This is a genomic window from Pseudomonas sp. NPDC087029 (assembly GCF_044745345.1).
GTDB classification, from domain to species: Bacteria; Pseudomonadota; Gammaproteobacteria; order Pseudomonadales; family Pseudomonadaceae; genus Aquipseudomonas; species Aquipseudomonas faucium.
Genome location: NZ_JBIVAB010000009.1, coordinates 1 through 55125, shown reverse-complemented (window position 1 = coordinate 55125; position 55125 = coordinate 1). Strand labels below are relative to the sequence as shown.

Here is a 55125-nt window from a genome sequence, read left to right as displayed (position 1 = left end):
CCCGGAACCCGCTGCGCCGTGGGCAAGTCGAAGGGCAAGATTTCTTCTTACATGAACAAGGAAGCTGAAACATGGGCCAATGGCTCGACAGCCTGACCGGCTGGCTCAGCGCTAACCCACAGTGGCTTGGCCTGGCAATTTTCCTGGTGGCATGCGTCGAGTGCCTGGCCATCGCCGGCATCATCGTGCCCGGTACCGTGCTGCTGTTCGCGGTCGCGGTGCTGGCCGGCAGTGGCACCTTTACCCTCGGCCAGACCCTGCTGCTGGGGTTTCTGGGCGGCGTGCTCGGTGATGCCTTGTCCTACGCCATCGGCAAGTACTTCCACCAGAACATCCGGCGCTTGCCGCTGTTGCGCCACCACCCGGAATGGATCGGCAGCGCCGAAACCTACTTCCAGCGGTACGGCATCGCCAGCCTGCTGGTAGGCCGCTTCATCGGCCCACTGCGGCCCATGCTGCCGATGGTGGCCGGCATGTTCGACATGCCGCTGCCGCGCTTCATCGCGGTCAGCCTGGTGGCCGGCGCCGGCTGGTCGGTGGCCTACCTGCTGCCCGGCTGGGCCACCGGCGCGGCCATGCGCCTGCCGTTGCCAGAAGGCTTCTGGCTGGATGCCGGGATCATCGCCGGCACCCTGGCGGTGGTCATCGGCCTGAGCCTGAACAGCAGCATTCGCGACCAGCGCCATGGCACCCGGCTGGTCGCCGGCCTGAGCTTCCTGGCGCTGGCTGGCGTGTTCCTCGGCTGGCCGTATCTGAAGGAGTTCGATCAGGGCGTGATGACACTGGTCCAGGAACACCGCAGCCAGGCTCTGGACGGCGCCGTGGTGCTGGTGACTCGCCTGGGCGACTTCCGCACCCAGTTGTTCCTTGGCGGCCTGCTGACCGGCCTGCTGCTGCTCGCGCGCCAATGGCGCCATGCCGTGTTCGCCGGTGGCGCACTGATGGGCACGGCGATCGCCAATGGCACCTTGAAGTGGTTGTTTGCCCGCGCGCGGCCGGAGGTGCTGAGCGACCCGCTGACCAGCTACAGCATGCCCAGCGGGCACAGTTCGGCGTCGTTTGCGTTCTTTTTGGTACTGGCGGTGTTGGCGGGGCGTGGGCAGCCGCCACGCATGCGCCTGACCTGGGTAATGCTGGGCTGCATCCCGGCGCTGGCGATTGCCTTGTCGCGGGTGTACCTGGGGGTACATTGGCCGACCGACATCATGGCGGGGGCCTTGCTGGCCTGCTGCGTGTGCGCGGTGAGCCTGACCCTGGTGCAGCATCGCCAGCCGCTCAATGCCCTGCCGCAGCGGGTGTGGTGGCTGGTGCTGCCGGCCTGCGTCGCGCTGCTGGCGTTCTTTGCCATGCATGCGTTGCCGCAGGCGTTGTTGCGTTACCAGTATTGACCTGTAGCGGCCCTATCGCCGGCAAGCCGGCTCCCACAAGGGCGATAGGGCCGCTGCAAATCCCTCAGGCAAACAGCTCGCCCTGAATCCGCTCCAGCAGCTTCTGGATTTCGGCCAAACGCTGCGCCGGCGAGTCGATCGCCAGCAGGTCCAGCTTGTCCTCCTCCATGAACGGCAGCAGGTAAGCCAGCTGATTGCTCAGCGCCTGGCGCCCGTCGACCTCCCGCGGCATGTCCAGGGCCTCGACCATCGGGTGCTCGCCCAGGGCCACCAGCAGCGCCAGCAGGTCATCATCCTGCTCGGTCAGCGGGCTGTCCGGCTGCTCTGGCAGCCAGTGCACCTCGCCGAGCAGCAGCTGGTCCTTCTGCACCTCGGTCTGGCTCAGTTCGAAGCGGCGCACCCCTTCCACGCGAATGCCCAGCAAGCCATTGTCCTGCTGAACGAAATCGCGGATCTGCGCCTCGCAACCAATCGATGCGACCTCAGGCGGCGCCTTGCCCACCTGTTCGCCTTCCAGGATGCACACCACACCAAAGCCGGTGCCCTGCTTCATGCACCGGCCGATCATGTCCAGGTAGCGTGCCTCGAAGATCTGCAAATCCAGCAGACAGCCAGGAAACAGCACGGTATCGAGCGGAAACAGCGGTAGCGTCATCACAACTCCTCAAGCCACCAGGCTGACCGCCAACGGCAGGAACACCGCCGTGGCCACCCCCATCAGGCTCATCGCCAACGCGGCAAACGCGCCGCACTCGTCACTTTCCTGCAGGGCCACCGAGGTGCCCACCGCATGCGCCGTCACGCCCAGCGACATACCGCGGGCCTCGGGGCTGTGCACACCAAAGCGGGTCAGTAGCGCGGGCCCGAAAATGGCGCCGATCACCCCGGTGATCAGCACGAACACCGCCGCCAGGGCCGCCACCCCGCCAATCTGCTCGGCCACCAGCATGGCGATGGGCGAGGTTACCGACTTGGGCGCCATGGTCATCAGGATCATGTGCTCGGCGCCGAACCACCAGCCCAGCAGCAGGCAGCACAGCGTGGCGAACAGGCCTCCGATTACCAGCGTAGTAAATGTCGGCCAGAACAGCTGGCGGATGCGCCGCAGGTTCAGGTACAGCGGCACGGCCAACGCCACGGTGGCGGGGCCCAGCAGGATGTTCATGATTTCGGTGCTCTTGCGGTATTCACCGTAGTCGATACCGCACAGCAGCAGCACGCCTATCACCAGCACCATGGACACCAGCACCGGCTGCAGGAAGATCCAGCGCGTGCGCTCATAGGCGGCCAGCACGACCTGGTAGGCCCCAAGGGTAATGCCGATGCCGAACAGCGGATGGTGCACCACCGCATCCAGCGCACCTTGCCAATCGAGGCTCATGGCTGCTCCTCGCGCTTGCCCTGGCGGTGCATGAGCCTTTGCATCAGCACGCCCACGAACACCAGGGTAACCAGGCAGGAAATCAGCAACGCCCCGGCGATGGCCCAGAAGTCGGCGGCAATGTCCTTGGCATACACCATCACCCCCACCGCCGGCGGCACCAGCAGCAACGGCAGGTAGCGCAGCAGGCTGCTGGCCGCCTCGTTCAGCGGCTTGCCCACTTCACCGCGGGCCATGAGGAAGAACAGCAACAGCAGCAGGCCGATGATCGGCCCCGGCAGCATCGGCACGCACAGATGATTGATTGCCGTACCCAGCAGCTGAAACAGCACCAGCCAGGTCAAACCACGCAACAGCATAAGCAACTCCTTCGGGCATGCCGGCCATTATAAGCATGCGCCGTCGATAAGCCGATATTCGCCGAAAAGCGGGCAACTTGACTGAATCGGTTAGCCGTGCTGATCTTGCACTTTCGTACCAAATGACAACCTGGAGAGTCGCGATGCCCTTTGTACCGGTTACCGAGCTGTCGCAGTACGTAGGAAAGGAACTCGGACGTTCCCAATGGCTGAAGATCGATCAACAGCGCATCAACCTGTTCGCCGAGGCCACCGGCGATTTCCAGTTCATTCATGTCGACCCGGAAAAAGCGGCGAAAACCCCGTTCGGCACCACCATTGCCCACGGCTTCCTGACCCTGTCGCTGATCCCCAAGCTGATGGAAGACATCCTGGTGATGCCCGAAGGGCTGAAGATGGTGGTCAACTACGGCCTGGACAGCGTGCGCTTCATCCAGCCGGTGAAAGTCGACAGCAACGTGCGGCTGAAAGTGGACCTGGGCGAAGTGATCGAGAAGAAGCCAGGCCAGTGGCTGCTGAAAGCCACCGTGACCCTGGAGATCGAAGGCGAGCAGAAACCCGCCTACATCGCCGAACCCCTGTCGCTCTGCTTCGTCTGACCCAAGCCTCATCGCGGGTTCGCCCGCGATGACCTGCGGATATTTCCACCCCGCCAGCCATACCTCAGCCCACCCAATCTGCGGCATACTCGGCAGACCTATTGCCCGGATTCCGACATGCGTGCTCTGCTGCCCCTCACCCTGACCTTGATGCTCGCCGCCTGCGGTGATGGCGAAGCGCTTTCGCCACCGGATGCGCGCCTGCCGGACGGCGGTCGCTACCGTGGCCAGGTGGTCGACGGCCTGCTGCAGGGCGAAGGGCGCATCGACTACCCCAATGGCAGCTGGTATGCCGGCGGTTTCAAGGACGGTCAGTGGCATGGCCAGGGCGAATGGCACGGCAGCAACGGCGAAATCTATCGCGGCCAGTTCGCCGCCGGCCTGTTCCAGGGCCTGGGCGATTTGACCACCCCCGGCAGCCACTACGCCGGCACCTTCAGCCATGGCCGACGCGATGGCGAAGGCACGCTCAAGCAGGCCGACCAGAGCTACCGCGGCCAGTTCAAGGACGACCAGTACGACGGCGCAGGCCAGCTCGAAATGGCCGACGGCAGCCGTTACCAAGGCCTGTTCGCCAAGGGCAAGCCCAACGGCGCCGGGGTGCGCAGCGATGCCAGCGGCAATCAGTTCAGCGGCCGCTTCGTCGATGGCCAGCTGCAAGGCAGCGGCACCTACGACAGCGTCGATGGCGAACAATACATCGGCGAATTCAAGGACAACCGCCTGGAAGGCCGCGGCCGCTACGAGAACGCCGACGGTGATGTGTGGATCGGTGAATTCAAGGACGGCTCGCTGGCGGGCGAAGGCGAAATGCTGGGCAGCGACGGCAGCCACTACAAAGGCCATTTCGTCGACTGGCGCCTGTCTGGCCAGGGCAGCCTGCAACTGCCCGATGGCAGCAGCTACAGCGGCGGCTTCGACAACGATGCCTACCAGGGCAAGGGCAAGCTGACCCTGGCCAACGGCAAGGTCGAAAGCGGCTACTGGGCCAACGGTGTGCGCGTGCGTGACCAGAACGGCACGCTGCTGCCCGACCCGCTGGACCTGGCCCTGCTCAACCAGGGCCGCCTGCTGGAAGAAGCCCTGGCCCGCGTGCCGCGCTCCGCCCCGCCGATCCAGCTGTACAGCCTGGTGCTGGCAGGCGATGGGCAGCAGAGCGTGTTCCTGCGCGAGGCCGACTATGTCAGCAACATGCTCAAGGTACGCTTCGGCGCCCGTGGCCAGGTCACCCTGGTCAACCACCGCGACCAGATGGCGACCCGGCCCATGGCCACCCGCGAGAACCTGACCCGCGCCGCCCGCACCCTGGCCGAGCGCAGCGGCCCGGAAGACCTGGTGTTCATCTACCTGACCAGCCACGGCAGCCAGGATCACCAGCTGGTGCTCGACCAGCCGCGCCTGCAGCTGGCCGACCTGAGCGCCGACGAACTGGCCAGCGCCCTGGCGCCGCTCAAGGACCGCGACAAGATAATCGTCATCTCCGCCTGCTATTCCGGCGGTTACATCGCACCGCTCAAAGACGAGCGCACGGTCATCATGACCGCCGCACGCGCCGACCGGGTGTCCTTCGGCTGCTCGGAGGAGGCGGACTTCACCTACTTCGGCGATGCCCTCTTCGCCGAGGCGCTGAACCAGACCGATGACCTGAAACAAGCGTTTGAACTGGCGCGCAGCAGCGTTGCCGAACGTGAAGGAAGGGAAGGTTTCGAGGCCTCCGAGCCACAGCTCTGGGCCCCACCCGCAGTACTGGCACATTGGCAACGCCTGCGCCAGCAACAAGCGGAAGAAGCCTTGCGTAATGCCGCACGAGCCAAGTCTGGGGAACAGGAAAAAACCTCCGGCAACCACTAAGCTTGTGTGTAACACAGGAGAGACATCATGTACTTGACGCCTCAGCATGTCCTGCTTGCCGGAGCCACAGGCCTTACCGGTGAACACCTGCTCGATCGCCTGCTCAACGAACCCACCATCAGCCGCGTATTGGCGCCGACCCGTCGGCCGCTGGCCGAGCACCCGCACCTGGAGAACCCGGTCGGCGACCCGGCGGTGTTTCTCCCGCAGTTGGCCGGGCGGGTCGATATCGCCTACTGCTGCCTGGGCACCACCCTCAAGCAGGCCGGTTCCGAACAGGCGTTCCGCGCTGTCGACCTGGACATGGTGGTGGCGTTCAGCAAGCGTGCGCGGGAAATGGGCGCCCGGCATCTGCTGGTGGTCAGCGCCATCGGCGCCGACCCCAAGTCGTCGATTTTCTACAACCGGGTCAAAGGCGAGATGGAAGAGGCGCTCAAGGCCCAGGATTGGCCGCAATTGACCATTGTCAGGCCATCGCTGCTGTTGGGCGAGCGCATTCAGCCACGCCTGGGCGAGCGGCTGGCTTCACCGTTTTCGCGGTTGATACCGGGCAAGTATCGGGGCATCGAGGCGTGCACCCTGGCGCGGGCGTTGTGGCGCCTGGCGCTGGAAGAGGAAGATGGGATTCGGGTGATCGAGTCCGACGAACTGCGCAGGCTCGGCAAGAAATAGCGCCCTATCGCCGGCAAGCCGGCTCCCACAGACGCTTCATTTTGCAGTACCTGTGGGAGCCGGCTTGCCGGCGATTGTCCCTTACAGACCACCCGTGGCCTGAAAGCCAATGCCAGCCGCCGTCAGCAACGAAAGCGGCAGCAACACGGTATCAAGTAACGCACTGCCCGGCAGGTCCAACCCCGGATACGCCGGCGCCTCGGCACCAAACCGATCCCTCGGGCAGCAGCCCCCCTTCATCACGTACAAATCCAGCCGCGTGCCGGCATACACCACCGGCGCCCCCGGCTTGTTCGCATCCAGCGTGCGCACCGTGGCACAACCACCCAGCAGGCTAAAAGCCAGCAACCCGGCCAGCGAACGCTTCAATCATCCACCCCGAAGTGGTGCTCGCCCCAGCGCGGCAGCATGTCCTGCGGAATGTTCAGCAGGTTGAGAATGCGCGCCACCACGAAATCGATCAGGTCGTCGATGGTCTGCGGCTGGTGATAGAACCCCGGCGCCGCCGGCAGTATCACCGCCCCCATCTGCGACAGCTTGAGCATGTTTTCCAGGTGAATGGTCGACAGCGGCGCCTCGCGCGGCACCAGGATGAGCTGGCGGCGCTCCTTGAGGGTGACGTCCGCCGCACGCTCGATCAGGTTGTTGCAGGCACCGGTGGCAATGGCCGACAGGGTACCGGTGGAACACGGCACCACCACCATCGCCGCCGGGGCGCCGGAGCCCGAGGCCACCGGCGACATCCAGTCTTCCTTGCCATACACGCGGATCTGCCCATCGGCAGCCCCGGTGTATTCGGTGAGAAACGCCTGGATCGCCTGAGGCTTGGCCGGCAGCACCACGTCGGTCTCGGTGGACATCACCAGCTGCGCGGCCTTGGAGATCAGAAAGTGCACCTCGCGGTCTTCGCGCACCAGGCAGTCGAGCAGGCGCAGGCCATACTGCGCCCCGGAGGCGCCGGTCATGGCCAGGGTAATGCGTTCCGGCCCGCTCACTTCAGCGCCTCGGCCAGCTTGCCGTGCAGGCCGCCGAAGCCGCCGTTGCTCATGATCACCACATGGGTGCCCGGGCGCGCCTGGCCTTTGACCCGCTCGATGATCGCTTCCAGGCTATCGGCCACCACGCTCGGCACCTTGCACTGCGCGGCAGTGGCGGCCAGGTCCCAGCCCAGGTTGGCGGGCGCGTACCAGATCACCTGGTCGGCATCGTTGACGCTCTCCGGCAGGCCATCGCGGTGGGCACCCAGCTTCATCGAGTTGGAACGCGGCTCGATGATCGCGATCACCGGCGCTTCGCCTACCTGCTTGCGCAGGCCGTCGAGGGTGGTGGCGATGGCGGTCGGGTGGTGGGCGAAGTCGTCATAGATGGTCACGCCCTGCACGTGGGCAACCTTCTCCATGCGCCGCTTGACGCTCTTGAAGGCGCTCAGGCCTTCGATGGCCAGCGCCGGGGCCACGCCCACATGGCGCGCGGCGGCCAGGGTGGCCAAGGCGTTGGCGACGTTGTGCTGGCCGGTCAAGGCCCACTCGACCACGCCCTGCGCCTGGCCTTCGAACAGCACCTCGAAACGCGAGCCGTCGGCGCTGAGCAGGCGAGCCTGCCACTGGCCACCTTCGCCAGTGGTCTGCACCGGGGTCCAGCAGCCCATGCCGATCACGCGCTCCAGCGCCTGTTCGGTGGTCGGGTGAATGACCAGGCCTTCGCTTGGAATGGTCCGCACCAAGTGGTGGAACTGCCGCTCGATCGCCGCCAGATCAGGGAAGATATCCGCGTGATCGAACTCGAGGTTGTTGAGGATCGCGGTCCGCGGGTGGTAATGCACGAACTTGGAGCGCTTGTCGAAGAAGGCGCTGTCGTATTCGTCGGCCTCGACCACGAAGAACGGCGTGCCGCCCAAGCGCGCCGACACCGAGAAGTTCTGCGGCACGCCACCGATCAAGAAGCCCGGGCTCATGCCGGCGTGCTCCAGCACCCAGGCCAGCATGCTGCTGGTGGTGGTCTTGCCGTGGGTACCGGCCACTGCCAGCACCCAACGGCCCTGCAGCACGTGGTCGGCCAGCCACTGCGGGCCAGAGACATAGGGCAGGCCCTTGTTCAGCACGTATTCCACCGCAGGGTTGCCCCGCGACATGGCGTTGCCGATCACCACCAGGTCGGGCGCCGGGTCCAGCTGGGCCGGGTCATAGCCTTGGGTCAGCTCGATGCCCTGGGCTTCGAGCTGGGTGCTCATCGGCGGATAGACGTTGGCGTCGGAGCCGGTGACGCGGTGGCCCAGCTCTTTGGCCAACACTGCCAGCGAGCCCATGAAAGTGCCGCAAATACCGAGAATATGAATGTGCATGGTCGACCTCGCAAAACTTCGAGGCAGGGTAGCGTAGGAAGAGGGAAACCGCACCCGCTGTTTCGCTCAGACGCCCCTGGCGATCCCGTGTTTGCGCAGTTTTCGATATAAGGTATTGCGGCTGATGCCCAGGTGCTCGGCGACGCGGGTCAGATGCCAGTGCTTTGCCGCCAGAACGGCCAACAGCGCTTCGCATTCGGCTTGCTCAAGGCCAAGCGGAGCGCTCTTGCCCGAGCAGCGAAGGCTCTGTGGCAGCGGGCTTGCCCCGCGAACACCGGCAAAGCCGGTGCCATCCTGCGCGCGGGGCAAGCCCGCTCCCAAAGAGGCCGCGGTGTTGCGCAAAACCGCGGGCAGGTCATCAAAGCCGATGCGGCCGTGATCACAGAGCGCCACCAAGGTGCGCAGCACATTGCGCATCTGCCGCACGTTGCCCGGCCAGGCAAAGTCCAGCAGTGCCTGGCGCGCCTCGGGCTCTAGCTCCACCGCCTGCCCTTGCGCCTCCTGGCGCAGCAGGAAGTCCAGCAACTGCGCCTTGTCGCTGCGCTCGCGCACCGCCGGCATCGCCACCTCGAGGCCATTGAGCCGGTAATACAGGTCTTCGCGGAAACTGCCCTGCTCCACCCGTTCCAGCAGGTCGCGGTGAGTGGCACTGACGATACGCACATCCACCGCCTGCGCTTCGCCGCCGATCGGCACTACCTGGCGCTCTTCCAGCACACGCAGCAGGCGGGTCTGCAAGGCCAGCGGCATATCGCCGATCTCGTCGAGCAGCAGCGTGCCACCATCGGCCTGCAACAGCTTGCCGCGCATGCCTTCCTTGCGCGCCCCGGTGAAGCTGCCGCCGCGATAACCGAACAGCTCGCTCTCGATCAGGCTCTCGGGGATCGACGCGCAGTTGACCGCCACGAAGGGCTTGCCGCGACGCTGGCTGGCCTGGTGCACGGCCTGGGCGAACGCCTCCTTGCCGCAACCGGTCTCCCCGCGCAGCAGCAACGGCACATCGCGCTCGAACACCCGCAGGGCGCGGTGGAAATCGTTTTGCAGCGCCGCGTCCAGCAGGCAGATGCCCGGCTCGGCCTGCGGGCGCCGTTGCGCCAGGCTGGCCGGCACCGACCACAGCGGCGTGCGTGGCTGACCGCGCACGCTGGCGAACACCTGGCGGCCGTCGCGAGTATGCAACGGCCAGGCCGTGCTGCCATCAGGCGTAGCACGGCTGAACAGCTGCTCATGATCGACGGCGAAAAACCGCTCCAGCGGCTTGCCCAGCACGCCGCCACGAATGCTGCCCAGCAGGTTCAGGGCGCTCTGGTTGGCCGCGCAAATGCGGCCGTCGCCGTCGAACGCCAGCAACCCTTCGCTGAACAGCCCGACCGACTCGGCCTGCAGATGGAAACGCAACAACCATTGATGCTCGAAGTGGCGCAGGAAATAGCAGCTCTCGATCATCTTCGCCGAGAGGTTGACCAGGGCCATGGTGTGGAACTGGCTCTGGCGCGAGACATCCGGGCGCGCCGAAGACACATCGAGCACCGCCAGCAGCTCGCCATGGGGGTCGAACACCGGGCTGGCCGAGCAGGTCAGCCCGGTATGGCGGCCACGGAAGTGTTCTTCCTGATGGATGGTCAGGGCCTGGCGCTCGACCAGGCAGGTGCCGATGCCATTGGTGCCCTCGCGGGCCTCGCTCCAGTCGGCGCCCAGCCACAGCCCGGCACGTTCGAAGATGCGCCGCTCGCCCGGCGCGGTGACGCAATTGAGGATCACCCCGCGGGCATCGGTGAGCAACACCGCATGGCCCGAGCCGGAAAGCTGCTGGTGCAGGCTGTTCATTTCGCCGTTGGCGATGGTCAGCACCTGCTGCAGGCGCTCGCGGCTCTCCAGCAGGCGACCGTGCTCGAGCACCACCGGGGCCTCGATCACCGAGGGGTCGAGGTGGTAGTCCTCCAGGCAGCGCAGCCAGGAACGGGCAATCGAAGGGTCGCTGCCCGCTTCGCCGCGGGCGACGGTATGCACCTGCTGGGCATGGCGACTGAAATGATCGTTCTGCATTAGTTGTTGTTCTCCGCAGATAGAGACTCTTTCCAGCATCCTCCACCCCACCGGCCTTTGCAATGCACCATCACCGGGCGTGTCGCAAACGGCACAAAGTGTCACCCCGCACTGTGTCAGCGCTGGCACAGCGGCTGACCGGCCAGTGCCGTACCCTGACCCAAGTCATTGATTCCCCTGGGCCTGGCCACACTGGCCCAACCTTTGCTCTACGCTTCTCAACTCCTTCAACAAACACAATTAACCAGGAGACACACCATGCGTTATGCACATCCCGGTACCGACGGCGCGAAGGTTTCCTTCAAGAGCCGCTACGGCAACTACATCGGTGGTGAGTTCGTAGCTCCGGTCAAGGGCCAGTACTTCGAGAACACCTCCCCGGTGAACGGCAAGCTGATCGCCGAATTCCCCCGCTCCACCGCCGAAGACATCGACAAGGCCCTCGACGCCGCCCACGCCGCCGCCGACGCCTGGGGCCGCACCTCGGTGCAGGACCGCTCCAACGTGCTGCTCAAGATCGCCGACCGCATCGAGCAGAACCTCGAAGTGCTGGCCATCACCGAAACCTGGGACAACGGCAAGCCGGTGCGCGAAACCCTCAACGCCGACATCCCGCTGGCCGTCGACCACTTCCGCTACTTCGCCGGCTGCATCCGCGCCCAGGAAGGCGGCGCCGCCGAAATCAACGAAAACACCGTGGCCTACCACATCCACGAACCGCTGGGCGTGGTCGGGCAGATCATCCCGTGGAACTTCCCGATCCTGATGGCCGCCTGGAAGCTCGCCCCGGCCCTGGCCGCCGGCAACTGCGTGGTGCTCAAGCCCGCCGAGCAGACCCCGCTGGGCATCACCGTGCTGGTCGAGCTGATCGGCGACCTGCTGCCCGCTGGCGTGCTCAACGTGGTCCAAGGCTACGGCCGCGAGGCCGGTGAAGCGCTGGCCACCAGCAAGCGTATCGCCAAGATCGCCTTCACCGGCTCCACCCCGGTCGGCTCGCACATCATGAAATGCGCCGCCGAGAACATCATCCCGTCCACCGTCGAGCTGGGCGGCAAGTCGCCGAACGTGTACTTCGAAGACATCATGCAGGCCGAGCCGAGCTTCATCGACAAGGCCGCCGAAGGCATGGTGCTGGCGTTCTTCAACCAGGGCGAGGTGTGCACCTGCCCATCGCGCGCGCTGGTGCAGGAGTCGATCTACCCGCAGTTCATGGAAGTGGTGATGAAGAAGGTGCTGCAGATCAAGCGCGGCGACCCGCTGGACACCGACACCATGGTCGGCGCCCAGGCCTCGCAGCAGCAGTTCGAGAAGATCCTCTCGTACCTGCAGATCGCCCAGGACGAAGGCGCCGAGCTGCTCACCGGCGGCAAGGTGGAGAAGCTCGAAGGCTCGCTGGCCACCGGTTACTACATCCAGCCGACGCTGCTCAAGGGCAACAACAAGATGCGCGTGTTCCAGGAAGAAATCTTCGGCCCGGTGGTCAGCGTTACCACCTTCAAGGACGAAGCCGAAGCCCTGGCCATCGCCAACGACACCGAGTTCGGTCTCGGCGCCGGGGTGTGGACCCGCGACATCAACCGCGCCTACCGCATGGGCCGCGGCATCAAGGCCGGCCGCGTGTGGACCAACTGCTACCACCTGTACCCGGCGCACGCCGCGTTCGGTGGCTACAAGAAGTCCGGCGTGGGGCGTGAAACCCACAAGATGATGCTCGACCACTACCAGCAGACCAAGAACCTACTGGTGAGCTACGACATCAACCCGCTGGGCTTCTTCTAAACCGGGCCGGCTCCTACAGGCACCCCAAGATCCTGTGGGAGCCGGCTTGCCGGCGAGAGGGCCGGTACAGCCACCCAAAAACCTTTGGCTCACTTCCTGCAGTACCCATCACCATCGGCCGGAACCCTTCCGGCCACCAAGAAAAACAACAGGTGAATCTATGCCAAGCGATCATTCCGCCGGTGCGCCGGCAGGTGCTTCCGTCGACTTCGAAAAAGTCGGCTCCGACTATTTCCAGCAACGTGAACTGAAAAAGGGCGCTGCCGGCTGGGTCCTGCTGGTGGGCCTGGGCGTGGCCTACGTGATCTCCGGCGACTACGCCGGCTGGAACTTCGGCCTGGCCCAGGGCGGCTGGGGCGGCATGTTCCTGGCCACCTTGCTGATGGCCACCATGTACCTGTGCATGTGCTTCTCGCTGGCCGAACTTTCCTCGATGATCCCCACCGCAGGCGGCGGCTACGGTTTTGCGCGCAGCGCCTTCGGCCCGTGGGGCGGGTTTCTCACCGGCACGGCGATCCTGATCGAATACGCCATCGCCCCGGCCGCCATCGCCGTGTTCATCGGCGCCTACTGCCAGTCACTGTTCGGCATCGGCGGCTGGATGATCTACCTGGCGTTCTACGTCGTGTTCATCGGCATCCACATCTTCGGCGTCGGTGAAGCGCTCAAGCTGATGTTCATCATCACCGCCATCGCCGCCATCGCCCTGGCGGTGTTCCTGGTGAGCATGGTGCCCCATTTTGATGCAGCGAACCTGTTCGACATCGCCCAGACCGACGCGGTGGGCGCCAGCAGCTTCCTGCCGTTCGGCTATGTCGGGGTGTGGGCGGCAATCCCATACGCCATCTGGTTCTTCCTGGCTGTCGAAGGCGTGCCGCTGGCTGCCGAGGAAACCAAGAACCCCAAGCGCGACCTGCCACGCGGCCTGATCGGTGCGATGCTGGTGCTGCTGGCCTTCGCCTTGCTGATCCTGGTGGTCGGCCCGGGCGGCGCCGGCGCCGATGCGCTCAAGGCCTCCGGCAACCCGCTGGTCGAAGCGCTGGCCAAGGCTTACGGCGGCTCCACCTGGATGGGCGGCTTCGTCAACCTGGTCGGCCTGGCGGGCCTGATCGCCAGCTTCTTCTCGATCATCTATGCCTATTCGCGGCAGATCTTCGCGCTTTCCCGCGCCGGCTACCTGCCGCGCAAACTGTCCGAAACCAACAAGAGCAAGGCCCCGGTACTGGCGTTGGTCATCCCCGGCATCATCGGTTTCGCCCTGTCGCTGACCGGCCAGGGCGACCTGCTGATCCTGGTGGCGGTGTTCGGCGCTACGCTGTCCTATGTACTGATGATGGCCGCGCACATCACCCTGCGTATCCGCCGGCCGAAGATGGAACGGCCTTATCGCACCCCAGGTGGCATCTTCACCTCGGGCGTGGCCCTGGTGCTGGCCTGCATCGCGGTGGTCGCCGGGTTCCTGGTCGACCCACGGGTGGTGATTGGCGCAGCCGTGATCTATGCGGTATTGATCGCCTACTTTGCGTTCTACAGCCGCCATCACCTGGTGGCGGGCACACCGGAAGAGGAATTCGCCGCGATCCAGAAGGCCGAAGAGGCTCTGCACTGATCGCCGACACCCGCCGCAGGCCCGCCCTGCGGCGCTCTGGAGATTCTGTATGGCAAGTTTCGTACACACGGTAGGCCACCTGGTCTACCGCTTCGACAGCCTCAAGGACGTGATGGCCAAGGCCAGCCCGGCCCGTTCGGGCGATTACCTGGCCGGCGTTGCCGCAGCCAACGACGGCGAGCGCGTGGCCGCGCAGATGGCCCTGGCCAATATCCCGCTCAGCCATTTTCTCAACGAAGCGCTGATTCCCTACGAACAGGATGAAGTCACCCGGCTGATCATCGACAGCCACGACGCCCAGGCCTTCGCGCCGGTCAGCCACCTCACCGTGGGCGGCCTGCGCGACTGGCTGCTCAGCGAGGAGGCCGACGAAGACAGCTTGCGCGCCCTGGCCCCGGGCCTGACGCCGGAAATGGCGGCCGCCGTGTCGAAGATCATGCGCGTGCAGGACCTGGTGCTGGTGGCGCAGAAAATCCGCGTGGTCACCCGTTTTCGCGGCACCATGGGCCTGCGCGGGCGCCTGTCGACCCGCCTGCAGCCCAACCACCCCACCGACGAGCCGGCCGGCATCGCTGCGAGCATCCTCGACGGCCTGCTCTACGGCAATGGCGACGCCATGATCGGCATCAACCCCGCCACCGACAGCATCGCCTCGATCTGCGCCCTGCTGGAAATGCTCGACGCCATCATCCAGCGCTACGACATCCCCACCCAGGCCTGCGTGCTGACCCACGTCACCACCTCGATCGAAGCCATCAACCGCGGCGTGCCGCTGGACCTGGTGTTCCAGTCGATTGCCGGCACCGAGGCCGCCAACGCCGGGTTCGGCATCAACCTCAACGTGCTGCAGGAAGGTTACGAGGCAGGCCTGTCGCTCAAGCGCGGCACCCTCGGGCAGAACCTCATGTACTTCGAAACCGGCCAGGGCAGTGCCTTGTCGGCCAACGCCCACCACGGCGTCGACCAGCAGACCTGCGAAACCCGCGCCTATGCCGTGGCCCGCCATTTCAAGCCGTTTCTGGTCAATACCGTGGTCGGTTTCATCGGCCCGGAGTACCTGTACAACGGCAAGCAGATCATCCGCGCCGGCCTGGAAGACCACTTCTGCGGCAAGCTGCTCGGCGTGCCGATGGGTTGCGACATCTGCTACACCAACCACGCCGAAGCCGACCAGGACGACATGGACACCCTGCTGACCCTGCTCGGCGTGGCCGGGATCAACTTCATCATGGGCATCCCCGGCTCCGACGACATCATGCTCAACTACCAGACCACCTCGTTCCACGACGCGCTGTACGCGCGCCAGACCCTGGGCCTCAAGCCTGGGCCGGAGTTCGAGGCCTGGTTGCAGCGCACCGGCATCTTCACCCAGGCCGACGGGCGTGTTCGCTTCGGCGACAACCTGCCGCCGGCATTCCGCCAGGCCCTGGCGCAGTTGGCATAGAGGTGACCATGGAGCATCGCACCCCCACCCCGGAAAACCCTTGGCTGGCCCTGCGCAACCTGACCCCGGCGCGCATCGCCCTTGGCCGCAGCGGCATCAGCCTGCCGACCGGCGCGCAGCTGGACTTCCAGTTCGCCCACGCCCAGGCCCGTGATGCCGTGCACCTGCCGTTCGACCACGGCGCGCTGGCCGAACAACTGAAAGGCCGCGGCCGCGATAGCCTGGTGCTGCACAGCGCCGCCAGCGACCGCCACCAGTACCTGCAACGCCCGGACCTTGGGCGGCGGCTGAATGAAGAATCGGCCGAGCAACTGCGCCAGCATGCCCAGGCCAACCCCGGCGGCTGCGACCTGGCGATCGTGGTCGCCGACGGCCTCTCGGCCCTCGCCGTGCACCGCCACACCTTGCCGTTTCTCAGCCGCTTCGAGGAACAGGCGGCCGCCGATGGCTGGAGCAGCGCCCCGGTGCTGCTGGTCGAACAAGGCCGCGTGGCCGTGGCCGACGAAGTGGGCGAGCTGCTCGGCGCGCGGATGACCGTGATGCTGATCGGCGAACGCCCCGGCCTGAGTTCCCCCGACAGCCTTGGCCTGTACTTCACCTACGGGCCCAAGGTCGGCCTGACCGACGCCTACCGCAACTGCATTTCCAACGTGCGCCTGGAGGGCTTGAGCTACGGCATGGCGGCCCACCGGCTGCTGTACCTGATGCGCGAGGCGTGTCGGCGGCAGTTGTCCGGGGTGAATCTGAAGGATGAAGCCGAAGTTCACACACTCGAAAGTGACAATGCAGCCACCCAAAAAGGAAACTTCCTGCTAGGCGAGCGGTAAGCAACATGTCATGGAACGCGGATTGCGCTTCTGCCCAGCATTGGGCAGCATGCGCTTGAAAGCTGCTGGCACACCGCTGTTTCCCCAAATGGACTCTGAGGGCCACACATGCGCATCATCAAGGCAAGCCTGGAACACCTCGACCTGCTCACTCCGCTGTTCGTCCGCTACCGCGAGTTCTATGGGCAGCTACCTTTTCCAGACAGTTCGCGCAGCTTCCTGGAAAAACGCCTGAAACGTGGCGAATCGATCATCTACCTGGCGCTGCCGGATGATGACGATGGCAAGCTGCTGGGTTTTTGCCAGTTGTATCCAAGTTTTTCGTCGCTGTCGCTCAAGCGGGTGTGGATTCTCAACGACATCTTCGTCGCCGAAGACTCGCGGCGCATGCTGGTGGCCGACCACCTGATGCGCGAGGCCAAGAAAATGGCCCGCGAAACCCAGGCCGTGCGCATGCGCGTGTCGACCAGCGCCAACAACGAAGTGGCACGCAAGACCTATGAATCCATCGGGTTTCGCCGGGATACCGAGTTCGAGAGCTATATCCTGCCGATTACCCTGGACTGATCAGCCCCATCGCCGGCAAGCCGGCTCCCACAAGTACCCCACTGCCCTCGAGCGCAGTGAAATAACGGTGGGAGCCGGCTTGCCGGCGATAGGGCCAGTAACCCCCCGCTACAATCTCCCCGGGCATGATTCCGACTTCGCCGTATAATGCCTCCTCCTGACATGTGTGAAATTTTACCCTCCCGCAGGTCCGCGCGCCCGTAGCTGCGGGTCAAGAACACAGGTGCTGTACATGGAATTCAACCCGCTGGACCTTATCCTCCATCTCGATGCCTACCTCGATCTGTTGGTCACCAACTACGGCCCCTGGATCTACGCCATCCTGTTCACGGTGATCTTCTGCGAAACCGGCCTGGTGGTGATGCCGTTCCTGCCTGGCGATTCGCTGCTGTTCATCGCCGGCGCCGTGGCCGCCGGTGGCGGCATGGACCCGGTACTGCTGGCAGGCCTGCTGATGGCTGCGGCCATCATGGGTGACAGCACCAACTACGTGATCGGGCGCACGGCGGGAGAACGCCTGTTCAACAACCCGAATTCGAAGATCTTCCGCCGCGACTACCTGCAGCGCACCCACGATTTCTACGACCGCCACGGCGGCAAGACCGTGACCCTGGCGCGCTTCCTGCCGATCCTGCGCACCTTCGCGCCGTTCGTCGCCGGCATTGCCCACATGCACTACCCGCGCTTCCTGGGCTTCAGCGTTGCTGGCTCGCTGCTGTGGGTGGGCGGCCTGGTCACCCTGGGCTACTTCTTCGGCAACGTGCCCTTCATCAAGCAGCACCTGTCGCTGATGGTGGTCGGCATCATCCTGCTGTCGCTGATCCCGATGATCCTGGGCCTGCTGCGTGGCCGCCTGGGCCGCACGGCAAAGGCGCACTGACAGCGCACATGTGGTCGTTCAGCGCCTGGCGGCGCAAGCGCACCCTGGCGCGCTACCCGATCGAGCCGCGGCAATGGCAGGCGATTCGCGAGCGCCTGCCGATGCTCGATGGCATCAGCGAAGCCGAGGACCATTGGCTGCGTGAAGCCTGCATCCTGTTCCTGCTCGACAAGCACCTGACCACCCTGCCCGGCGTCGAGCTGGACGACGAGCAGCGCCTGTTCCTCGCCGCCCAGGCCCAGTTGCCGCTGCTGCACCTGGGCGAGCTGAACTGGTACCAGGGCTTCCACGAGATCATCCTCTACCCCGACGATTTCAAGAGCCCCCAGCGCCACCGCGACGCCAGCGGCGTGGAGCATGTGTGGGACGGCGAGCACAGCGGCGAGGCCTGGCAGCAGGGCCCGGTGATCCTGGCCTGGGCCGGGGTGCTGGCCAGCGGCGGCTGGGAGGCCTACAACCTGGTGATCCACGAGCTGGCGCACAAGCTCGACATGCTCAATGGCGATGCCAACGGCCTGCCGCCGCTGCACAGCGGCATGCACGTCGAGGCCTGGGCCAGCGCCATGCAGCAGGCCTACGACGACCTCAACCGCCAGCTCGATGCCAACCCCGACGTCGAGACCGCCATCGACCCTTACGCGGCGGAAAACCCGGCCGAGTTCTTTGCCGTCACCAGCGAATATTTCTTCAGCGCGCCCGACCTGCTGCAACAGGCTTATCCACAGGTGTACCAGCAGCTCGTGCTGTTCTACCGCCAGGACCCGCTGGCACGCCTGACGCGGTTGCAGGCCGAACACCCCGACTACCGCGAAAGCCACGCCTGATGCGCCCGCGCATCAGGTCGGGCGTGGCATGGCCTGACAGAATGTGCCTATAATCGCGCCACTTTTTTTGATCAAACACGGGGGCACTGCCCAATGAGCTACAGCAAGATTCCGGCTGGCAAAGACCTGCCGAACGACATCTACGTCGCTATCGAGATCCCGGCCAACCACGCGCCGATCAAGTACGAAATCGACAAGGACAGCGACACCCTGTTCGTTGATCGCTTCATGGCCACCCCGATGTTCTACCCGGCCAACTACGGTTTCATCCCCAACACCCTGGCCGACGACGGTGATCCGCTGGACGTGCTGGTCGTGACCCCATACCCGGTTGCCCCAGGCTCGGTGATCCGCGCCCGCCCGGTCGGAGTGCTGAACATGACCGACGACGGCGGCGGCGACGCCAAGGTCATCGCCGTACCGCACGACAAGCTGTCGCAGCTGTACGTCGACGTGAAGGAATACACCGACCTGCCGGCCCTGCTGATCCAGCAGATCGAGCACTTCTTCGCGAACTACAAAGATCTCGAGAAGGGCAAGTGGGTCAAGATCGAAGGCTGGGAAGGCGCCGACGCCGCCCGCGCCGCGATCACCAAGTCGGTCGCTGCCTACAAGGGCTGATAGCGATTGCAAAAAAAGACCCGCTTCGGCGGGTTTTTTTGTGGGCGGCGACTGAGCGGTAAAAAGTCCTACAGCTTCCTACGCAAACGCCCTACAACAGAGCTTTTTTCGTACATTTGCCATCAACATCGGGTTCATTTCCCTACTCAAGCGTGGCCGCTAGACTCGGCCCCATGAATACTTCCGGTGACCGCCTAAAGGCCCTGCTCCAAGAATGCGGCCTGACCCCTTCCGACTTCGCCGCCCAGCGGCGTGTCACGCCCCAGCACGTGAACAACTGGTTCAGGCGCGGCATTCCCCTGGCTCGCCTGGACGAAATCGCCGACCTGTTCTGTGTGCACAGGCGCTGGCTGCGCTGCGGCGAAGGGCCCAAGCACCCAAGCTCGATCCTGCGGGTGGACGCTTGCAGCGCCAAACCGGCGTCGACGCACTCGCTGTCCAAACCTGACGGCAGGCTGTTGCAGATCCCCTTCCATGACGTGCGCGAAGGCCGCCTGGCAGCCCTCGACGGGCATTGCCTGCGCCTGCCGGCCCAAGCCCTCAAGACACTCGGCGTGGCCCCCGACAATGCCGTCAGCCTGGCCATGCCTGCCAGCAACATGACGCCCTGGCTCCCGCGCGAGGCGATCCTGGCCGTCGACCTGAGCCAGACCCGCGTGGTCGATGGCGAAATCTACGCCCTGCTGCACAACGGCGTACTCAGGGTGAACAGCCTCAGCCGCGGCCACAACGACACCCTGTGCCTGCACAGCAACGACCGCCACAATTTCCCGGTGGAGCGCTACACCCGCGCCCAACGTCAGGACCAACGCCTGGAAATCCTCGGCTGGGTGTTCCACTGGTCGCATTACCGCCAGCGCCGCCCCGGCTGAAACACCCTGTGCCAATTTTTGCTGGGCATCCTGTGCCAGCCTCTGTATGCTACGCCGCACATTAAGCCCCGGCCGGCGCAAGCCGCGTTCCAGAGGGCTCGGCAGCACTCCATACGAGCGTTCGCCCTCTCTTTCAGGCCCTTGTCGGCCACACAGTTAAGGCGGTTGCGGCTTACCATAAATTAGCCGGAAGCGTCCCCGAGAAGCCGGCCACAAGCCGGCTTTTTAATGCCTGCGATTCACCCGCAATGTCGTTTTGCCAGTCGCCACTCAACGTGTAATGATAATGCCTATCATTAACAGGCGAAGACCTTCATGGCCGCGACAGACCCCACCGACACCCTGGATAGCCTTTATCGTGACAACCATGGCTGGCTGCAGGCCTGGCTGCGTCGGCGCCTGGGTGATCGCGAGCACGCGGCGGACATTGCCCAGGACACCTTCCTGCGGCTGATGGTGTCGGGGCGCATGCCCGGCCCGCGGGAGAGCCGCAGCTATCTTGCGCAAATCGCCCGCAACCTGGTCATCGACCAATGGCGCCGCCTGCGCATCGAGCGCGCCTACCTGCAAAGCATCGCGCACCTGCCCGAGCCTGAATCACCCTCGCTTGAGACCCGCGCGCTGATTCTCGAAACCCTTGTGCAGATCGATGCCATGCTCGACCGCATGCCGGATAACGTGCGCCAGGCGTTCTTGCTCTCGCAGTTCGAAGGGCTGACCTACCCACAGATTGCCGAACGCCTCGGGGTCACGGTCAGCTCGGTGCAGAAGTACATGACTCGGGCGATCCTGGCCTGCTATCAACTGGTCTACGCGCCTTGAACCGCCGCTTCGACGCGCCGATCGACGCGGCCATCGTCGAGCAGGCCAGCCAATGGCTGATGCTGCACTGGGGCGGCGAGCTCGACGCCCAACAGCGCCAGGCATTCGCCACCTGGGAGCAGGCGCACCCGGAACACCGGCGAGCCTGGCAGCGCCTGCAGCAGTTGCAGGAGACCTTCGCCGCAGTGCCCGCAGACTGTGCCCGTGCGGTATTGCGCGACAGGCCGGACCCGCAGCGCCGCGCCGCGCTGAAGGCCCTTGGCCTGCTGCTGGTCGCCGGCGGCAGCGGCTACCTGCTGCACGACCAGTTGCCATGGCGCGCGACCTTTGCCCAGCATCGCACCGCCACCGGCGAAATCCGCCACATGCTGCTCAGCGATGGCACCCGCCTGGACCTCAACAGCGCCAGCGCCATCGACCTGCGTTTCAGTGCCCGGGAACGCCGAATCCGGCTGCTTGGCGGCGAAATACTGCTGACCAGCGGCCACGATGCAAACCGCCCGCTGATCGTGGAATCCGCCAGCGGCGAGGTTCAGGCGCTGGGCACGCGCTTCTCGGTGCGCGAGCTGAACGGCGGCACCCAGGTTGAACTGTTTGACGGCCAACTGCGCGTCAGCCCCCGGCATGGCGCCTCGGTGTACATGAGCGCCGGCCACAGCCTGTGGTTCAGTGACAGCGCCTGCGGCCCGATGCGCCCCGCGAACCCCGACAGCAGCAGCTGGAGCGAAGGCCGCCTGGTAGCCGAGCGCCAGCCGCTGGGGCACTTTCTGGCCGAACTCAAGCGCTATCGCCCGGGTTGGATTCGCTGCGATGCAGCGGCCGCCAGCCTGTTGCTGACCGGCGTATTCCCCCTGGAGAACACCGACAACGTACTCAAGGCCCTCGAGCGCACCTTGCCAGTGCGCGTCGAGACCGTGACCCGCTACTGGGTGACGGTCACGCGCCGAGCCTGAGCAGAAAAACTTCATCAACCCTTGTCGGTTTTCATGCCCCGTTCGGGATAGGTCTTGAAAGCAAATCAAGAATCAGTCTCATCGGGGGAATCAGAGCGTGCTTTACCATCCACCACTGAAAAAGTTTGCCTTGAACGGCGCCTTGCGCGGCGGCCTGTTCGCCAGCCTGCTGATTGCCACGCCCACGCTGCCGGGCCTGGCATGGGCGGCCGACGCCAGCATGAGCCAGGCGCGCCAGTACGCCATTGCCGCAGGCAACCTGGACCAGGTTCTGAACCGCTTCGCCAGCGACGCCGGGATCATGCTGTCGGTGGATGCACAGCTGACCGAAGGCAAGCGCAGTGCCGGCCTGCAGGGGCGCTTCGACGTGCCCCAGGGGCTCGAGCGGTTGCTCGCCGGCAGTGGCCTGCAGGCTGTCTACACCCAGGGCGGCTGGTCATTGCAACCGGTGCTGGACGGCCCGCTGCAACTTGGCGCCACCAACGTCAACGCGCCCGAGGCGCTGGAAAGCGCCTGGGGCCCGGTCGACGGCATCGTCGCCAAGCGCAGTGCCACCGGCTCCAAGACCGACTCGGCGCTGGTGGAAATCCCACAGACCATCAACGTGGTGACCGCCACCGAGATCCAGTCGCGCGCCGCCCAGAGCGTGACCGAGGCGCTGCGCTACACGCCAGGCATCACCGGCGGCGGCTTTTCCGACCGGGTGAAGATTTTCGATGAACCCACCTCCCGCGGCTTTTCACCCACGCCGCTGTACCTCGATGGCCTGCACCTGCCCTATGGCGGCGGCAGCACCGGCGGCGCGCTGCAGATCGAACCCTATGGGCTGGAGCGCATCGAGGTGCTCAAGGGCCCGGCGTCGGTGCTCTACGGGCAGAACCAGCCTGGCGGCATCGTCAACCTGGTGAGCAAGCGGCCGACCGCCGAGGCGCTGCACCAGGTGAAGTTCGAAGCCGGCAGCTACGACCACAAGAGCGCCGCCATCGACCTGGGCGGCCCGCTCGATGACGACGGCAAGTGGCTTTACCGGCTGACCGCGCTGGCCAACGACAGCAACGACGAGATCGATTACGTCGAGGAAAAGCGCCAGTTCATCGCCCCCAGCTTCACCTGGCGGCCCAATGAAGACACCAGCCTGACCCTGTTCGCCCAGTACCAGAAGGACAAAGGCGTACCCGAAGCACAGGGCCTGCCCGCCGTGGGCACGGTATTCGACAACCCCAACGGCAAGATCGACCGCGACCTGTTCCTCGGTGAGCCCGGCGTCAACGACTACCACCGCGAGCAATACGCCTTCGGCTACGAGGTCGCGCACCGGCTCGACGACACCTGGACGCTCAAGCAGAACGCGCGCTATGCCCGGGTCAACGACCATTACACTGCGCCCCTGCACGGCTACCGCTTCGTCACCAACCCGATCACCGGGGTCGATGACCAGCGCTACACCACCCGCTATGGCGTGGACTGGCAACAGGACAACAAAGTCTTCGGCGTCGACAACATCGCCCAGGCCGAATTCGACACCGGCCCGCTCAGCCACACGGCGATCATCGGGCTGGACTACTACCACTTCAATTCGAAGTTCGATGGCCTGTACGACTTCAACCCGCCGATCATCGACCTGTTCACCCCGGTCTACGGCCAGCCCCTGAACTTCGGCAACAACTACCGCTGGGACAACACCGTGACCCAAACCGGCCTGTATGCCCAGGACCAGATCAAGCTGGACAAGTGGATCTTCGTGCTCGGTGGCCGCTACGACTGGGCCGACACCAACAACAAGGAGCCCTTGAGCGGCAACCACACCAGCAGCAAGGACGAGAAGTTCACCGGCCGTGGCGGCATCGTCTACCTGTTCGACAATGGCCTGGCCCCCTTCGTCAGCTACTCGGAATCGTTCCTGCCCCTTGCCGGCACCAGCGCCAAGGGCAGCGCCTTCTCCCCCTCCACCGGCAAGCAGTACGAGGCCGGGGTGAAATACCAGCCGCCGGGGCAGAACAGCTTCGTGCAGGTTTCGGCGTACGAACTGGAACAGAAGAACATCCTCACCACTGACCTGGTCAACCCAGGTTTCAGCAACCAGAGCGGTGCCATTCGCTCCAAGGGCCTCGAGCTCGAAGCCAAGGCCGAGCTGAGCAAAGCCTTCAGCGTGATCGCCTCGGCGGCGCGCAACGACATCAAGTACACCAAGGACAACGACGGCCGCAAAGGCCGCCACCCGGCAGGCAACCCACCGCTGACGGCAGCGCTGTGGCTCAACTACATGGTGCTGGGTGATACGCCCTTGGCCGGCCTGGGTGCGGGCGTAGGCGCCCGCTACGCCCGCAGCAACTACGGGGATGACTACGAAGGCGCCTTCCAGATCCCCTCCTACACCGTGTATGACGCAAGCCTGACCTACGACCTGGGGCTGTCGGCCTTGCGCGTCAAAGGCGTGAAACTGGCGCTGAACGTGAAAAACCTTGCCGACAAGACCTATGTCGCCAGTTGCGTCAGCGAATGGGACTGCTACTACGGCGAAGGGCGCACGGTGGTGTCGAGCGTGACCTACAACTGGTAAGCCATGCCAAGGGCGCAGGTATTAAGCACGGCTGGGCATTGCTCGACGCCCGCTGCAGTGGGATGATTCGTAATTGATACGAATTCTCATTCAAGGCCACGCCGTGCCCACCCACCTGCTGCTCGCCGAAGACGACACCCACCTGCGCCAGGACCTGGAACGCCATTTCATCCACCGTGGCTTGCGGGTTCACGCCTGCGCCACCGGCACCCAGGCGCTGAACGCCATGCAACAGCAGCGCTTCGACCTGGTGCTGCTGGACATCATGCTGCCGGGCATCGACGGCCTCAGCCTGCTCGACCAACTGCGCCGCCAGCAGGCCGTGCCGGTGATGCTGATGTCGGCCCTGGGCGCCGAGCAGGACCGCATCAGCGGTTTCACCCGCGGTGCCGACGACTACCTGCCCAAACCCTTCAGCCTCGCCGAGCTCGATGCCCGCATGGACGCCCTGCTGCGCCGGGTTGCCCTCGACCGCCAGCCGGCCCAGCCGCGCAGCGACAGCTCGGTGACCCTCGATGCCAGCCGCCAGGACGTCAGCCACCACGGCCAGGACGCCGGCCTGACCGGCTCGGAGTTTCGCCTGCTGGCCACGCTGCACGCCCACCCCGGCGAAGCGCTGAGCAAGGCATTCCTCTACCAGACCGTGCTGCACCGGGCCTACACCCGCCTGGACCGCGGCCTCGATGTGCACGTCTGCAACCTGCGCCGCAAACTCGCCGACATCGGCGCCCAGCACCTGCAGATCCAGGCGGTGCGCGGCCAGGGCTACATCCTGGTGAACACGGAAAACCGCTGATGCGTCGTCACCCGCTACTGTGGAAGCTGGCGTTGCTGCAGGTGGCTTTCTGCCTGCTGCTGACCTGGCTGATCTGGACCTGGGGCCTGTCGGTGGAGCGCAGCACCTACTTCCTCGCCCCTGCCGACCAGGACTACCTGGCACGTTATGCACAGCAGGCCGAAAGCGCCTGGCGCCACGGCGGTGCAGCCGGCGCCGAAGCCTATCGCCGCCAGCTCGAACAGGCTGAAGACACCTGGGTGGCGCTGGTCGGCCCGCGCCTGGAAAGCCTTGGCAGCACGCCGCTGAGCGCCGAGGACGCCGGCCACCTGACCTTCATGCGCAAGCTCGACTGGCCCATGAGCCGGCGCCTGCAGGACGAACTCCCTTACGTCAGCATCGCCTTCCCCGAACGCCCGCAGGACGGCCGCCTGGTCATCCAGCTACCCGAGCGCCTGCTGCCCACCGGCCTCACCCCCTGGACCCACGTCATCACCCACGGCGTGGCCCCCGCACTGCTTGCGCTGCTGATGGGCCTGGCGCTGTATCGCCACCTGGTGGCGCCGCTCAACCGCCTGCGCGACCGCGCCGACGCCTTGCGCGCCGACGACCTGCAAAGCCCTGGCCTGGCCCTGCAAAAGCGCCGCGACGAACTCGGCGAACTGGCCCAGGCCTTCGAGCACATGGCCGGCCGCCTGCGCCAGAGCCTGGAGCAGCAACGCCTGCTGCTGCGCACGCTGTCCCACGAGCTGCGCACGCCGCTGGCGCGCCTGCGCATCGCCCACGACAGCGGCCTGCCGCCGGCGCAGCTGCGCGAGCGCCTGGACCGCGAGGTAGGCGATATGCAGAAGCTGCTCGAAGACACCCTCGACCTGGCCTGGCTGGACACCGAACAGCCGCAGCTGCCAACCGAGCCGGTGCTGGTGCTGTCGGTGTGGGAAGCGCTGTGCCAGGACAGTAGCTTCGAAAGTGGCTGGAGCCTCGCCCGCCTGCCCTGCTCGCTGGGCACCGACTGCGTGGTGCAGGCTCACCTCGACAGCCTGGCCCAGGCCCTGGAGAACCTGCTGCGCAACGCCATCCGCCATTCGCCGGAGGGCGGCCGGGTCAGCCTGGATGGCTGGCGCGAGGGCGATTGCTGGCACCTGCGCCTGAGCGACCAGGGCCCCGGCGTGCCCCACGATGAGCTGCAGCGCATCTTCCAGCCCTACCAGCGCCTGGCCGGCAGCGGCGCCGGTTTCGGCCTGGGCCTGGCCATCGCCCGCCGCGCCGTCGAGCTGCAAGGCGGCAAGCTGTGGGCCAGCAATGGCCACCCTGGCCTGTGCCTGCACCTGCTGCTGCCGAGCGCTGCAAATGTTTAGAAAGTTAATGCGCTTTACTCTCAATTAAGAGTAATTATCATCCACGATCTCTTGCCTTCCGCCCGTTGCCCCGGAGATCGATGATGTCGCCCCGCCCGCTGCCTTTCGCCCCCTTCCTGCTGCTCTCCAGTTGCCTGCTGAGCAGCGCCGTGCACGCCGCCAACGACCAGCCGGCGCCGATCGAGCTGGAAAGCCAGAACGTGGTGGCCACCGCGCTGGAAGAGACCAAGCAGGCGCCGGGGGTGTCGATCATCACCGCCGAGGACATCAAGAAGCGCCCGCCGGCCAACGACCTGTCGCAGATCATCCGCACCATGCCCGGGGTCAACCTGACCGGCAACTCCACCAGCGGCCAGCGCGGCAACAACCGGCAGATCGACATCCGCGGCATGGGCCCGGAGAACACCTTGATCCTGGTCGATGGCAAGCCGGTCAGCAGCCGCAGCTCGGTGCGCTATGGCTGGCGTGGCGAGCGCGACTCGCGCGGTGACACCAACTGGGTGCCGGCCGACCAGGTCGAGCGCATCGAAGTGATCCGTGGCCCGGCGGCGGCGCGCTACGGCTCCGGCGCCATGGGCGGGGTGGTCAACATCATCACCAAGCAGGCCTCCGGCGAAACCCACGGCAACATGACCGTGTACCAGAACTTCCCCCAGCACGGCGACGAAGGCGCCACCAAGCGCGTGAGCTTCGGCCTCAACGGCCCGCTCACCGACACGCTCAGCTACCGCGTCTACGGCAACGTCGCCAAGACCGACGCGGACGACTGGGACATCAACGCCGGCCATGAGTCCGCGCGCACCGGCAACCAGGCCGGCACCCTGCCCGCAGGCCGCGAAGGCGTGCGCAACAAGGACGTCAATGGCCTGCTGAGCTGGCACCTGACCCCTGAGCAGACCCTGGAATTGGAAGCCGGCTTCAGCCGCCAGGGCAACATCTACACCGGCGATACCCAGAACACCAACTCCAACGCCAACGTGAAGAACATGCTGGGCAAGGAAACCAACATCCTCTACCGCGAGAACTTCGCCCTCACCCACCGCGGCGACTGGGACTTCGGCAGCAGCATGGCCTACCTGCAATACGAAAAGACCCGCAACCAGCGCATCAACGAAGGCCTGGCCGGCGGCACCGAGGGTATTTTCAGCAACACCGACTTCTACACCTCGACCTTGCGCGACCTGACCGCCCACGGCGAGCTGAACCTGCCGCTGCACGCCTGGCGCGACCAGACCCTGACCCTGGGTAGCGAATGGACCCAGCAAAAGCTCGACGACCCCAGCGCCAACACCCAGAGCACCAGCGAAGGCGGCGCCATCGGCGGCCTGCCCAGCAGCGGCCGTGACACCAGCTCGCAAGCGCAGATCTTCTCGCTGTTCGCCGAAGACAACATCGAAGTGCTGCCGGGCACCATGCTCACCCCGGCCCTGCGCTTCGATCACCACAGCATCGTCGGCGACAACTGGAGCCCGTCGCTGAACCTGTCCCACGCGCTGACCGACACCCTCACCCTGAAGGCCGGCATCGCCCGTGCCTACAAGGCGCCGAACCTGTACCAGCTCAACCCCGACTACCTGCTCTACAGCCGCGGCCAGGGCTGCTACGGGCAGAGCACCAGCTGCTACCTGCAAGGCAACGACAGCCTCAAGGCCGAAACCAGCATCAACAAGGAGCTGGGGATCGAGTACCAGCGTGATGGCTGGGTCGCGGGCCTGACCTACTTTCGCAACGACTACAAGAACAAGATCGACTCCGGCCTGAGCCCGATCGGCAGCGCCATCGGCGGCAGCGGCAGCTACGCCAACGCGGCGGTTTACCAGTGGGAAAACATCCCCAAGGCCGTGGTCGAAGGGCTGGAAGGCACCCTGACCATCCCGCTGAGCGAACAGCTGAAGTGGAACAACAACCTCACCTACATGCTGCAGTCGAAGAACAAGGAAACCGGCGAGACCCTGTCGGTGACCCCGGCCTACACCCTCAACTCGATGCTCGACTGGCAAGCCAGCGATGACCTGTCGCTGCAGCTGAGCGTGGCCTGGTACGGCAAGCAGAAGCCGAAGAAGTACGACTACCACGGCGAACGCGTCACCGGCTCCGCCAACGACCAGCTGGCGCCCTACGCCCTGGTGGGCGCCAGCGGCACCTATGCGCTGAGCAAGCACCTGAGCCTGACCGCCGGCATCGACAACCTGTTCGACAAGCGCCTGTACCGGGCCGGCAACGCCCAGGGCGTGAACGGCATCGAAGGGGCTGGCGCGGCCACCTACAACGAACCGGGGCGCACCCTGTACACCAGCCTGACCGCGTCGTTCTGACCCCAAGACGAGTATTGCCCGATGAGCAAGATGCCGTTGTACCTGGCCCTGGCACTGGCCCTCAACGCCCCGGCCGCCCTGGCGCAGCCGGCGCGCGAGCAGAAGATGGACACTTCGCTGCTGCAGCGCCAGGACCTGGCCTACCGCTTCAGCCAGCTCGACCTGGACTCGGCCGACGGCCAGCGCCATTACCGGCTGTGGGTCGGCAAACCCGATCGCCCGGCGCCGGCTGCCGGCTATCCGGTGCTGTGGATGCTCGACGGCAATGCCGCGCTGGGCGCCCTGGACCGTGAACAGCTGCGCCGGCTCGCCGCAGGCCAGGCGCCACTGCTGGTGGCCGTGGGTTACCAGACCGAGCAACGCATCGAACGCGCCGGCCGCACCTTCGACTACACCCCGGCGCTGCCTGGGCAAGCCGAACAGCGCGACCCGCTGACCGGCCAGCCCAGTGGCGGCGTCGATGCATTCCTCGACCTGCTGACCCTGCGCATGCGGCCGATGGTGGCCGAGCTGGCGCCGATCGACCTGCAACGCCAGACGCTGTGGGGGCATTCCTATGGCGGCTTGGCAGTGTTGCATGCGCTGTTCACCCGGCCGGGCGCGTTCAGCGACTACGCGGCAGCCAGCCCTTCGTTGTGGTGGCACGACGGGGCCATCGTGCGTGAAGCGCCGGGCTTGCAGCAGCGCCTGGGTGACAGCCGGCCAAGGCTGCTGCTGATGCGCGGCGGGGAGGAGCCGGCCAACCCACGTGCGCAGGTGCAAGGTGATGTGGCGCGGCCAGCGCGGGAGCTGGCGGCGGACCTGGCCAAGGTGCCAGGGCTGCAGGTGCGCTTCGAACGCTTCGAGGGGCTGGGGCATGGGCCGATGTTGCCGGCTTCGCTGAAGAAGGTGATCGAGGGCCTGTCGCAGTAGAACGGCGCCGGCCCTATCGCCGAAGGTCGTAGCCGGGCGGGTTGCCAGCAGGGTGGCACAGTGCTGTATGCTTGCCCGGTCTTCAGGGCGGGGTGAAAGTCCCCACCGGCGGTAAATCGAAAGATGAGCCCGCGAGCGCCCCGGCCATGCCGGGGGTCAGCAGATCTGGTGCGACTCCAGAGCCGACGGTCATAGTCCGGATGAAAGAAGGCGTCAGGCAGGGGCCATTTCGGGCGCCCCTGCGCGCGCATTTTGTTCGCCCCGAGACGTTCATCGATCAATCACGAGGAGCGTTTCATGTCCACCCAACACCCGCAATTCCCCAATGTGTCCGCCGCCATCGCCGCCTTCCAGGCCGGGCGCCCTGTGCTGCTGCTCGACGATGACGACCGCGAGGACGAAGCGGACATCGTTGCCGCCGCCGAAAACCTCTCGCTGCAGACCATGGCCATGATGATCCGCGACTGCAGCGGCATCGTCTGCCTGTGCCTGGACGAAGCCACCGTCGACGCCCTGCAGCTGGCGCCGATGGTGCAGAACAACCAGGCCCGCCACGGCACCGGCTTCACCGTCACCATCGAAGCCGCCGAAGGCGTGAGCACCGGCGTTTCGGCCCAGGACCGCATCACCACCATCGAAGCGGCGCTGCGCTCGACCGCCGATCAGCGCCATATCGTCAGCCCAGGCCATGTGTTCCCGCTGCGCGCGCGCAACGGTGGGGTGCTGGCCCGTCGCGGCCATACCGAAGGCTCGGTGGACCTGGCGCGCCTGGCCGGGCTGCGGCCGGCGGCGGTCTTGTGCGAGCTGATGAACCCTGACGGCAGCATGGCCCGTGGCGAGCAGGTGGCGGTGTATGCGCGGCAATACAACTTGCCGGTGCTGACCATTGAAGAGCTGGCGCGCTATCGCCAGGCGATGGTGGCACGCGAAGCGCTGCCCGCCTGATCCATTGCCGGCTCCTGCAGTGCTGCAGTACCTGTGGGAGCCGGCTTGCCGGCGATGAGGCCGGAAAATCCACCCCCAAGTTTGCTCCCCCCGCCCCGCTCTGCTAGTGTCGCGCCGTTCTGACCAGCCACCGAGACCCGTCGCCATGGCCCGCAAAAAAGCCTCCATCGATTTCGAGCAATCCCTCGCCGACCTGCAAGCCCTGGTCGAGCGCCTGGAGAACGGCGAGTTGTCGCTGGAAGACTCGCTGGCCGCCTTCGAGCAAGGCATCGCCCTGACCCGCGATTGCCAGGGCGCCCTGGCCCAGGCCGAGCAGAAAGTGCAGATTCTCCTGGAGCGCGACGGCGAGCTCGCCGCGCAACCCTTCGATGCGGAGCCAGAAGAATGATCAGCGCTTACCAGGCCAGCAGCCAGGCGCGTGTCGACGCGGCCCTCGAACCGCTGTTCGTCGCCCCTTCCAAAGAGCTCGAGCGCCTGTATGCGGCGATGCGCTACAGCGTGATGAACGGCGGCAAGCGCGTGCGCCCGCTGCTCGCCTACGCCGCCTGCGAAGCGCTCGGCGTGCCGGCCGAGCAGGCCAACGGCGCCGCCTGCGCGGTGGAGCTGATTCATGCCTATTCACTGGTGCATGACGACCTGCCGGCGATGGACGACGACGACCTGCGCCGCGGCCAGCCGACCACCCACAAGGCCTTCGACGAAGCCTGCGCGATCCTCGCCGGTGACGGCCTGCAGAGCCTGGCCTTCGGCGCCCTGCTCGACCCGCGCCTGAGCCCGCAATCCGACGCCATCCGCCTGGCCATGGTGCAGGCCCTGGCCAAGGCCGCAGGCCCGGCCGGCATGGTCGGCGGCCAGGCCATCGACCTTGGCTCGGTGGGCCTGAAGCTGGACCAGCAGGCCCTGGAATACATGCACCGGCACAAGACCGGTGCGCTGATCGAAGCCAGCGTGCGCCTCGGCGCCCTGGCCAGCGGCCGCGCCGAGCAGGCGCAGCTCGATGCCCTGCAGGCCTACGCCCAGGCGATCGGCCTGGCGTTCCAGGTGCAGGACGACATCCTCGACGTGGAAAGCGATACCGCCACCCTCGGCAAGCGCCAGGGGGCCGACGTCGCCCGCGACAAGCCGACCTACCCGGCCCTGCTCGGGCTGGAGGCGGCCAAGGCCTACGCGATCGAACTGCGCGACCAGGCGCTGGTCGCACTCCAGGGGTTTGGCGAAAATGCCGAGCCGCTGCGGGCCCTGGCACGCTACATCGTCGAGCGCCGCCACTGATCGGGGCCGCTTTGCGGCCCAATCCGCGCCCTGTCTGAATGGGCAGTATTTCCCACAATGGGGTAAACTGCCGCGTCTTAAACATCCATAACGACTCGCCTGATGCCCACGACGTTTCAAGAGATCCCCCGCGAACGCCCGGTCACGCCGTTGCTCGACCGCGCTGACACGCCTGCCGGCCTGCGCCGGCTGGCCGAAGCCGACCTGGAGACCCTGGCCGACGAATTGCGCCAGGAGTTGCTCTATACCGTTGGTCAGACCGGTGGGCATTTCGGCGCCGGCCTGGGCGTCATCGAGCTGACGATCGCCCTGCACTACGTCTTCGACACCCCGGACGACCGGCTGGTGTGGGACGTCGGCCACCAGGCCTACCCGCACAAGATCCTCACCGGCCGGCGCCAGCGCATGCTGACCCTGCGCCAGAAGGACGGCATCGCCGCCTTCCCGCGCCGCAGCGAGAGCGAGTACGACACCTTTGGCGTTGGCCACTCCAGCACCTCGATCAGCGCCGCACTGGGCATGGCCATCGCCGCCCGCCTGCAGAACAGCGCGCGCAAGTCGATCGCGGTGATCGGCGACGGCGCGCTCACCGCCGGCATGGCGTTCGAGGCGTTGAACCACGCCCAGGAAGTCGACGCCAACATGCTGGTGATCCTCAACGACAACGACATGTCGATTTCGCGCAATGTCGGCGGCCTGTCCAACTACCTGGCCAAGATCCTCTCCAGCCGCACCTACTCGAGCATGCGCGAAGGCAGCAAGAAAGTGCTGTCGCGCCTGCCTGGCGCCTGGGAAATCGCCCGCCGCACCGAGGAATACGCCAAGGGCATGCTGGCCCCCGGCACCCTGTTCGAAGAGCTGGGCTGGAACTACATCGGCCCGATCGACGGCCACGACCTGCCGACCATGATCGCCACCCTGCGCAACATGCGTGACCTCAAGGGCCCGCAGTTCCTGCACGTGGTGACCAAGAAGGGCAAGGGCTTCGCCCCGGCCGAAATCGACCCGATCGGCTACCACGCCATCACCAAGCTCGAGCCTGCCGACAAGCCCGCTGCGCCGAAGAAGCCCAGCGGGCCGAAGTACTCCGCGGTGTTCGGCCAGTGGCTGTGCGACATGGCCGCCGCCGACAAGCGCCTGGTGGGCATCACGCCTGCGATGAAGGAAGGCTCCGACCTGGTCGCGTTCAGCGAACGCTACCCAGAGCGCTACTTCGACGTGGCGATTGCCGAGCAGCACGCCGTTACCCTCGCCGCGGGCATGGCCTGCGAAGGCAGCAAGCCGGTGGTGGCGATCTACTCCACCTTCCTGCAGCGCGCCTATGACCAGCTGATCCACGACGTGGCGGTGCAGAACCTCGACGTGCTGTTCGCCATCGACCGCGCAGGCCTGGTCGGCGAAGACGGCCCGACCCACGCCGGCAGCTACGACCTGTCGTACCTGCGTTGCATCCCCGGCATGCTGGTGATGACCCCGAGCGACGAGAACGAGCTGCGCAAGATGCTCAGTACCGGCCACCTGTACAACGGCCCGGCGGCCGTGCGCTACCCGCGCGGCACCGGCCCCAATGCGCCGATCAGCGCCGACCTGGAACCGCTGGAAATCGGCAAGGGCGTGGTTCGCCGCCAGGGCGAGAAAGTAGCCCTGCTGGTGTTCGGCGTGCAGCTGGCCGAGGCCCTGCAGGTGGCCGAGCAGATCAACGCCACGGTGGTCGACATGCGTTTCGTCAAGCCGCTGGACGAGGCCCTGGTGCTGGAACTGGCAGCTAGCCACGAGCTGCTGGTGACCATCGAGGAAAACGCCATCATGGGCGGCGCCGGTGCTGCCGTGGGCGAGTTCCTGGCCAGCCAGGCCGTGGTCAAGCCGCTGCTGCACCTGGGGCTGCCGGACGTCTACGTCGAGCACGCCAAGCCGGCGCAGATGCTGGCCGAATGTGGGCTGGATGCTGCCGGGATCGAGGCTTCGGTGAAGGCTCGGATGGCCAAGCTGGGCCTGTAAAACACTTGGGGCCGCTGTGCGGCCCATCGCCGGCAAGCCGGCTCCCACATGAACTTCACCGGCCGCGAGGGCCATGGGGTACCTGTGGGAGCCGGCTTGCCGGCGATTGCTTTGGACGCCTCGATGAAAATCTCGACCTTTACCACCCTGCTCTGCCTGCCCATCCCGCTGCTGGCCAGCGAACGCGACGACGCGCTGAAACTCCCCGACGTGCTGATCAGCGCCAACCGCCAGGTCGAGTCACGCACTGCCACCAGCGCCGCCAACACCGTGTTCACCCGCAGCGACATCGACCGCCTGCAACCAAGCAGCGTCACCGACCTGCTGACCCGCGTGCCCGGCGTCCAGGTCGCCCCCACCGGTGGCCGCGGCAGCCTGCCGGGTATCTTCATCCGCGGCACCAAGGCCGCCCAGAGCCTGGTGCTGGTCGATGGCGTGCGCATTGCCAACGCCACCTCCGGCGACAGCGGCCTGCAGTTTCTCGATGTCGACCAGATCGAGCGCGTCGAAGTGCTGCGCGGCTCGCGTTCGGCCATCTACGGCAGCGATGCCATCGGCGGGGTCATCCAGATCTTCACCCGCCGCGGCACTGGCCAGGGCCTGCAGCCGCGCCTGCGCCTGGCGGCCGGCAGCAACCAGACGTTCCAGCGCAGCCTGGGGCTTTCCGGCGGTGACGGCGCAACGCGCTTCAACCTGGGCGCGAGCCTCGATGAAACGGCCGGCATCGACTCGACCGGGCCATCGTTCGCCAGTGACGGCGACCATGACGCCTATCGCAACAAGTCATTCAACCTGAGCCTGAGCCACACCTTCGGCGAGCGCTTCGAGGCAGGGCTGAACTTGCTCGACAGCCGTGGCCGCAGCGAATACGACAACCCCTTCGGCCGCTTCGACATGGACACCTTCGAAAGCGTCGGGCAAAAGCCCTACACCGATTTTGTCGTCAGCAGTGTCGGCACCTACTTCGACGCCCAGCTCAACGACCTCTGGCACTCGCGCCTGGAGCTGGCCCACAGCGAAAACCGCGATGACAAACGCGACAAGCTGAGCGACGAACGTTTCGTCTTCAACACCTACCGCGACCAGGCCACCTGGCAGAACGACCTGGCCCTGAGCGACCAGCACAACCTGCTGATCGGCGGCGACTGGTACCAAGACCGCGTGCACGGCAGCACCGAGTTCACCGAGGACAGCCGCTGGAACCGTGCCGCGTTCATCCAGCACCGTTTCAGTGGCGAGCAGTTTTCCACCGAAGTGGGCGTGCGCCGCGACCAGAACCAGCAGTTCGGTGGCCAGACCACCTGGAGTGGCAGCCTCACCGTGCCGCTCAACGCACAGAACGATGTGCTGCTGTCCTACAGCGAAGGCTTCCGCGCGCCTACCTTCAACGACCTGTACTACCCGCAGTACAGCAACCCGGACCTCAAGCCTGAGCGGTCGAAAAGCTACGAACTGCAGTGGCGCAGCCAGCTCACGCCCGACAGCCGCCTGGAGACGTCGCTGTACCGCACCGACCTGCAGGACGCGATCATCTTTGGCGAAGGCTCGATCCCGCGCAACGTCGCCTCGGCACGCATCAACGGCTTGGAAATGGCGCTGGAACAACAGTGGGGCCAATGGCGCAGCCAGCTTGGCCTGGCGCTGATCGACCCACGCGACCGCGACAGCGGCCATACCCTCGCCCGCCGCGCCCGGCGCACCTTGAGCCTGGACCTGGATCGCCAGTTCGAGCGCTTCACGGTTGGCGGCAGTTGGCAGGCGGTCAGCGCCAGCTACGACGACGAGGCCAATCGCAACCGCCTGGGCGGTTATGGCCTGTTCGGCCTGCGCGGCGGCTGGGCCCCAACCGATGAGCTGAAGCTGGAAGTGAAGCTGGATAACCTGCTGGACAAGGCCTACAGCCGGGCACAGTACAGCTTCGATGCCAACAACTACGACTACCGCGAAGAAGGCCGCACGGCCCTGTTCAGCGTCACCTGGACGCCGGCGCTCTAGCCGCCAGCAGCGCGCACAGGCGGGCGGTGGCTTCGATCATCTGCCCGCTGGGCCGCTCCAGCCCTTTGTCCGGCACCACCAACAAACCCTCACCGGCCACCGCGCTCAGGCGTGGCCAGGCTTTCCAGCTGGCCAACTGCGCCGCGTCAGCCGCCAGGATCACCTGCGGGTCACGCAACAGCACCGATTCCACGTTGACCTGCGGCGCAGGCTGGCTGAGGTCGGCAAAGATGTTGCGCGCACCACACACCGCCAGGGCATCGCTGACCACCTGCCCGCCACCCAGGGTGTACAGCGGCCGGTCCCAGACCTGATAGAACACCCGCAGCGGCTCGGCGCGCCGATACTGCTGGCGCAACTGGCGCAGGCGCTCGCCCAGGGCCGCCACGTGGCGCCGCCCCTGCTCCGCGCGCCCGACCCGCACGGCGATGGCCTCGATCTGCGCGAGCAACTGGTCCAGGTCATGGGGTTCGGCGCTGTAGGTGGCGATGCCCAGGCGCTTGAGCTGGTCGCGCTGGGCGGCGGCGACGCTGCCGGGCCACAGCAGCAGCAAGTCCGGCTTGAGGCTGAGCAGGCGCTCCATGTCCAGCTGCCCCTGGCGCCCCACCGAAGGCAGGCTGGCCAGCGCGGCGGGCCGTTCGCCGCCGTCGAGCACGCCCACCAGCAGGTCGTCGGCCTGCAGTTCGAGCATGATTTCACTCATCGAGGGGGCAAGGCTGACGACCCGCAATGGCTCACCGGCCTGGGCGCTGCAGGCCAGCCATGCCAGCAAGCCGAGCAAGATGCGCATCAACTTAACTGAGGCGGGATGCGATAGAGGTAGAGCAGCACCACGGTAGACAGCGCCAGCAGGATCTGTGGCACGGCTTCGAGCCCCACCAGCACCGACAAGGCGCCGACCCAGGCCGGGAAGCAGGCGTACAGCATGGCCATGCGCCGCACGCGCGCCAGCTCGATCCAGGCGGCCGGCTCCTCGGCGCTGCCGAGTACCTTGGAGGTGGCGATCAGGGCCCGCTTGTAGGCGCCGAAGCGCGGCAGGCTGAGGAACATGGTCGCCGCGCCGGCGATGAACAGCGGCATGGCCAGCACCGGGATCAGCGCCTCGCCACCGCCAAAGGCCCAGGCCATCACCGGCAGCGGCACCAGGCCGACCGCCAGGTATTGCCACCAGGCCAGCGCCAGGCGCCGCTTCACCTGGTTGCGGGTCACGCCTGGGGCACCTCGCCCTGGTGCTCGTTGCCCAGCATGTGGCCCAGCTTGCCGGCCTTGGTGGCCAGGTAGTAACGGTTGTGCGGGTTGTGGCCGGTGTGCAGCGGCACACGCTCGGCAACCTTGATGTTCATGTCGGCCAGCGCCTTGACCTTGCGTGGGTTGTTGGTCATCAGGCGCAGCGCTTTGACGCCCAGGTGCTCGAGCATCGGCAGGCACATGGCGTAGTCACGCTGGTCGGCGGCGAAGCCCAGGCGCTCGTTGGCCTCGACGGTGTCAGCGCCACCGTCTTGCAGTTCGTAGGCGCGAATCTTGTTCAACAGGCCGATGCCACGGCCTTCCTGGCGCAGGTACAGCAGCACGCCACGGCCTTCGCGGGCAATCGCCTGCAACGCGGCTTCCAGCTGCGAACCGCAGTCGCACCGCTGGCTGAACAGGGCATCGCCAGTCAGGCACTCGGAGTGCAGGCGCCCCAGCACCGGCTCGCCGTCGGCGAAATCACCCAGGCTGAGCACCACGTGCTCACGGCCAGTGGCTTCGTCGAGAAAGCCATGCATGGTGAAAGTCGCAAAAGGGGTCGGGAGTTTAGAGGCGGCAACAAAGACGACGGGCACGTTGTGCTCCTGGATAAGTAGGAAATTTCTCGTGAAGCGATTGTATCAGCAGGTTGGCGCCTGTGCGCTCGTTGAATACCGTGGCTTAAGATCGAAAAGTTCGATGCTTAGGTTGCCTGGCAGCGCTCCCCCACCACCTGTGGGAGCCGGCTTGCCGGCGCTAGCGCTCTCGATTACTGCGGCTTGCTGTCGGGCGTAAACGGATACGGCTGCTTCCAGTGCTCGAAGATCGGCTTCAGCTCGCCGCTGCGCACCAGCTCGGCCATGCGCCGGTCGAACAGGTCGCGCAGGGCCCTGGCCTGATCGTTGCGGGCAAAGGCCAGGTACAACGGCAGTTCGGCGACATGGGTGCGGCGAAAACGCTCGGGCTGCGAACTCTGCCCCAGCACGTAGTCGACCTCGGTCTGCGCATCGATGTAGAAGTCCACGCGGTCGTGTTCGAGCATCGGCAGGATGCCTTCGCGGCGCTGGATTTCACGGAAGTTGTGCACGTTGGGCAGGTAGCTGGCGTAGTCATAGCCGCGTACCCAGGCCAGGCGGTAGTTGCCGACCGTTTCATGGGTCGGCACCGGCTTGCTGGCAAGCCCCAGGGCATAGATGTGGTCCATGTCGAAGTGCCAGCGGGGGTAGAAGTTGTCGTCGCTCTCCTCCTTGTACGAGCCGACCCAGGCATCCGCTTCGCCGCGCTTCACCAGCCCGACCGCGCGGCTGTAGGGCACGCCCTGGGCCACCACCTTGACCCCAGCCGGCTCGAACACCTTGCGCAGTACATCCCAGGCCACGCCGGTACCATCGGCATTGGTGTAGTCGGCCCATTCTTCACTGACCAGATGGATCTGCTTGGGCACATCATCGGCTGCGGCCACCCAGGGTGCCAGGGTCAGCAGCATTGCCAGCAGCACAGTCCTTATGGCCATCGAAGCACTCCCTGTTTCAGCCTACCGCCCACACCAGAAGCTGCATGCCCAGCCAGGCGAACACGCCGGCCAGGATATCGTCGAGCATGATGCCGACCCCGCCATGCACATGGCGATCGATCCAGCGAATCGGCCATGGCTTGAGGATGTCGAAGAAGCGGAACATCAGGAACCCTGCCAGGATCCACTGCCACCCTTCCGGCACCAGCCAGAGGGTGATCCACATGCCGACCATCTCGTCCCAGACAATGCCTTCATGGTCGTGCACGCGCAAGTCATTGGCGACTTTGCCGCACAGCCATAAGCCGAACAGCATGGTGACGCCCAGCAGCAGCCAGTAGCCCCAGTCCGGCAGCATCTGCCACAGCGGGATGAACGGAATGGCCACCAGCGAACCCCAGGTGCCCGGGGCCTTGGGCAGGGTGCCGGAGCCGAAGCCAAAGGCGATGAAGTGCCACGGATTGCGCCAGACCGATGGCGGAACGAACTCCGCAGGCACCTGTTTGGGGTGGTCGGTCACGGTGTCTCCCTAAAGTGTTGATAGCCCCGTTGCACGGGGGTGATATCCAGGCCCTGCGGGTCACGCAGGGTCACCCCTTGGCCCGCGACCACGCGCCCGACCACATGCACCTCGCAACCCGCCAGGGCCGCCAGGGCATCGGCGGGCAAGGTGAATGCCAGCACGTAGTCGTCGCCACCGGTGAGCGCGGCCTTAACGGCGCCTTCGCGGCCGAGGAACGCCTCTAGTGCAGGAGACACTGGCACCTGGGCCAGGTTCACCTCGAGCGCGACCGCAGAGGCCTTGGCGATGTGCCCGCAGTCGGCGAGCAGGCCGTCGGAGATGTCCAGGGCCGAGGTGGCCAGGCCACGCAAGCGCTGCCCCAGCTCGAGCTGGGGCAGCGGTGACCAGTAGTGGGCCAGCAGCGGCTCGGCCTGTTCGGCCGGGGCCTCGCGCTCACCGAGCACCAGCGCCAGCGCACCGGCCGCCTTGCCCAGCGTGCCGCCCACGCACAAGAGGTCGCCCGGCCGCGCGCCGCTGCGGCGCAGGGCCTGGCCAGCCGGCACGCGGCCGAACACGGTAACGGTGATGCTCAATGGGCCGCGGGTGGTGTCGCCGCCGATCAGGCTGATGCGGCAACGCTGGGCCATGCGGCTGAGGCCGTCGGCGTAGGCTTCGAGCCAGGTGGGGCCAACTTCGGGCAAGGTCAGGGCAAGGGTGAAGCCGATGGCCTCGGCGCCCATGGCCGCCAGGTCGCTGACCGCCACCGCCAACGAGCGCTGGCCAAGCAGGCGCGGGTCGCAGACCGCGGGGAAATGCACGCCGGCAACCAGGGTGTCGGTCGACACCGCCAGCTGCTCGCCGGGGGGAAGGTCAAGCAGGGCGCAGTCGTCGCCGATCCCCAGGGCCACGCCCTCGCCGCCCTGCGCACAGGGCGCGGCGGCGAAGTAATGGTTGATCAGCTCGAACTCACCCATGATCAGGCAGCGCCAGGATCAGCGCTTGTTCGCCTTGACTTCTGCTTCGCGCAGCGACGGCGCGAGCTTGTCCAGCACGCCGTTGACGAACTTGTGGCCGTCGGTGGCACCGAAGACCTTGGCCAGTTCCACGCCTTCGTTGATCACCACGCGGTACGGCACGTCGACGCGCTTGATCAACTCCCAGGTGGACAGGCGCAGCACGGCCAGTTCGACCGGGTCGAGCTCTTCCAGTGCGATGGTCATGCAAGGCGCCAGCGCCTTGTCGATTTCGCCCTTGATCGCCGGAACCCCATGTAGGATTTCGCGGAAATAGGCACCGTCGACATCGGTGAAATCGTTATCCACCCGGAACTGCGCTTCGATCTCGTTCAGCGAGGCGCTGGCCATATGCCACTGATACAGCGCCTGGGTCGCGAGCATGCGGGCTTCGCGGCGCTTGGCGCTCTTCGATGGCTTGCCGGCATCCGCAGGTTTTGGATCGCGCGGGTTGAAACGATCGCTTTCGTCGCTAATCACTTGGCCTCCAACTGCGCCAGCAGGCTGACCATTTCCAGAGCGGACAGGGCAGCTTCAGCACCTTTGTTGCCGGCCTTGGTGCCGGAACGCTCGATGGCTTGCTCGATGGAGTCGACGGTCAGGACACCGAAGGCCACCGGTACACCGAACTCCATGGACACCTGGGCCAGGCCCTTGGTGCATTCGCCCGCCACGTATTCGAAGTGCGGGGTACCGCCACGGATCACGGCGCCCAGGGCGATGATCGCGTTGTATTCGCCTTGCTGGGCGACTTTCTGTGCCACCAGCGGGATTTCGAACGCGCCCGGGGCACGGATGATGGTGATGTCGCTTTCGCTGACACCGTGGCGTACCAGGGCATCAACGGCACCGCTTACCAGGCTTTCGACGACGAAGCTGTTGAAGCGGCCAACCACCAAAGCATAGCGACCTTTGGGGGCGATGAAGGTACCTTCGATGGTCTTCAGGGTCATTCCGATGTTCTCATATTCAAGAGCGAGGCCGCGCGCAGGCGGCCTCGACAGGGTCTGGACTCGAGTATCTGGGCGTCACTGCCGCCTCAAGTCACTCGGAGGGCACGTATTCTACAACTTCCAGATCGAATCCGGATATCGCATTGAACTTCATCGGCGAACTCATCAGGCGCATCTTGCGCACGCCGAGGTCACGCAGGATCTGCGAACCGGCACCCACGGTGCTGTAGGTGGTCGGTGCCTTGGTCGGGGCGTCGCCGGCGCTTTCGCGGATGTGTGCCAGCAGCACGTCGCCGTCCAGCGGGTGGCCCAGCAGCAGCACCACGCCGCTGCCGGCGTCGGCTACGGCGCTCATCGCCGCGCGCAGGCTCCAGCGGCCCGGTTGCTTGACCATCAGCAGGTCGCGCAGCGGGTCCATGTTGTGCACGCGCACCAGGGTCGGCTCTTCGGCGCAGATGTTGCCCAGGGTCAGGGCCATGTGCACGTCGCCTTCCACCGCATCGCGGTAGGTCACCAGGTTGAACTGGCCCAGCTCGCTTTCGATCGGCTGCTCGGACACCCGCTGAACGGTGCGCTCGTGGATCATGCGGTAGTGGATCAGGTCGGCGATGGTGCCGATCTTCAGGCCGTGCTCGGCGGCGAACACTTCCAGCTCGGCGCGGCGCGACATGGTGCCGTCGTCGTTCATCACCTCGCAGATCACCCCGCTCGGCTCGAAACCGGCCATGCGCGCCAGGTCGCAGGCGGCTTCGGTGTGGCCGGCGCGGGCCAGGGTACCGCCAGGCTGGGCCATCAGCGGGAAGATGTGGCCGGGGCTGACGATGTCTTCGGCCTTGGCGTCCTTGGCGGCGGCAGCCTGCACGGTGCGGGCGCGGTCAGCGGCGGAGATGCCGGTGGTGACGCCTTCGGCGGCTTCGATCGACACGGTGAACTTGGTGCCGAAGCCCGAGCCGTTGCGCGGCGCCATCAGCGGCAGCTTCAGCGTTTCGCAGCGCTCGCGGGTCATCGGCATGCAGATCAGGCCGCGGGCGTGCTTGGCCATGAAGTTGATGTGCTCAGGCAGGCAGCACTCGGCTGCCATGATGATGTCGCCTTCGTTTTCGCGGTCTTCGTCATCCATGAGGATGACCATTTTGCCCTGGCGGATGTCTTCGACCAGTTCTTCGATGCTGTTGAGCGCCACGCGGCACCCCCTTCTCAATCAGGATTTCAAGAAGCCGTTGGCGGCCAGGAAGCTTTCGGTAATGCCACTGCCCTTGCTCGGTTCGGCAGCCTTGTCACCCAGCAGCAGACGCTCCAGGTAACGGGCCAGCAGGTCGACCTCAAGGTTCACCCGACGCCCTGCACGGTAGTCGGCCATGATGGTTTCGGACAGGGTGTGCGGGACAATGGTCAGCTCGAACTCGGCGCCATTGACCTCATTGACCGTCAGGCTGGTGCCGTCGACGGTGATCGAACCCTTGTGGGCGATGTACTTGGCCAGCTCCTTGGGTGCACGCACGCGGAACTGGATGGCGCGCGCGTTATCGCTGCGCGAAATGATTTCGCCGACGCCGTCGACGTGGCCGCTGACCAGGTGGCCGCCCAGGCGGGTGGTCGGGGTCAGGGCCTTTTCCAGGTTGACCTTGCTGCCGCTCTTGAGGTCGATGAAGGCGGTGCGCTTGAGGGTTTCGACGCTGACGTCGGCCCAGAAGCCATCGCCTGGCAGCTCGACCGCCGTCAGGCACACGCCGTTGACGGCAATGCTGTCGCCGAGCTTGACGTCACCCAGGTCGAGCTTGCCGGTTTCGACGTACACGCGCACGTCACCGCCCTTGGGGGTCAGGCTGCGGATGGTGCCGATGGATTCGATGATGCCGGTGAACATGGGGTCTTCCTCAGAACGGGTTGCGCGGGGCAAGCCCGGCATTATACGCCGGGTGCCGGCAGAGGGATGGCCGTGACCCGCCAGTCATCGCCCACTGCGCGCATTTCGGTAATTTTCAGCCGGGGTGCTTCGCTCATCTTCTCCAGGGGCCATTCCAGCAGCGGGCGGGCCTGGGAGCCGAGGAAGGTGCCGGCGACGAACAATTGGTACTCGTCGATCAGGCCGTGCTGGGCAAACGCTCCCACCAGGCCGGCGCCGGCTTCCAGCAGGATTTCGTTGACACCGCGCCCTGCCAGCGCCTGCATCAGCGCCGGCAGGTCGACCTGGCCGTTGCTGCCGGGCAGGCTCAGCAGTTCGTGGCCGGCGGCGGCGTAACGCGGGTCATCGCCCATGGCCGTCACCACCAGCGCCGGGCCGGCCTGGAAGAACGGGGCATCCAGCGGCAGGCGCAGGCGGCCATCGATCAGCACGCGCAGCGGTGGGCGGCTCAGGGCCAGCGCCGTGGTGTGCTCATCCAGCCCCAGTTCGGCGCCGCGCACGGTCATCCGCGCGTTATCGGCCAGCACGCTGGCGGCGCTGGTCAGCACCACGCTGGCGCGGGCGCGCAAGCGCTGCACCGCAGAGCGCGCAGCGGGGCCGGTAATCCACTGGCTTTCGCCACTGGCCATGGCAGTGCGGCCGTCCAGGCTCATGGCCAGCTTGGCGCGCACGAACGGCAGGCCATGTTCCATGCGCTTGAGAAAGCCGGGGTTGAGTGCCCGGGCCTCGCTTTCGAGCACACCGCTGGCCACTTCGATGCCCGCCTCGGCCAGGCGCCGCAGGCCACGCCCGGCGACCTGCGGGTTGGGGTCCTGCATGGCGGCGACCACGCGCGCCACGCCGGCTTGGACCAGCGCCTCGGCGCAGGGTGGGGTGCGCCCATGGTGGCTGCAGGGTTCCAGGGTCACGTAGGCACAGGCGCCCTTGGCCCGCTCACCGGCCTGGCGCAGCGCGTGCACCTCGGCATGCGGCTCGCCGGCGCGCACGTGCCAGCCCTCGCCGACCACTTCGCCATCGCGCACGATCACGCAGCCCACGCGGGGGTTGGGGTGGGTGCTGTACACACCCTTGCGCGCCAGCTCCAGGGCACGGGCCATGTAATGGGCGTCGAGGATCGCGGTCTGGCTGGGCATGCTCACTCTTTAGCCGGCTCGCGGGCCAGGCGGTCGATTTCTTCGCGGAATTCGTCGAGGTCCTGGAAGCGCCGGTACACCGAAGCGAAACGGATGTAGGCGACTTCATCGAGCTTGCGCAGCTCGGCCATCACCAGCTCGCCGACCACCAGCGACTTCACCTCACGCTCACCGGTCGCCCGCAGGCGGCTCTTGATGTGCGCCAGCGCCGCTTCCAGGCGCTCGACGCTGACCGGGCGCTTTTCCAGCGCGCGCTGCATGCCGGCACGCAGTTTGTCTTCATCGAAGGGCTGGCGCGTGCCGTCCTGCTTGATCAGCCGGGGCAGCACCAGCTCGGCGGTTTCGAAGGTGGTGAAGCGCTCGCCGCACGCCACGCATTCGCGACGGCGGCGCACTTGCTCGCCCTCGGCGACCAGGCGCGAGTCGATGACCTTGGTGTCGTTGGCACCGCAAAAGGGACAGTGCATGGTGGCAGGCAACAAAAAAAGGGAGGGCCATGGTAGCGCATTGCACTGGCAAGACAAGCCAAAGGGGTTAACATCCATGCAATTGTGCCCATCAAGGACTCCCCTATGCATTTGCGCGTGATCGCCGTGCTGTGCTGCACCGCCCTGCTCGCCGCCTGCGGCAGCGACAAGCCGAAAATCGAACAAGCGCCCGCACAGGCGCCTGCCAAGGTGGCCAAGAAGGCCCAGCCGCTGGGCCCGCTGCCGGCCTACCAGCGCGAGCTGAGCGGCACCTTGCTGAACATTCCTGCCGGGGCCGATGTGGAGCTGGCGCTGCTGGTGATCGACGAGCGCGACCGCCCGCAGCAACTGCTGGCCAGCAGCACCCTGACCGGCACCGGCCAGGACCTGCCCTACCAGCTGCGCTTCAACCCCGAGGCCTTCCCTGCCGGCGCCCGGGTCGAATTGCGCGGGCGCGCCAGCAGCTCGGGCCAGCTGATCATGCACCTGCCGCCCGTGCGCATCGCCCAGGCGCAGACCCAGGCCACCGGGCCGCTACGTTTCGAAAAGGCGCCGTAAGTGGCGCCGCTGGCACTGCAACAGGCCCTCAGCGGCCTGATCGGTGAAGCGCGGCTGGTGGTCAGCGAACTGCCCGAATGCGCGCTCAAGCTCTGGCTGATCGACGACCAGAACATGGACCGCGCCTTCAGCAGCGAAGAAACCCGGCGCATCCTCGAAGAGCCGCCGTACTGGAGCTTCTGCTGGGCCAGCGGCCTGGCCATGGCCCGCTACCTGGCGGCGCACCCCGAGTGGGTCGCCGGCAAACGCGTGCTGGATTTCGGCGCGGGCTCAGGCATTGCCGGCATCGCCGCCGCCCGTGCCGGCGCCCTGGAAGTGGTGGCCTGCGACCTCGACCCACTGGCCCTGCAGGCCTGCCAGGCCAATGCGCGGCTCAACGGGGTAACGCTGGGCTACAGCGATGACTTCTTCGCCGAAGCGGACCGCTTCGACCTGATCCTGGTGGCCGACGTGCTGTACGACCGGGCCAACCTGCCCCTGCTCGACGCCTTCCTCAGCCGCGGCCGCCAGGCCCTGGTGGCCGACTCGCGGGTACGTGACTTTCGCCACCCGCTGTACCAGCAGCTGGGCGTGCTCGAAGCGCTGACCTTGCCAGACCTGGCCGAGCCGCACGAATTCCGCCGGGTCAGCCTGTACCACGCCAGACGCGAGCCTTTATAGTGGTGCCATCCACTGATTTGCGAGAGTCGCGATGAGCCAGCAAACGCCCTATATCTTCGATGCCACCGATGCCAACTTCCAGCAGCTGGTGATCGAGAACTCCTTCCACAAGCCGGTCCTGGTGGACTTCTGGGCCGAGTGGTGCGCGCCGTGCAAGGCGCTGATGCCGCTGCTGGCGAAGATTGCCGAGGGCTACCAGGGCGAGCTGCTGCTGGCCAAGATCAACTGCGACGTCGAGCAGCAGGTGGTGGCCCAGTTCGGCATCCGCAGCCTGCCGACCGTGGTGCTGTTCAAGGATGGCCAGCCGGTCGACGGCTTCGCCGGTGCGCAGCCGGAGTCGGCGATCCGCGCCATGCTCGAGCCGCATGTACAGATGCCTGCCGCCCCGGCCGCATCGCCCCTGGAGCAGGCCAAGGCACTGTTCGCCGAAAGCCGTTTCGCCGAGGCGGAAGCCACGCTGCAGCAGCTGCTGGGCGAAGACAACAGCAATGCCGAAGCGCTGATTTACTACGCACGCTGCCTGGCCGAGCGCGGTGAGCTGGGCGAGGCCCAGGTGGTGCTGGACGCGGTCAAGAGCGACGAACACAAGGCTGCCCTGGCGGGCGCCAAGGCCCAGCTGACCTTCCTGCGCCAGGCCGCCAGCCTGCCGGAAGTCGCTGATCTCAAGAGCCGCCTGGCGCAGAACCCGCAGGATGACGAGGCGGCTTACCAGCTGAGCATTCAGCAGCTTGCGCGCCAGCAGTACGAAGCGGCGCTGGAAGGGTTGCTGAAGCTGTTCCAGCGTAACCGTGGGTATGAGAACGGGTTGCCGCAAAAGGCGATGTTGCAGGTGTTCGAACTGCTCGGTGGCGATCATCCGTTGGTGGGTGTGTACCGTCGCAAGCTGGCGGCTGCCTTGTTCTGAGGTTGATGGGGGCGCTTTGCGCCCCTTTCGCGACGCAAGGCCGCTCCTACAGAACCCCGCGGTCCTTGTAGGAGCGGCCTTGCGTCGCGAAAGGGCTGCAAAGCAGCCCCAACAGGCTAAAGCCCTCACCCCACCCAGTGATACACCGGCGCATCCGCGCCACTTTCCACCTTCACCTCACTGCTGTGGCGCAACCGCACCAGCAGCCGCTTGCCCGCCGCCGTACTCCCCGTCAGCCCTTCCAGCCGGTCGAGCAACTCAGGCCCATCCATGCGCCCCGCCTGGCGCAGCACTTCGCGCGCAGCCAGCCATTGCCCGTCATCCTGGCGCGGCGCCGCAGCCGCAGCCGCCGTCACAGCCTCGTCAGCCACCGGTGCCGCGAACTGGCGCCCCAACTGCGCCCACTCCGCCGGCTCCAGCTCGATGGTCAGGTCCACCGGCCAGTCGCCAATCTGTCCACGAATTCTCACGCTGCATTCCTTCAAGCCCGGTCAATGCCTTAATGCTACAGCAACATGAAACCTGCGCCAGGCAGGCTGGCGATGCACGGAAAAATTGTTATAACATTACCAAATCTTTCCAGCTGCCCCGGAGTCGTCCATGCGTCGCCTGCTGCTCGCCCTGCCCATCGCCCTGCTGCCCTTCGCCGTGGCCCATGCCCACGATGACCACGACCACGATCATGCCCACGGCACCCTCGGCGCCCACGAGCACGGCGTGGCCAAGCTCAATGCCGTGCTCGACGGCAATACCCTGGAGCTGGAGCTCGACAGCCCGGCGATGAACCTGGTGGGCTTCGAACATGCCGCCAGCAGCGATGCCGACAAGGCCAAGGTGGCCGCAGTGCGCCAGCAGCTCGAACAGCCGCTGAAACTGTTCGGCCTGGCCGCCGCCGCCGGCTGCGTGGAAGACGCCCAGGAACTGCAAAGCCCACTGTTCGGCGATGCTGCCAAGGACGACGACGGCGACCAGCACGAGCCTGGCCATCAGCACAGCGACATCAATGCCCACTACCAACTGAACTGCTCAGCCCCGGGCAAACTCACGCAAATCGACCTCGCGCCGCTGTACAAGGCGTTCCCGGCCACGCAGAAGATCAACGTGCAACTGATCGGCCCGAACGGCCAGAAAGGCCTGGAAACCTCGCCGGCCAAGGCCGTGGTCGCGTTCTGAATGAGCCAGCCGTTGATCGAACTGCATGACCTGGTGTTCGCCTGGCCTGGCCAGGCGCCGCTGCTGGATATCCCGGCGCTGCGCCTGGAAGCCGGTGAGGCGCTGTTCCTCAAAGGCCCGAGCGGCAGCGGCAAGACCACGCTGCTGGGCCTGCTCGGCGGGGTCAACGTGCCGGGGCAAGGCCGCATCCAGTTGCTCGGCCATGACCTCGGCGCCATGGGCCAAGGCGCGCGCGACCGCTTCCGGGTCGACCACACCGGCTACATCTTCCAGCAGTTCAACCTGCTGCCGTTCCTCTCGGTGCGCGAAAACGTCGAGCTGCCCTGCCGCTTCTCGCACAGCCGCGCCGAGCGTGCGCGGCTGCGCCATGGCAGTGTCGACCAGGCGGCCAGCGTGCTGCTGGCCCACCTGGGCCTGGACGATACGCTGCTTGCGCGGCGCGCCGACAGCCTGTCGATCGGCCAGCAGCAGCGCGTGGCCGCGGCGCGGGCCCTGATCGGCCAGCCGGAACTGGTGATCGCCGACGAGCCGACCTCGGCGCTGGATGCCGACAGCCGCGAAGCGTTCATCCGCCTGTTGTTCGCCGAATGCCGGGCAGCCGGCGCCAGCCTGCTGTTCGTCAGCCATGACCAGAGCCTCGCGCCGCTGTTCGACCGTCATCTGTCCCTGGCCGAGCTCAATCGCGCGGCCAAACCCCGGGAGGCCTGATGTACCTGCTTCGCCTTGCCCTGGCCAGCCTGGCCAACCGCCGTTTCACCGCCTTCCTCACCGCTTTCGCCATCGCCCTGTCGGTATGCCTGCTGCTGGCCGTGGAGCGCGTGCGCACCGAAGCCCGCGCCAGCTTCGCCAGCACCATCAGCGGCACCGACCTGATCGTCGGCGCCCGTTCGGGCTCGGTGAACCTGCTGCTGTACTCGGTGTTTCGTATCGGCAATGCCACCAACAACATCCGCTGGGACAGTTACGAGCATTACGCCAACGACCCCCGGGTGAAATGGGCCATCCCGATTTCGCTGGGCGACTCGCACCGTGGCTACCGGGTGATGGGCACCACCGGCGACTACTTCAGCCATTACCAGTACGGCCGCCGCCAGCACCTGGAACTGAGCCAGGGCCGTGCGTTCGCCAGCGACCCGTTCGAGGTGGTGCTGGGCGCCGAGGTGGCCGATGCGCTGCACTACAAGCTGGGCGACAAGCTGGTGCTGGCCCACGGCGTGGCGGCGATCAGCCTGGTCAAGCACGACGACAAGCCGTTCACCGTGGTGGGTGTGCTCAAGCGCACCGGCACGCCGGTCGACCGCACCCTGCATATCAGCCTGGCCGGGATGGAAGCCATCCACATCGACTGGCACAACGGCGTGCCGGCCCGCGGTGCCGGGCGCATCAGCGCCGAGCAGGCGCGTACCATGGACCTGCAACCGGCCGCCATCACCGCCTTCATGCTCGGCCTGAACAGCAAGATCGCCACCTTCAGCCTGCAGCGCGAGATCAACGAATACCGCAACGAGCCATTGCTGGCGATCTTGCCCGGCGTGGCGCTGCAAGAGCTGTGGAGCCTGATGGGCACGGCCGAACAGGCGCTGTTCGTGGTGTCGCTGTTCGTGGTGCTGACCGGCTTGATCGGCATGCTCACGGCCATTCTCACCAGCCTCAACGAACGCCGGCGGGAGATGGCAATCCTGCGCTCGGTGGGGGCTCGCCCGTGGCACATTGCCGGGTTGCTGGTGCTCGAAGCGCTGGCACTGGCGGTGGCGGGCATCGCGGCGGGGCTGGGGCTGCTGTATGCGGGGATCGCCCTGGCCCAGGGCTATGTGCAGGCCAATTACGGCTTGTACCTGCCGCTGGCCTGGCCCAGCGCGCATGAGTGGACGTTGCTGGCTATCATCCTCGGCGCAGCCCTGCTGATGGGCAGTGTGCCGGCCTGGCGCGCCTATCGGCAGTCGCTGGCCGATGGCTTGTCGATTCACCTCTGAGGGCTGGACATGATCGACAGATTCGCTGGCCTCATCGCCGGCAAGCCGGCGCCTACAAGCCCTGTGGGAGCCGGCTTGCCGGCGATAAGGCCAGCACAGGCACTGCAAGGCCTGCTGTTTATGCTGCTGTGTATGCTGGCATTGCCGCTGTGGGCGGCAGAGCCCCGCGAACTCGACTGGCCCGCGCTGATCCCGGAAGGCGCCCCCGTCATCGCGCCCCAGCTCACCCCGCTGCACGACATGTCGCAACTGAGCAATGCCCTGTCTGCCGAGGCGGCGCCTCCTGCGCCTCAGCAAGCGCCCAATGCCCCGGTGGTCGAGGCGCTGGATGGCCAGTTGATCAAGCTGCCCGGCTACATCGTGCCGCTGGAAGTCAGCGAGGAAGGCCGCACCACCGAATTTCTGCTGGTGCCCTACTACGGCGCGTGCATCCACGTGCCGCCACCGCCTTCCAACCAGATCGTGCACATCTTCAGCGAAATGGGCGTGCGCGTCGAAGACCTCTACCAGCCCTACTGGATCGAAGGAAAACTGCAAGTCAAAGCCTCCACCAGCGAACTTGCCGATGCCGGCTACCAGATGGACGCCGAGAAAATATACGCTTATGAGCTGAAGTGAGAACTGATTCCAACTTGGCAATCCGCTTCTTTGAGCTGGGTCAAACTTTCTGTTTATCCAGCTCCGTACCATTGGACTACTCAATTAATAACGTCCTTTGGGAGCTTCCATGAACAAGTCCTTGCTCGGCGCCTCGCTTGTGGCCCTTGCGCTCGCCGCCCCTGCCGCCCACGCCTACCAGGCCGGAGACATGATCCTGCGCGCAGGTGCCATCACCACCGCACCGAACGAGAACAGCGGCGACCTGAAGTTCGATGGCAACAAGGTGTCGGGCACCAAGGCAACCCTGGACAGCGACACCCAGCTGGGCCTGACCTTCGCCTACATGCTCACCGACCACATCGGCCTCGAGCTGCTGGCGGCCACCCCGTTCAAGCACACCGTCGGCGTGCAGGGCCTGGGCGGTGGCCTGGACGGCAAGCTGGCAGACATCAAGCAACTGCCACCGACCCTGTCGGTGCAGTACTACCCGATGGCGCCGAACTCGCGCTTCCAGCCGTATGCCGGCATCGGTATCAACTACACCATGTTCTTCGACGAAGACCTGACCAGCGCCCGCAAGCAGCAGGGCTTCAGCAACCTCAAGCTGCAGGACTCGGTGGGCATCGCCGGCCAGCTGGGCATGGACTACATGCTGACCGACAATTTCCTGGTCAACGCCTCGGTCTGGTACGTCGACATCGACACCAAGGCCAGCGTCGACGGCCCGAGCGCACTGGGCTACAGCAAGACCAAGGTCAACGTGGACGTGGACCCATGGGTCTACATGGTCGGGCTTGGCTACAAGTTCTGACCGACACCCACCAGGGCGGCTTCGGCCGCCCTTTGCTTTTGCAGCCACCCCCAGTAGCCCAGCGCCACCGCGCTGAACGCCATCCCCAGGGCACACACCGCTGCCCATCCCCAGCCGGCGTACACCCAGCTCGCCAGCACTGCCCCCACGCCGCTGCCGATCGAATAGCAGCACATGTAGGCCGCCACCAGGCGGCTGGCCATCTCGCTGCGCCCCGCCAGCAACAGGCTCTGGTTGGTGACATGCACGGCCTGCACGGCAAGGTCGAGCATCAGCACCCCCAGTACCAGCGCCAGCAGCGATTGCTCGACGAAGGCCGTCGGTATCCACGACAGCGTCAACAGCGCCAGCGCCACGCCGGTGGTGCGCTCGCCCAGCCCTCGATCAGCCAGCCCGCCAGCGCGCGACGCGGCCAAGGTACCTGCGATACCCGCCAGGCCGAACAGGCCGATCTCGGTGTGGCTGAGCGCCCGCGGCGAAGCGCTCAGGGGCAGGGCCATGGCGCTCCACAGCACGCTGAAGCTGGCGAAGATCAACAGGCCAAACAGGCCACGCTGGCGCAGCAAACGGTCGTGTCGATACAAGCCGAACAGCGAGCCGATCAGCTGCCAGTACCCCGTACGATGCGCCACTGGGCGCCCGCTGGGTAGCCATCGCCAGAGCACCAGCGCCATCAGCAGCAGCAGTGCCGCGGCCACGAAGTACACGCTGCGCCAACCGGCCAGGTCGGCAAGCGCACCCGAGACCAGGCGCGCCAGCAGAATGCCCAGGACGATGCCGCTGGTGACCGTGCCCACCGCCTGCCCTTGTTGGGCCGGGTTGGCCAGAGTGGCCGCGAGCGCGACCATCACCTGCACCATCACAGCCATCAGCCCCACCAGGGCCAGGGCGGCCAGCAGCAGTGGCCAGTCCCACGCCAGGCCGGCGGTGACCAGGGCCACGCTGGCCACCAGCAACTGTGCGAGCAACAGTTGCTTGCGGTTGACCAGGTCGCCCAGGGGCACGATCAACACCAGGCCCAGGGCATAGCGCGCCTGGGTCGCACCGACCACCCAGCCAATCTGCCGCTGGGCCACACCCAGCTCGCTGGCGATCGACTCGAGCAATGGCTGGGCAAAATAGACTGTGGCCACTGCCATGGCACAGGTCGTGGCAAGCAGCAACGTTATCCACCGGCTCATCGAAACAACTCCTGCTTTTCTGGTTTCAAAATGAAACCACATGCTGGATATCTAGCAAATGTAGTTTTAATCTGCAACCACATGTTCAAGGCAGGTGATGGCGATGCTCGATGAAGTGAATGCCCAATGCCCCGTGGCCCGGGCGCTGCAAGTGCTAGGTGATCGCTGGGCGCTGATGATCCTGCGCGATGCCTTCGATGGCCTGCGCCGCTTCAGTGAATTCCAGAAGAACCTGGGGCTGGCGAAGAACATCCTCGCTTCGCGCCTGAAGCTGCTGGTGGAAAGCGGGCTGCTCGCGCTGCAGCCGGCGTCCGATGGCAGTGCCTACAAGGAATACGTGCTGACCGAGAAGGGCCGCTCGGTATTTCCGATCGTGGTGGGGTTGCGCCAGTGGGGGGAACATTATCTGTTCGAGGCTGGCGAAACGCGCTCGGCGCTTGTGGATAAAACCCACGAGCGCCCGCTTGAAGTACTGCAGGTGCGAGCGGCGGATGGCAGGGTACTGGCAGCGCAGGACTGCGTGCGCAAGGTGGTACGGCACCGCTGAAGGTCGGCAGTGCCGCGCTGAATCAGGCCTTGCCGAGCAGCCGTGCCAGGCCGTCGACCATCGAGGTCGGTTCGGGGAAATCGAAGCGCGCCAGCAGGCGCTGGTTGTCTGCCCGCGAATGGCGGATGTCACCGGAACGCGCCTGGCCGTAGCTCACCGCCGGCAAGCTGCCCACCACCTGCTCCAGCGCCTTGAGCAATTGGTTCAGCGACGTCGCCTGGTTCAGGCCGACGTTCACCGCACCCTCCTCCACCTGCGGCTGCTCCAGCGCTTGCACCATCACCTGCACCAGGTCGCCCACGTAGAGGAAGTCGCGGGTCTGTTCGCCATCACCGAACACCATGATCGGCAGCCCGTGGGTGGCGCGTTCGCTGAAGATGCTGATGACCCCGGAGTACGGCGAGGAAGGGTCCTGGCGTGGGCCGAAGATGTTGAAGAAGCGGAACACCACCGGCTCCAGGCCATGCTGGCGGCGGTAGAAGTCCAGGTACTGCTCGCTGGCCAGCTTGTCCACCGCGTAGGGGGTCAGGGGCGCCTTGGGGGTGTCTTCGGCAATCGACTGGCCTTCGCCGTTGTTGCCGTACACCGCGGCGCTCGAAGCAAACAGCACGCGGCGCAGGCCATGCACGCGCATGGCCTCGCACACGTTGAGGGTGCCGATGAAATTGCTCTGGTGGGTTTTTACCGGGTCTTCGACCGAGGCCTGGACCGAGGCCACTGCCGCCAAGTGCACGACGGCACTGCAGCCCGCCGCAGCCCGTTCGACCAGCTTGGCGTCGGCGACATCGCCTTCGATCAGTTCCAGGCGCGGGTTGCCCAGTTGCAGGTTGTCGCGCTTGCCCGTGGACAGGTCGTCGAGCACGCGCACGGCGTAGCCTTTGCCGAGCAACGCATCGCACAGGTGGGAGCCGATGAAGCCGGCGCCGCCGGTGATCAGGATGGGGGCGTCAGCCATGGCGGTAGAAACGGTCCAGTAGGGGCGGCAAACCGGCGCGCCAGGCACGCGGCTTGATGCCGAAGGTGTGAAGGATCTTCTTGCAGGCCAGCACCGCGTTCTGCGGCTCTTCGCTGGCATCGGGGCGGGCGGCGTGGGCCTGGGCGGTCGGCGCCTGCACCGCCAGCTGGCGATACTGCCCGGCCTCGGTGAGAATCGCCTGGCCCAGCGCCAGCGGCGTGGTCGCCTCGTTGCCGGCGTAATGGTAGGTGCCCCACAGCGGCGCGCTGCAGTCGAGCTGCTTGAGCACCGAGAGGATCACCCGCGCGGCATCGTCGACCGGTGTCGGGTTGCCCCGACGGTCGTCGGCCAGCAACAGCTCCTGGGGCTGTTCGGCACGGGTCAGGAAGCGGCCCAGGGCACCGTCGATGCTTTCGTCGAGCAGCCAGCCGAAGCGCAGCAGCACATGCTGCGGGCAGGCCGCGCGCACGCTCTGCTCGATGCGCCACAGGGCCTGGCCACGCAGGCCCAGCGGCACCGGTTCGTCCTTTTCGCTGTAGGCGGTTGCCCGCGAGCCATCGAACACCCGGTAGCTCGAAGGCTGCACCAGGGTGATCTGGTGGTGCTGGCACAGCTCCGCCAGCCGCTCGACCGCGCGCTCCTGCTGGGCCAGGCGCTGTTCGCTGACCGACTCGGCCTGGAACCAGTCGAAGTAGTAGGCCAGGTTGACCAGGGCATCGGGGCGGTGATCGTCCAGCAGCTGAGTGAGGCTGGCCGGCCCCCAGCCGTCTTCCGGCGGGCGCGGGGCCAGGAAAGTGATGTCCTCCTCGGCCCCGAGACGAATCAGCGCTTGCCCGAGGGCATTGCCACCACCCAACAGCATCAGGCGCATACGCATAGAGTCAGCAGATCCGAACAGGTTGATTGGGGGAAAGGGGCCATTTTGCGGTTTCCGGGCGGGGAAGTCCAACCCGAGGGGGTGGGCACGATCCAACCTTTGTTGAGGTTTCGAGATCGAGCGCCGCCCGCGCGGCGCATCGCGGATAAATCCGCTCCTACATTTGTTGCAACGTGCCTATGTCTGATAGGCCATGGTTGCCAGCCT

58 protein-coding genes and 1 riboswitch (1 of these 59 only partly in view) are annotated in these 55125 nt (G+C 66.0%); of the genes, 35 read left to right on the top strand and 23 right to left on the bottom strand.

Annotated features, from left to right (window positions below; genetic code table 11):
- Together ACIPG5_RS16045 and ACIPG5_RS16040 are read left to right on the top strand one after the other, a co-directional pair.
- Positions 1-68, top strand: the 3' end of a protein-coding gene (locus ACIPG5_RS16045) for a DNA-3-methyladenine glycosylase (protein WP_236237790.1). It extends 625 nt beyond the left edge of the window; 68 of the gene's 693 nt are visible here — the last part of the coding sequence; the start codon falls outside the window, past its left edge; its stop codon occupies positions 66-68.
- A gap of 3 nt (positions 69-71) precedes the next feature.
- Positions 72-1388 carry a bifunctional DedA family/phosphatase PAP2 family protein gene (locus ACIPG5_RS16040; protein WP_176513728.1) on the top strand — a complete coding sequence of 439 codons (1317 nt, stop codon included), beginning with the start codon at positions 72-74 and terminating at the stop codon, positions 1386-1388.
- A gap of 64 nt (positions 1389-1452) precedes the next feature.
- On the opposite strand, the gene ACIPG5_RS16035 is transcribed toward ACIPG5_RS16040, so the two are convergent.
- The 3 genes from ACIPG5_RS16035 to ACIPG5_RS16025 are packed head-to-tail and all read right to left on the bottom strand — an operon-like array spanning position 1453 to position 3128.
- A complete protein-coding gene (locus ACIPG5_RS16035; protein WP_176513726.1) occupies positions 1453-2043 on the bottom strand; it encodes an LON peptidase substrate-binding domain-containing protein in 591 nt (196 codons plus the stop codon).
- Positions 2044-2052: 9 nt separating this feature from the next.
- Complete coding sequence (locus tag ACIPG5_RS16030) at positions 2053-2769, bottom strand: LrgB family protein (RefSeq protein ID WP_176513723.1); 717 nt, start codon at positions 2767-2769, stop codon at positions 2053-2055.
- Positions 2766-3128, bottom strand: a complete 363-nt coding sequence (locus tag ACIPG5_RS16025) for a CidA/LrgA family protein (protein ID WP_236237792.1) — start codon at positions 3126-3128, stop codon at positions 2766-2768. Before ACIPG5_RS16025 ends, ACIPG5_RS16030 begins: the two co-directional genes overlap by 4 nt.
- A gap of 143 nt (positions 3129-3271) precedes the next feature.
- On the opposite strand from ACIPG5_RS16025, the gene ACIPG5_RS16020 reads away from it, so the two are divergent.
- From ACIPG5_RS16020 to ACIPG5_RS16010, 3 genes are all read left to right on the top strand, one after another.
- Positions 3272-3727 (top strand): MaoC family dehydratase, encoded by a 456-nt coding sequence (locus ACIPG5_RS16020; protein WP_176513720.1) that lies wholly within the window; start codon positions 3272-3274, stop codon positions 3725-3727.
- Positions 3728-3844: 117 nt separating this feature from the next.
- On the top strand, positions 3845-5578 hold the full coding sequence (locus tag ACIPG5_RS16015; protein WP_401376245.1) for a C13 family peptidase: 1734 nt from the start codon (positions 3845-3847) through the stop codon (positions 5576-5578).
- Positions 5579-5605: 27 nt separating this feature from the next.
- The gene (locus ACIPG5_RS16010; RefSeq protein ID WP_176513716.1) at positions 5606-6250 is read left to right on the top strand and encodes an oxidoreductase; all 645 of its coding nucleotides are present in this window, start codon (positions 5606-5608) and stop codon (positions 6248-6250) included.
- Between the two features lie 81 nt (positions 6251-6331).
- Here ACIPG5_RS16010 and ACIPG5_RS16005 read toward each other — a convergent pair whose 3' ends face one another.
- The 4 genes from ACIPG5_RS16005 to ACIPG5_RS15990 all read right to left on the bottom strand — a co-directional run bounded on the left by ACIPG5_RS16005 (position 6332) and on the right by ACIPG5_RS15990 (position 10637).
- On the bottom strand, positions 6332-6619 hold the full coding sequence (locus tag ACIPG5_RS16005) for a YceK/YidQ family lipoprotein (protein ID WP_401376242.1): 288 nt from the start codon (positions 6617-6619) through the stop codon (positions 6332-6334).
- On the bottom strand, positions 6616-7245 hold the full coding sequence (gene ubiX, locus ACIPG5_RS16000) for a flavin prenyltransferase UbiX (RefSeq protein WP_236237795.1): 630 nt from the start codon (positions 7243-7245) through the stop codon (positions 6616-6618). The genes ACIPG5_RS16005 and ubiX overlap by 4 nt, the downstream gene beginning before the upstream one ends.
- Entirely contained in the window at positions 7242-8591 is a 1350-nt protein-coding gene (gene mpl, locus ACIPG5_RS15995) for a UDP-N-acetylmuramate:L-alanyl-gamma-D-glutamyl-meso-diaminopimelate ligase (protein WP_176513711.1), read from the bottom strand. The genes ubiX and mpl overlap by 4 nt, the downstream gene beginning before the upstream one ends.
- 66 nt (positions 8592-8657) lie before the next feature.
- Positions 8658-10637 (bottom strand): sigma-54-dependent Fis family transcriptional regulator, encoded by a 1980-nt coding sequence (locus ACIPG5_RS15990; RefSeq protein ID WP_401376238.1) that lies wholly within the window; start codon positions 10635-10637, stop codon positions 8658-8660.
- A gap of 258 nt (positions 10638-10895) precedes the next feature.
- Between ACIPG5_RS15990 and ACIPG5_RS15985 the strand changes: the two genes are divergently transcribed.
- From ACIPG5_RS15985 to ACIPG5_RS15885, 21 genes are all read left to right on the top strand, one after another.
- Positions 10896-12416: an aldehyde dehydrogenase family protein gene (locus ACIPG5_RS15985; protein ID WP_236193700.1), complete on the top strand. Its 1521-nt coding sequence runs from the start codon at positions 10896-10898 to the stop codon at positions 12414-12416.
- A 160-nt stretch (positions 12417-12576) separates the two neighbouring features.
- Complete coding sequence (gene eat, locus ACIPG5_RS15980) at positions 12577-14025, top strand: ethanolamine permease (RefSeq protein WP_401376235.1); 1449 nt, start codon at positions 12577-12579, stop codon at positions 14023-14025.
- A gap of 49 nt (positions 14026-14074) precedes the next feature.
- Positions 14075-15469, top strand: coding sequence for an ethanolamine ammonia-lyase subunit EutB (locus ACIPG5_RS15975; RefSeq protein WP_176517346.1), 1395 nt, complete (start codon positions 14075-14077; stop codon positions 15467-15469).
- Between the two features lie 8 nt (positions 15470-15477).
- On the top strand, positions 15478-16296 hold the full coding sequence (eutC, locus tag ACIPG5_RS15970) for an ethanolamine ammonia-lyase subunit EutC (protein ID WP_401376232.1): 819 nt from the start codon (positions 15478-15480) through the stop codon (positions 16294-16296).
- Positions 16297-16404: 108 nt separating this feature from the next.
- Positions 16405-16863 (top strand): GNAT family N-acetyltransferase, encoded by a 459-nt coding sequence (locus ACIPG5_RS15965; RefSeq protein ID WP_176517344.1) that lies wholly within the window; start codon positions 16405-16407, stop codon positions 16861-16863.
- 232 nt (positions 16864-17095) lie between these two features.
- Positions 17096-17743, top strand: a complete 648-nt coding sequence (locus ACIPG5_RS15960) for a DedA family protein (protein ID WP_176517343.1) — start codon at positions 17096-17098, stop codon at positions 17741-17743.
- 8 nt (positions 17744-17751) lie between these two features.
- Positions 17752-18567 carry a zinc-dependent peptidase gene (locus tag ACIPG5_RS15955; protein WP_176517342.1) on the top strand — a complete coding sequence of 272 codons (816 nt, stop codon included), beginning with the start codon at positions 17752-17754 and terminating at the stop codon, positions 18565-18567.
- 93 nt (positions 18568-18660) lie between these two features.
- A complete protein-coding gene (ppa, locus tag ACIPG5_RS15950; protein WP_003255365.1) occupies positions 18661-19188 on the top strand; it encodes an inorganic diphosphatase in 528 nt (175 codons plus the stop codon).
- A gap of 173 nt (positions 19189-19361) precedes the next feature.
- A complete protein-coding gene (locus tag ACIPG5_RS15945; protein ID WP_236238044.1) occupies positions 19362-20060 on the top strand; it encodes an XRE family transcriptional regulator in 699 nt (232 codons plus the stop codon).
- A gap of 315 nt (positions 20061-20375) precedes the next feature.
- The gene (locus tag ACIPG5_RS15940) at positions 20376-20882 is read left to right on the top strand and encodes a sigma-70 family RNA polymerase sigma factor (RefSeq protein ID WP_176517340.1); all 507 of its coding nucleotides are present in this window, start codon (positions 20376-20378) and stop codon (positions 20880-20882) included.
- The gene (locus tag ACIPG5_RS15935; protein ID WP_176517339.1) at positions 20879-21835 is read left to right on the top strand and encodes a FecR domain-containing protein; all 957 of its coding nucleotides are present in this window, start codon (positions 20879-20881) and stop codon (positions 21833-21835) included. The genes ACIPG5_RS15940 and ACIPG5_RS15935 overlap by 4 nt, the downstream gene beginning before the upstream one ends.
- Before the next feature lie 115 nt (positions 21836-21950).
- Positions 21951-24395: a TonB-dependent siderophore receptor gene (locus ACIPG5_RS15930; RefSeq protein WP_401376398.1), complete on the top strand. Its 2445-nt coding sequence runs from the start codon at positions 21951-21953 to the stop codon at positions 24393-24395.
- Between the two features lie 103 nt (positions 24396-24498).
- Entirely contained in the window at positions 24499-25191 is a 693-nt protein-coding gene (locus ACIPG5_RS15925; RefSeq protein WP_401376226.1) for a response regulator transcription factor, read from the top strand.
- Positions 25191-26528 carry a histidine kinase sensor domain-containing protein gene (locus ACIPG5_RS15920; protein ID WP_401376223.1) on the top strand — a complete coding sequence of 446 codons (1338 nt, stop codon included), beginning with the start codon at positions 25191-25193 and terminating at the stop codon, positions 26526-26528. The genes ACIPG5_RS15925 and ACIPG5_RS15920 overlap by 1 nt, the downstream gene beginning before the upstream one ends.
- 83 nt (positions 26529-26611) lie before the next feature.
- Positions 26612-28843 (top strand): TonB-dependent siderophore receptor, encoded by a 2232-nt coding sequence (locus ACIPG5_RS15915; protein ID WP_401376395.1) that lies wholly within the window; start codon positions 26612-26614, stop codon positions 28841-28843.
- Between the two features lie 21 nt (positions 28844-28864).
- A complete protein-coding gene (locus ACIPG5_RS15910; protein WP_401376220.1) occupies positions 28865-29755 on the top strand; it encodes an alpha/beta hydrolase in 891 nt (296 codons plus the stop codon).
- Positions 29756-29829: 74 nt separating this feature from the next.
- A riboswitch (FMN riboswitch) is annotated at positions 29830-29971 on the top strand.
- 81 nt (positions 29972-30052) lie between these two features.
- Complete coding sequence (gene ribB, locus ACIPG5_RS15905) at positions 30053-30700, top strand: 3,4-dihydroxy-2-butanone-4-phosphate synthase (protein ID WP_176517334.1); 648 nt, start codon at positions 30053-30055, stop codon at positions 30698-30700.
- Positions 30701-30845: 145 nt separating this feature from the next.
- Positions 30846-31088 carry an exodeoxyribonuclease VII small subunit gene (locus ACIPG5_RS15900; protein ID WP_133330127.1) on the top strand — a complete coding sequence of 81 codons (243 nt, stop codon included), beginning with the start codon at positions 30846-30848 and terminating at the stop codon, positions 31086-31088.
- A complete protein-coding gene (ispA, locus tag ACIPG5_RS15895; protein ID WP_236238038.1) occupies positions 31085-31972 on the top strand; it encodes a (2E,6E)-farnesyl diphosphate synthase in 888 nt (295 codons plus the stop codon). The genes ACIPG5_RS15900 and ispA overlap by 4 nt, the downstream gene beginning before the upstream one ends.
- A 102-nt stretch (positions 31973-32074) precedes the next feature.
- Positions 32075-33970, top strand: a complete 1896-nt coding sequence (gene dxs / locus ACIPG5_RS15890; RefSeq protein ID WP_286912575.1) for a 1-deoxy-D-xylulose-5-phosphate synthase — start codon at positions 32075-32077, stop codon at positions 33968-33970.
- A gap of 123 nt (positions 33971-34093) precedes the next feature.
- Positions 34094-35965, top strand: coding sequence for a TonB-dependent receptor domain-containing protein (locus ACIPG5_RS15885; protein WP_314617128.1), 1872 nt, complete (start codon positions 34094-34096; stop codon positions 35963-35965).
- Here ACIPG5_RS15885 and ACIPG5_RS15880 read toward each other — a convergent pair.
- The 12 genes from ACIPG5_RS15880 to nrdR form a co-directional block, all read right to left on the bottom strand.
- A complete protein-coding gene (locus ACIPG5_RS15880; RefSeq protein ID WP_401376215.1) occupies positions 35943-36755 on the bottom strand; it encodes a cobalamin-binding protein in 813 nt (270 codons plus the stop codon). The two genes, ACIPG5_RS15885 and ACIPG5_RS15880, sit on opposite strands and share 23 nt — an antisense overlap.
- The gene (locus tag ACIPG5_RS15875; RefSeq protein ID WP_401376212.1) at positions 36755-37174 is read right to left on the bottom strand and encodes an MFS transporter; all 420 of its coding nucleotides are present in this window, start codon (positions 37172-37174) and stop codon (positions 36755-36757) included. Before ACIPG5_RS15875 ends, ACIPG5_RS15880 begins: the two co-directional genes overlap by 1 nt.
- Positions 37171-37788 carry a GTP cyclohydrolase II gene (ribA, locus tag ACIPG5_RS15870; protein WP_401376209.1) on the bottom strand — a complete coding sequence of 206 codons (618 nt, stop codon included), beginning with the start codon at positions 37786-37788 and terminating at the stop codon, positions 37171-37173. Before ribA ends, ACIPG5_RS15875 begins: the two co-directional genes overlap by 4 nt.
- A 173-nt stretch (positions 37789-37961) precedes the next feature.
- A complete protein-coding gene (locus tag ACIPG5_RS15865; protein ID WP_176517327.1) occupies positions 37962-38705 on the bottom strand; it encodes an ABC transporter substrate-binding protein in 744 nt (247 codons plus the stop codon).
- A 16-nt stretch (positions 38706-38721) separates the two neighbouring features.
- The gene (locus tag ACIPG5_RS15860; RefSeq protein ID WP_401376207.1) at positions 38722-39225 is read right to left on the bottom strand and encodes a phosphatidylglycerophosphatase A; all 504 of its coding nucleotides are present in this window, start codon (positions 39223-39225) and stop codon (positions 38722-38724) included.
- The gene (gene thiL / locus ACIPG5_RS15855) at positions 39222-40181 is read right to left on the bottom strand and encodes a thiamine-phosphate kinase (protein ID WP_401376204.1); all 960 of its coding nucleotides are present in this window, start codon (positions 40179-40181) and stop codon (positions 39222-39224) included. Before thiL ends, ACIPG5_RS15860 begins: the two co-directional genes overlap by 4 nt.
- An 18-nt stretch (positions 40182-40199) precedes the next feature.
- Positions 40200-40700, bottom strand: a complete 501-nt coding sequence (gene nusB / locus ACIPG5_RS15850; protein ID WP_176518319.1) for a transcription antitermination factor NusB — start codon at positions 40698-40700, stop codon at positions 40200-40202.
- Positions 40697-41173, bottom strand: coding sequence for a 6,7-dimethyl-8-ribityllumazine synthase (gene ribE / locus ACIPG5_RS15845; protein WP_176518320.1), 477 nt, complete (start codon positions 41171-41173; stop codon positions 40697-40699). Before ribE ends, nusB begins: the two co-directional genes overlap by 4 nt.
- 91 nt (positions 41174-41264) lie before the next feature.
- Complete coding sequence (gene ribBA, locus ACIPG5_RS15840; RefSeq protein WP_236193705.1) at positions 41265-42356, bottom strand: bifunctional 3,4-dihydroxy-2-butanone-4-phosphate synthase/GTP cyclohydrolase II; 1092 nt, start codon at positions 42354-42356, stop codon at positions 41265-41267.
- 18 nt (positions 42357-42374) lie between these two features.
- Positions 42375-43040, bottom strand: a complete 666-nt coding sequence (locus ACIPG5_RS15835) for a riboflavin synthase (RefSeq protein ID WP_003255399.1) — start codon at positions 43038-43040, stop codon at positions 42375-42377.
- Positions 43041-43081: 41 nt separating this feature from the next.
- Positions 43082-44212: a bifunctional diaminohydroxyphosphoribosylaminopyrimidine deaminase/5-amino-6-(5-phosphoribosylamino)uracil reductase RibD gene (gene ribD, locus ACIPG5_RS15830; protein WP_401376199.1), complete on the bottom strand. Its 1131-nt coding sequence runs from the start codon at positions 44210-44212 to the stop codon at positions 43082-43084.
- Between the two features lie 2 nt (positions 44213-44214).
- Positions 44215-44679: a transcriptional regulator NrdR gene (gene nrdR, locus ACIPG5_RS15825; RefSeq protein WP_016393425.1), complete on the bottom strand. Its 465-nt coding sequence runs from the start codon at positions 44677-44679 to the stop codon at positions 44215-44217.
- A 105-nt stretch (positions 44680-44784) separates the two neighbouring features.
- Between nrdR and ACIPG5_RS15820 the strand changes: the two genes are divergently transcribed.
- From ACIPG5_RS15820 to trxA, 3 genes are read left to right on the top strand one after another with little or no spacing between them, the layout of a single operon-like run.
- Entirely contained in the window at positions 44785-45237 is a 453-nt protein-coding gene (locus ACIPG5_RS15820) for a YbaY family lipoprotein (protein WP_236193707.1), read from the top strand.
- The gene (locus tag ACIPG5_RS15815; protein WP_176518396.1) at positions 45238-45897 is read left to right on the top strand and encodes a methyltransferase; all 660 of its coding nucleotides are present in this window, start codon (positions 45238-45240) and stop codon (positions 45895-45897) included.
- 31 nt (positions 45898-45928) lie between these two features.
- A complete protein-coding gene (trxA, locus tag ACIPG5_RS15810; protein WP_236193708.1) occupies positions 45929-46801 on the top strand; it encodes a thioredoxin in 873 nt (290 codons plus the stop codon).
- Positions 46802-46926: 125 nt separating this feature from the next.
- Here the strand turns inward: trxA and ACIPG5_RS15805 are convergent, their stop codons facing one another.
- Positions 46927-47271 carry a hypothetical protein gene (locus ACIPG5_RS15805; protein WP_401376195.1) on the bottom strand — a complete coding sequence of 115 codons (345 nt, stop codon included), beginning with the start codon at positions 47269-47271 and terminating at the stop codon, positions 46927-46929.
- 130 nt (positions 47272-47401) lie between these two features.
- Between ACIPG5_RS15805 and ACIPG5_RS15800 the strand changes: the two genes are divergently transcribed.
- From ACIPG5_RS15800 to ACIPG5_RS15780, 5 genes are all read left to right on the top strand, one after another.
- Positions 47402-47974 (top strand): DUF2796 domain-containing protein, encoded by a 573-nt coding sequence (locus tag ACIPG5_RS15800; RefSeq protein WP_176517891.1) that lies wholly within the window; start codon positions 47402-47404, stop codon positions 47972-47974.
- A complete protein-coding gene (locus ACIPG5_RS15795) occupies positions 47975-48682 on the top strand; it encodes an ABC transporter ATP-binding protein (RefSeq protein ID WP_401376192.1) in 708 nt (235 codons plus the stop codon).
- On the top strand, positions 48682-49947 hold the full coding sequence (locus tag ACIPG5_RS15790; protein WP_236238026.1) for an ABC transporter permease: 1266 nt from the start codon (positions 48682-48684) through the stop codon (positions 49945-49947). The genes ACIPG5_RS15795 and ACIPG5_RS15790 overlap by 1 nt, the downstream gene beginning before the upstream one ends.
- A gap of 120 nt (positions 49948-50067) precedes the next feature.
- Positions 50068-50565: a DUF3299 domain-containing protein gene (locus tag ACIPG5_RS15785; RefSeq protein WP_236193714.1), complete on the top strand. Its 498-nt coding sequence runs from the start codon at positions 50068-50070 to the stop codon at positions 50563-50565.
- A gap of 109 nt (positions 50566-50674) precedes the next feature.
- On the top strand, positions 50675-51358 hold the full coding sequence (locus ACIPG5_RS15780; protein WP_176518054.1) for an OmpW family protein: 684 nt from the start codon (positions 50675-50677) through the stop codon (positions 51356-51358).
- On the opposite strand, the gene ACIPG5_RS15775 is transcribed toward ACIPG5_RS15780, so the two are convergent.
- A complete protein-coding gene (locus tag ACIPG5_RS15775) occupies positions 51346-52581 on the bottom strand; it encodes an MFS transporter (protein WP_401376189.1) in 1236 nt (411 codons plus the stop codon). The genes ACIPG5_RS15780 and ACIPG5_RS15775 overlap by 13 nt on opposite strands.
- 61 nt (positions 52582-52642) lie before the next feature.
- Here ACIPG5_RS15775 and ACIPG5_RS15770 point away from each other — a divergent pair, with 61 nt between their 5' ends.
- The gene (locus ACIPG5_RS15770; protein ID WP_401376186.1) at positions 52643-53086 is read left to right on the top strand and encodes a winged helix-turn-helix transcriptional regulator; all 444 of its coding nucleotides are present in this window, start codon (positions 52643-52645) and stop codon (positions 53084-53086) included.
- A gap of 22 nt (positions 53087-53108) precedes the next feature.
- Here the strand turns inward: ACIPG5_RS15770 and ACIPG5_RS15765 are convergent, their stop codons facing one another.
- Together ACIPG5_RS15765 and ACIPG5_RS15760 are read right to left on the bottom strand one after the other, a co-directional pair.
- A complete protein-coding gene (locus ACIPG5_RS15765) occupies positions 53109-54041 on the bottom strand; it encodes an NAD-dependent epimerase/dehydratase family protein (RefSeq protein WP_176518057.1) in 933 nt (310 codons plus the stop codon).
- Entirely contained in the window at positions 54034-54918 is an 885-nt protein-coding gene (locus tag ACIPG5_RS15760) for a sugar nucleotide-binding protein (RefSeq protein WP_176518058.1), read from the bottom strand. Before ACIPG5_RS15760 ends, ACIPG5_RS15765 begins: the two co-directional genes overlap by 8 nt.
- Positions 54919-55125: the final 207 nt, after the last annotated feature.

Bases quoted from the DNA above. Each gene is read 5' to 3' on its own strand.
- ribE (WP_176518320.1), bottom strand. From the start codon at position 41,173: ATGACCCTGAAGACCATCGAAGGTACCTTCATCGCCCCCAAAGGTCGC.
- ACIPG5_RS15880 (WP_401376215.1), bottom strand. From the start codon at position 36,755: ATGCGCATCTTGCTCGGCTTGCTGGCATGGCTGGCCTGCAGCGCCCAG.
- ACIPG5_RS15915 (WP_401376395.1), top strand. From the start codon at position 26,612: ATGTCGCCCCGCCCGCTGCCTTTCGCCCCCTTCCTGCTGCTCTCCAGT.
- dxs (WP_286912575.1), top strand. From the start codon at position 32,075: ATGCCCACGACGTTTCAAGAGATCCCCCGCGAACGCCCGGTCACGCCG.
- nrdR (WP_016393425.1), bottom strand. From the start codon at position 44,679: ATGCACTGTCCCTTTTGCGGTGCCAACGACACCAAGGTCATCGACTCG.
- ACIPG5_RS15775 (WP_401376189.1), bottom strand. From the start codon at position 52,581: ATGTGGTTTCATTTTGAAACCAGAAAAGCAGGAGTTGTTTCGATGAGC.
- ACIPG5_RS15760 (WP_176518058.1), bottom strand. From the start codon at position 54,918: ATGCGTATGCGCCTGATGCTGTTGGGTGGTGGCAATGCCCTCGGGCAA.
- ACIPG5_RS15865 (WP_176517327.1), bottom strand. From the start codon at position 38,705: ATGGCCATAAGGACTGTGCTGCTGGCAATGCTGCTGACCCTGGCACCC.
- ACIPG5_RS15940 (WP_176517340.1), top strand. From the start codon at position 20,376: ATGGCCGCGACAGACCCCACCGACACCCTGGATAGCCTTTATCGTGAC.
- ACIPG5_RS16035 (WP_176513726.1), bottom strand. From the start codon at position 2,043: ATGACGCTACCGCTGTTTCCGCTCGATACCGTGCTGTTTCCTGGCTGT.
- ACIPG5_RS15835 (WP_003255399.1), bottom strand. From the start codon at position 43,040: ATGTTCACCGGCATCATCGAATCCATCGGCACCATCCGCAGCCTGACC.
- ACIPG5_RS16025 (WP_236237792.1), bottom strand. From the start codon at position 3,128: ATGCTGTTGCGTGGTTTGACCTGGCTGGTGCTGTTTCAGCTGCTGGGT.
- ACIPG5_RS15785 (WP_236193714.1), top strand. From the start codon at position 50,068: ATGCTGCTGTGTATGCTGGCATTGCCGCTGTGGGCGGCAGAGCCCCGC.
- ACIPG5_RS15960 (WP_176517343.1), top strand. From the start codon at position 17,096: ATGGAATTCAACCCGCTGGACCTTATCCTCCATCTCGATGCCTACCTC.
- ACIPG5_RS16030 (WP_176513723.1), bottom strand. From the start codon at position 2,769: ATGAGCCTCGATTGGCAAGGTGCGCTGGATGCGGTGGTGCACCATCCG.
- ribD (WP_401376199.1), bottom strand. From the start codon at position 44,212: ATGCCCAGCCAGACCGCGATCCTCGACGCCCATTACATGGCCCGTGCC.
- ACIPG5_RS15800 (WP_176517891.1), top strand. From the start codon at position 47,402: ATGCGTCGCCTGCTGCTCGCCCTGCCCATCGCCCTGCTGCCCTTCGCC.
- ACIPG5_RS15820 (WP_236193707.1), top strand. From the start codon at position 44,785: ATGCATTTGCGCGTGATCGCCGTGCTGTGCTGCACCGCCCTGCTCGCC.
- eat (WP_401376235.1), top strand. From the start codon at position 12,577: ATGCCAAGCGATCATTCCGCCGGTGCGCCGGCAGGTGCTTCCGTCGAC.
- ACIPG5_RS15945 (WP_236238044.1), top strand. From the start codon at position 19,362: ATGAATACTTCCGGTGACCGCCTAAAGGCCCTGCTCCAAGAATGCGGC.
- ACIPG5_RS15790 (WP_236238026.1), top strand. From the start codon at position 48,682: ATGTACCTGCTTCGCCTTGCCCTGGCCAGCCTGGCCAACCGCCGTTTC.
- ACIPG5_RS15780 (WP_176518054.1), top strand. From the start codon at position 50,675: ATGAACAAGTCCTTGCTCGGCGCCTCGCTTGTGGCCCTTGCGCTCGCC.
- ACIPG5_RS15900 (WP_133330127.1), top strand. From the start codon at position 30,846: ATGGCCCGCAAAAAAGCCTCCATCGATTTCGAGCAATCCCTCGCCGAC.
- ribB (WP_176517334.1), top strand. From the start codon at position 30,053: ATGTCCACCCAACACCCGCAATTCCCCAATGTGTCCGCCGCCATCGCC.
- ACIPG5_RS15910 (WP_401376220.1), top strand. From the start codon at position 28,865: ATGAGCAAGATGCCGTTGTACCTGGCCCTGGCACTGGCCCTCAACGCC.
- ACIPG5_RS15955 (WP_176517342.1), top strand. From the start codon at position 17,752: ATGTGGTCGTTCAGCGCCTGGCGGCGCAAGCGCACCCTGGCGCGCTAC.
- ispA (WP_236238038.1), top strand. From the start codon at position 31,085: ATGATCAGCGCTTACCAGGCCAGCAGCCAGGCGCGTGTCGACGCGGCC.
- ACIPG5_RS16020 (WP_176513720.1), top strand. From the start codon at position 3,272: ATGCCCTTTGTACCGGTTACCGAGCTGTCGCAGTACGTAGGAAAGGAA.
- ACIPG5_RS15920 (WP_401376223.1), top strand. From the start codon at position 25,191: ATGCGTCGTCACCCGCTACTGTGGAAGCTGGCGTTGCTGCAGGTGGCT.
- ACIPG5_RS15990 (WP_401376238.1), bottom strand. From the start codon at position 10,637: ATGCAGAACGATCATTTCAGTCGCCATGCCCAGCAGGTGCATACCGTC.
- trxA (WP_236193708.1), top strand. From the start codon at position 45,929: ATGAGCCAGCAAACGCCCTATATCTTCGATGCCACCGATGCCAACTTC.
- ACIPG5_RS16040 (WP_176513728.1), top strand. From the start codon at position 72: ATGGGCCAATGGCTCGACAGCCTGACCGGCTGGCTCAGCGCTAACCCA.
- thiL (WP_401376204.1), bottom strand. From the start codon at position 40,181: ATGGGTGAGTTCGAGCTGATCAACCATTACTTCGCCGCCGCGCCCTGT.
- ACIPG5_RS15885 (WP_314617128.1), top strand. From the start codon at position 34,094: ATGAAAATCTCGACCTTTACCACCCTGCTCTGCCTGCCCATCCCGCTG.
- ACIPG5_RS15765 (WP_176518057.1), bottom strand. From the start codon at position 54,041: ATGGCTGACGCCCCCATCCTGATCACCGGCGGCGCCGGCTTCATCGGC.
- ACIPG5_RS15985 (WP_236193700.1), top strand. From the start codon at position 10,896: ATGCGTTATGCACATCCCGGTACCGACGGCGCGAAGGTTTCCTTCAAG.
- ACIPG5_RS15965 (WP_176517344.1), top strand. From the start codon at position 16,405: ATGCGCATCATCAAGGCAAGCCTGGAACACCTCGACCTGCTCACTCCG.
- mpl (WP_176513711.1), bottom strand. From the start codon at position 8,591: ATGCACATTCATATTCTCGGTATTTGCGGCACTTTCATGGGCTCGCTG.
- ACIPG5_RS15975 (WP_176517346.1), top strand. From the start codon at position 14,075: ATGGCAAGTTTCGTACACACGGTAGGCCACCTGGTCTACCGCTTCGAC.
- ACIPG5_RS16015 (WP_401376245.1), top strand. From the start codon at position 3,845: ATGCGTGCTCTGCTGCCCCTCACCCTGACCTTGATGCTCGCCGCCTGC.
- ACIPG5_RS16010 (WP_176513716.1), top strand. From the start codon at position 5,606: ATGTACTTGACGCCTCAGCATGTCCTGCTTGCCGGAGCCACAGGCCTT.
- ACIPG5_RS15795 (WP_401376192.1), top strand. From the start codon at position 47,975: ATGAGCCAGCCGTTGATCGAACTGCATGACCTGGTGTTCGCCTGGCCT.
- eutC (WP_401376232.1), top strand. From the start codon at position 15,478: ATGGAGCATCGCACCCCCACCCCGGAAAACCCTTGGCTGGCCCTGCGC.
- ppa (WP_003255365.1), top strand. From the start codon at position 18,661: ATGAGCTACAGCAAGATTCCGGCTGGCAAAGACCTGCCGAACGACATC.
- ACIPG5_RS15770 (WP_401376186.1), top strand. From the start codon at position 52,643: ATGCTCGATGAAGTGAATGCCCAATGCCCCGTGGCCCGGGCGCTGCAA.